The sequence below is a fragment of the Kutzneria sp. NPDC051319 genome (assembly GCF_040682195.1).
GTDB lineage: Bacteria > Actinomycetota > Actinomycetes > Mycobacteriales > Pseudonocardiaceae > Kutzneria.
Window position 1 is genome coordinate 1 of sequence record NZ_JBFBAM010000081.1, and the last position, 41,071, is coordinate 41,071.

The following is a 41,071-nucleotide window of genomic DNA, read 5'->3' on the forward strand; positions in this document are numbered from 1 at the left end:
CAGACAGCCCCCCCGCAAACAACAAAAAAACATTTTCGACCTCCCCAAACCCCACACCTCGGTGTGGAGGAATGGTCCCTTCCGAACTTCAAAACGGGGGGTCTGCCAATCTGGGGCGTGTGATGCGTCGGTGGCTGCCCGTGGTGTTGGCGATCCTGGTGGTGGTCGTGACGGCCGGGGTCCGCCCCGCCGGCAACGCGCGGGAGGTCGGCGGCTCCAACTACGACTTCTACGGCCTGAGCGGCGGTTGCAGTCGCGAGCAGTACGGGACCGTCGACAGCTTTGACCGCGGCCGGGACGTCATCGAGAAGCAGCTGAGCCAGATGTACGATGCCGGCCAGCGGCGGCTGCGCATCGGCATCTTCCACCAGCACGGGCGGGACACCGGCACGGTGATGGACTCCAGCACCGGCGACCTCTCCCCCGCCGACCGCCGGCAGTTGACCGAGCTGCTGGCGGCCGTCAAGAAGGCGGGCTTCCACGAGATCGAGGTGGCCTTCCACCCGCAGGGCGACGACTCCCCGCAGGACTGGGACGCCATGGACGAGCAGGCGTACCGGGAGAACTGGAGCCTGATCGCCAACCTGCACCCGCTGATCGCCGCCGCCGGCCTCCCGTACAAGATCGATCTGCTCAACGAGGGCATGCCGATGTCGACCGAGCCGGTGCTGCGCCAGTACGCGAAGCGGCTGTGGGCCGACTACACGGCGAAGTTCGGCAAGGCCGACACGGTCGGGTTCTCCATGACGGTGTGGATCGCCGACCGCGCCACCCAGCTGCCCGCCGTCTACGGCTCGAATCCGCCCGACCTGTTCGACGTGCACCTCTACGGCGACAGCTGGAACGGTGACGAGTACTCCCAGTTCGTACAGGCCGACAAGAAGATGACCGCGCTGGGCTACCGCCAGCCGTGGATCATCGGCGAGACCTACTTCGACGACGTCCTGGCCGCGCAGGGCATCCGACAGGCCATCGGCGCCACCGGCCGCCAGGTTCGCTACATCACCCAGTGGCCGCTCAGCCGCGACCGGCGGTGCGCCGATGTCGACGTCGCCCCGCCGACCCGCTTCCTGACCGGCATCTAGGGCACCAGCGGCCGCACCTGCTCGACCACGAAGCGCACGAAGCCGACCGGATCGGGCTCGTCGCCGGTGGGCTGCAGGATGACCGTGTCGGCCCCGGCGTCGGCCAGCTCACGGACGGCGGCCGCGACCGTCTCGGCGTCGCCGGCCACGCCGTGCTGGGGGTCGTTGCGGCGCAGGCGCTCCAGGGCGCCGGGGCCGGTGGCCACGTGCAGGGCTGCGATGATCTCGTGGTCGATGAACTCCCGCAGCCGGCGCACACCCTCGACGGTCTCGTCGGCCACGAGCAGCGTGCCGTCGGCGGATTCGGCGGTCAGCCGCAGGGTCTTGGGCCCCTGGCCGCCGGCGAACACCTTCACCGGGCTCGACGGCGGCCAGTCGAGGCGGACCCGGTCCAGCTTCACGTACCGGCCGCCGACCGTGACCTCCTCGCCCCGCAGCAACGCCCGCAGCGCGTCGAGGTACTCCCGCAGCAGCGTCATCGGCGAGGCCACGCGGGCCCCGGTCTGCCCCATCCAGCTCTGCACGCCGTGACCGACGCCGACGATCACCCGATCGGGGAACAGCCGGTGCAGGGTGGCCACCTCCATGCCGGCCAGCGCGACGTTGCGCAGCGGCACCGGCAGCAGGCCGATGCCGACGCGGACCCGCTCCGTCCAGGCAAGTGCGGCGGCCGCGGCGGCGATGCCGCTCTCCGAGAAGCAGTCCTCCCACACCCACAGCTGCTCCAGGCCCAGCGCCTCGGCCGTCTCGGCCATGGGGCGCAGGGTCTCGGGCGGGAACTGGGGGCGGAACACGGTGCCGAGGGCAGTCATGCCGCCCTTCCTACCAGCCGCCGGTCCGGTTGATCACGTCCAGCAGCGTGCCCGGCTCCTCGACGTGCAGGTTGTGCCCGAGGCCGGGCAGCACCTCCACGTTCTCGGCCAGCGCGCGGACCTGCTCGGGGGAGCTCATCGGGTCGTTCTCGCCGGTCACCATCAGCACCGGGCACTTCGCGGCGGCCAGCAGCCCACGCATGTCCGGCCGGCCCACGGCGAAGGTCGACGGGTCCAGGGCCAGCCGCCAGCCGTCGCCGGTCGCGGCCAGGCCGTCGGGATCGGCCGGCATCAGACCGCCGAGACCGGACACCTTGAGGTAGCGCTGAGCAGCCTCTTCCTTGCTGCCGAACGTCTTCACCGGCCGCTGGGCCATCGCGGCGGCCCCGGCCAGCTCGTCGTCGGTCCACTCCACCTTCACGCCGACGGCCACCGCGCGCCGCACCTCCACGCCGTACCAGCCGCTGGCCAGCGCGACCGCCAGCACGCCGCCCAGGGAGTGCCCGATCACGGTGACCGGCTCGCCGGCCGGCAGGTGCTCGGCCACCGCGCCGGCCATGGCGCCGAAGGAGTACCGCTTCAGCCGGCCGGATCTGCCGTGCCCGGGCAGGTCGGGGGCGATCCAGCGGCGGTCGAGCCGCTCGACGAGGCCGTCCCACACCGCGCCGGTCGCGCCCAACCCGTGCAGCAGCAGCACGGTCGGTCCGCCGGCTCCGCCTGTTCGCACCCTCAACGTGTCCACCGTCCGGATCTTTCCCCACCACGGCCCCGGCGGGCTAGCGTCGTGGCCGTGGACGCCAGCGTGATCAACGATCCGGAGACCTATGTGCGCGGTGTGCCGCACGAGGTTCTCTCCTCGCTGCGGGCGGAATCCGCCGTGGTGCGGGTGGACGACTTCTGGGCGGTGCTGCGGCATGCCGAGGCGCGGCAGGTGCTTCGCAACCCACAACTGTTTTCGTCGACGCTGGGCGGCACCCAGATCCGCGATCCGCTGACGGCCGAGGATCTCCGGTACGTGCGGCGAATGATGCTCAACATGGATCCGCCGGACCATCCCCGGCTGCGCGGCCTGCTGGCCCGGGCGTTCACGCCGCGGGCGGTGGCACGGCTGACCGATCGGATCACCGTATGGGCGGACGACCTCGTGGCCGCGGTGCAGGGCGACGGCGGCGGCGATCTGGCCAAGCAACTGGCCGATCTGCCGCTGCTGGTGCTGGCCGAGGTGTTCGGCGTGCCGGAGCAGGATCGGAGGCTGATGTTCGACTGGAGCAGCCGCGCCATCGGCTTCCAGGACGCCGAGTACGCCGCGATCGACACCGTCGACGCCTCGGGCGTGACCGACATGGCCCGTGCCGCGCTGGCCATGCGCCCCAAGCCCGGGCCCGACGGCCTGATGCCCGATCCCCGCAGCCGCAACGGCATGCCCGACCTGTACGCCTACGCGACCGCCCTGGGCGAGCACAAACGTTCGCAGCCGGGCGACGACGTCATGAGCAACCTCATGCGGCACGTCGACGACGACGGCGGGCGGGTGTCGATCGAAGAGTTCGAGACCCTGTTCTGGTTGTTCTCCGTGGCCGGCAACGAAACCCTGCGCAACGGCATCCCCGGCGGCCTGATCGCCCTGATGGCCCATCCCGTCGAGTACCGGCGGCTGCTGGCCGACCGGTCGCTGCTGCCGACCGCCATCGACGAGATGCTGCGCTGGTGGACACCGGTGATGCACTTCCGCCGCACCGCCACCGCCGACACCACACTGTCCGGAGTGGACATTCGCGCCGGGGACAAGGTGGTGGTGTGGTTCTCCTCGGCCAACCGGGACGAACGGGTGTTCCCCGACCCGCACCGCTTCGACGTCGGCCGCACCCCCAACGACCACCTGACCTTCGGCCACGGCCCGCACTTCTGCCTCGGCGCCCAGCTGGCCCGGGCCCAGATGACCGCCGTGTTCACGGCCGTGTTGGACCGTTTGGGGGAGGTTCGCCCGGCCGGCGAGCCGATCCGGCTACGGTCCAGTTTCCAGAACGGAGTCAAGAGCCTGCCGGTCACGTGGTGACCACGCCTGGGGAGGTTTGTGCCTTGCTCAAGTTCGTCGTCGGTGTCGCGCTGGCCGCCGTGGCCACCAGCTGCGGCCCCAATCAGATCGGGACCACGCCGGGCGCGCCGCCGGCCACGTCCACCTCGCCGCTCATCCAGCACTGGGCCATGCCGAACCTGGTCGGCTCGGGCCTCCAGGACGCCCAGGACGCCATCCAGAAGCTCACCGGCAACGAGATCTTCTTCAGCGCCTCGCACGACGTCAGCGGCAAGGGCCGGCACCAGGTCCTGGACCGGGACTGGAAGGTGTGCAACCAGAACATCGCCGCCGGCACCCGGATCCAGGCCGGGGTGAAGATCGACTTCGGGGTGGTCAAGCTGGCGGAGGCGTGTCCCTGAGGTCGAAGGGATCGGTCTGCCGCAGCACCCTTCGCGCCGTGACCTGGTTGCCCCACATCAGGACGGCCATCAGGGCGCACACGACCGTCAGCGTCACGAAGGTCCAGTACGAGAACGCGGTGGACGCACCGGCGTCCAGGGTGGTTTCCGCCAGCAGCACGCCGCACGCCAGCGTGAGCCAGACGAAGGACCAGGACATGCCCCGGCGGAGCACCTCCTCGCCGGCCCAGCGGCGGGCCACGTCCCGGTGCTCCGGGGCCGGGACCTGGCGGCGCCGAAGAGCATGCATCAGCCTGCGCCGCTCCGGCTTCGGCAGTTCGCGCATCGGCGTCCGCAGGTTCAGGTACCGAATGCCGGCCCGGCGGAGCGCGGCATGCGACACCCAGAGGTGCACCAGCGCCATCAGGAGGAGCCACACCCCCGTCAGAATCAGAACAATCGCCCACATGGGACGCATCCTACGGCGCGGGACTCCGAGGTCGGAGCGGTTTTCCACGCAATGTCGAGCCCCCGGCCGCACCTTGTCCTTCCGCGGCACCGACACCGAGGCCGCCTGGCACATCGACCTCACCGGCGACGCCGACCTGCTGGCCGTCTGGTCCAAGCACGTCGCCTTCGATCAGGGCGCGACGGCCACCCACAGCGGCAGTGGGTGGCCGCTCTCCTTGGGCGTGAGCCGCTGCACGGCGGCGAAACCGGCGGCGGTGAGCCCGGCCGTGACCTGCGCGCCGGTGATCACCTGATGGCGGGTGGAGACCGCGCGGATCAACTCCCACTGGCTGCCGGAGCGGGCCAGTTGGAGCACTTCCAGGCCGTAGGACTGCCCGTCCTCGGCCCAGTCCCACAGCTGCACGGTGACCTGGCGCTGCTCGCCGCGGCCGGACACGCGCGGCGGCGGGGCGGTGGGGCGCAGGCGGCGGAGCTTGTCGAGCTCGGGGACGGCGGCGATGAACAGGCCGCCGGGACGCAGCGCCAGCCGGGCGGCCGAGAGGGCGGCGTCGAGGCCGTTCTCATGGGCCAGACGGGGCAGCAGGTCGTCGTTGGCATGCACCACATCGACGGGATTTGCCGGCATCTGGGCCAACACGTCGAGCAGATCGGCGAACCGGTGGTCGCCCGGACCCAGCACCGCGGTGGCCACGTCGGCGAACACGCGGTCGCCCGCGGGTCTCGGTGTGGTCACGCCGGCCAGACTACGGGTCCGCCACCCGGCGGCTTGCCCCCGGCCCGACACTAAGGTGAACCAACCCGTACGCGGGACCGTCGAACCGGTTACACCTGGACACCTGGCGACTCCACGTAATACTTTACGCCATCAGGAGTACACACAGCCTCCGTTCAGAGGTGCCACGGTCACGTGCTCACCCAGTAGTGTCACTGCTGCGTGACAAGTTGACAGCGAGGAGTCACTATGACGATCGCTGCTGGTCATCCGGATCTGTCGTTCGTCGACACGGTGCCAGCCGACCGGGACGAACTGGTCGGCCTGCTGGCCACCGGTCCGTTTCCCGACGCCTTGCGCGCCGCGATCAAGACCAGCCGGTTGAGCCTGGACCGCATCCAGCACCGGCTGGGGTTGCGCGGCATCACGATCAGCGTCGCCACGCTCAGTTACTGGCAGTCCGGCCGGAGACGGCCGGAGCGGCCGGAGTCCCTGGAAGCACTGCGTCACCTGGAAGCCGTGCTCGGCGTGCCGCCGAGCTCGCTGACGGCGCTGCTGGGCCCGCCTCGTCCGCGGGGCCGCCGCAGCCGTCCGACCCGGGTGCTGCCGATCGACGCGCTGTGGTCGCGCCGGGAACGGCTGGCCGCGCTGCTGGCCCGGGTCGACACCACCTCCGACTGCCGGCTCGGCCGGCTCAGCCAGCACGACCGCATCGAGGTCGCCCCCGACGGCGGCCAGCGCTCGCTGTGGGTGCGCCAGGTGCTGCGGGCCGAGCAGGACGGCGCCGACCGCTGGGTTCTGGTGTACGACGCCGAATCCGGGCCCGGCATGATCCCCGAGCTGACCAACCTGAGCAACTGTCGGGTCGGCCGGACCGCGGTGGACGAGGAGTCCAGCATCATGGTCGCCGAGCTGGTCTTCGACCGCACGCTCGCGCGCGGCGACACCGTGATCATGGAGTACCAGCTGAACAACCCCGGCCCGCAGTACCCGGCCAGCGGCAACGCCTACTGCCGCAAGTTCCGGCTGCCGGTCCGGGAGTACGTCATCGAGGTGCGCTTCGACCAGTCGCGGCTGCCGGCCCGCTGCCAGCAGTACGCGGTGCCGGCCGGCGAGGAGGGCCCGTCCCGCCGCCGCAACCTCACGCTCGACCCGTCCGGCGGTGTGCACTCCGTCGCCCTGGGCTTCGGCCCCGGCGTCTTCGGCATCCGCTGGGACTGGCCCAGCCGCTAGCAGCTCTCCCCGAGAAGCCCGTCGCCATGCCCCGGCGACGGGTTTTTTCGTGCTCAGGGCCAGAGCAGCGCTCGGCGTGTTGGCCGGCCACGGTCTATCCACCGACTCGTTGTACTAAATTAGGAATAATTATTGACAGCCCGGGTACCTCGCCGGTTACCTTCCTCCCGGCAGCAGCGCAGCCGCCAGGAACGAGGTAACCATCGATGTCCCGCTTGTTACGCAGACTCACGCTTGCCTGCGCGATCGCGCTCGGCGTCGGCTCGGTGGCGGTGCCCGCTGCGACCGCCCAGACCGACAGCCACGGCGCCGGCCAGCATGACTCGAGCGTCGTCTCCCCCACCCCGTACATGGGCTGGAACACCTACTTCGGTGTGGGCCGCCCGACCGAGGACAACGTCCACAGCGTCGCCAACTTCCTGAAGTCGAGCGGCCTCGCCAAGGCCGGCTACGACATCGTGTGGCTGGACGGCGGCTGGCAGGCCGACACCACGCCCCGCGACAGCAAGGGCAACCTCGTCGTCGACCCGGCGCGCTGGCCGCACGGCCTGGACAACCTGGTCAAGTTCATCCACGGACTGGGCCTGAAGGCCGGCATCTACACCGACGCGGGCGCCTACGACGGCAAGAACTGCGGCCTGGGCAGCGGCGGCGGCTACTACCAGCGCGACGCCGACCAGTTCGCCACGTGGGGCTTCGACGCGGTCAAGATCGACTTCCTCTGCGGCCTGGCCCAGAAGCTCGACCCGGCCGTGGTGTTCCAGCAGTTCTCCCAGGCCGTGGCCCAGTCCGGCCGCAAGATGATCCTCAACCTGTGCGACCCGGTCACCGGCGAGTGGGGCGTGCCGGACTGGCCGTCCACCCGTCAGGCCGGCTACGCCTACACGTGGGGCCCGGGCAACGCGACCTCCTGGCGCACCGACACCGACGTCGCCTTCGGCAACGCGACCGCGGGTGAGTGGCCGGCGGTGCTGCGCAACATGGACGACAACGCGGCGCACCCCGAGGCGCAGAGCCCCGGTCACTACAACGACCCGGACTACCTGATCCCGATGCGTCCCTTCCCCACCGGCGGCACCGAGCTGACCGAGGAGGAGTCGACCACGCAGTTCGTGATGTGGGCCGAGATGTCGTCGCCGCTGATCATCGGCTCCGACCCGCGCACGCTGCCCCAGTCGATGCTGGACACGTTGAAGAACCCGGAGATCCTCGCCGTGGACCAGGACCCGCTGGCCATCCAGGGCGTCCGGATCGGCGACTCGGGCTCGGGCAACGTCTACAGCAAGGTGTTGTCGGGCAAGGGAAACCGGGCCGTCGTGCTGCTCAACCGCGGCACCGCGCCGTCCGACATGACCGTGGACCTCGCCAAGGCCGGCCTCAGTGGCACGGTGAAGGTGCGCGACCTGCGGGCCCGCGCCGACAAGGGCAGCGCCACCGGCTCGTACACCACGACCGTGCCGGCGCACGGCACCGTGATGCTGAAGCTGTCCGGCACGGACCTGGCCCCCGGCGCCGACCTCGGCGGCAACGCCAGCGACAGCCCGGCCCTGGCCCGGTTCGACGACACGCACGCGTACACCTTCGTCCGAGACGCGTCCGGCCAGCTCGCGGAGAGCACGGTCGGCAGCGGCAAGTGGGCCATGCTCGGCGGCCCCACCCAGAACCAGATCGTCGGCCAGCCCGCGGTCTACGCCTCGGGCGCCGACCGGGTGGACGTCTTCGTGCGCGGCACGGACAACGCCGTGTACCAGCGGACCTTCGAGCACGGCTGCTGGGGTCGCTGGATCAAGCTCGGCGGCACCGTGACCGACTCCCCCACCGTCGCCTTCACGTCGCCGACGCAGTGGACCCTGGTGGCCCGCGGCGCCGACGGCAAGGTGTGGCAGCGCGGCACGACCGGCAGCTGGACGTCGCTGGGCTCGCCCAGCGACAAGCCGATCTACGGCCGCCCCAGCGCCGTCGCGGACGCAGGAGGAACGCACATCGTCGTGCGAGCGTTCGACGACAGCGCCTGGCTGTGGGAGCAGGGCACCGGCTGGACCGGTCTCGGCGGCGTGATCAGCACCGCCCCCACGCTGCTCGCGACCTCCGGCCGGCTGTACATGTTCGCCCGAGCCAGTGACTACACGCTGTGGCAGCGCAACTTCGCCGACGGTCAGTGGGGAGGATGGTTCCCCCGCGGCGAGTACGCCAGCAACGCCATCGTCGGCACCCTCGGTGTCGCCGCCGGCGCAGGAGGCTCGGCGTGGGTGGCCGTCCGCGGTGTGGACGACCATGTGCACCAGACCGTGCTGTGACTAGGAGTTTCCTTGTCTGAAAGAGTTGCAGTCGTGACGGGGGCCGCGTCCGGTATCGGCGCGGCCACCGCCCGGCGGCTCACCGCGGACGGCTACCGGGTGATCGGCGTCGACATCGCCGAGGGTCCCGAGGTGGCCGTCCGCGGCGACGTGAGCGCGCAGGCCACCTGGGACGAGGTGTCCGAGCTGGTCGGCGGGTCGGTGGACGCGTTGGTGAGCAACGCCTTCACCGTCGTCGTGAAGCCGCTGCACGAGCAGACGCCGGCCGAGTGGTCCCGCCAGATCGAGGTCAACCTCACCGCCGCCTTCCTCGGTGCGCGCCAGTTCCTGCCGTCGCTGCGGGAGCGGCACGGCGCGATCGTGCTGGTGTCGTCGGTGCATGCGCTGGCCGGCCTGCCGGGGCATCCCGCGTACGCCGCGAGCAAGGGCGCACTGGTGTCGCTCGGGCGGCAGCTGGCGGTGGAGTACGCGCCGGAGGTGCGGGTCAACGCCGTGCTGCCGGGGCCGGTGCTCACCGGCGCGTGGGATCGGGTGTCCGAAGAGGACCGCTTGCGCAGTCAGGATTCCACGCCCATGCGGCGGCTCGGCGATCCGGCCGAGGTGGCGTCGGTGATCGCGTTCCTGCTGTCCTCGGAGGCGTCCTTCGTGACCGGCGCCGACCTCGTGGTCGACGGCGGCTGGACCGTGCACAAGGACTCGGCGTGACCAGCTCATGCAGGGAAGGACGCCTTACCCTCGTTGAACGCGGGTAAGGCGTCCTTCCCTGCATCAGGGTCAGGCGTTGGTCAGCGGCGCAGGATCACCCGGGCCGGGCCGGGCCGGGGCGGCCTCGGCGGCGGTGAGGCGGATGGGCAGGCAGGTCAGCTCGTAGGGGCCGGGTTCGGCGGCGGCGAGGTCGAGGCCCTCGATGATCGGCACGCCCGCCCCGAGCAGGGCGTGGTGGGCCGGGAAGTCGTTGGCGCCGAAGCTAGCCGGTCAGATCGCGAACCGGACCCCGGTGAGGCGTTCGCTTTCCTGCCACAGCCGCAATCCTTCCGCCGGATCGTCCGCGCCACGGGGCAACTTCGCCGGGATCGGCGCGCCGGCGGTCTGGTCGCGCCCGGCCGGCCCGTAGAAGCCGCCGCTGACGATGTCGGCGCAGGTCGACGCCCACAGCGACGGCCAGGCCGCGCCCTCCGGCGAGCCCATCAGCAGGACGCGAGCCAGCGCGACCGCCGCCCGGTCGAGCACGCCCTGGCGCTGCCGCTGGAGGTTGGTCACCGCCGACCCGGGATGCACCACCACCGCGTCGATGTTCGTGCCGGACAGACGCCGGGCCAGCTCCGTGGTGAAGACCACGTTGGCGCGCTTCGACTTCGCGTAGGCCCGCATGCCGCCGTAGCGCTGTTCGCTCATGAGGTCGTCGAGCCGGCCCACGCTCCAGCGTGCGGCCATCGCGCTCACCGTCACCACCCGCGCGGCCTCCGCGCGCCGCAGCGCCGGCAACAGGCCCGCGGTCAGCGCGAAGTGTCCGAGGTGGTTCGTGCCGAACGTGAGCTCGAAGCCGTCGGCTGTGGTGCGGCGCTCCGGCACGTTCATCACGCCGGCGTTGTTGATCAGCACGTCGAGGGTCTCGGTGGCCGCCAGGCGGTCCGTCGCCGCGGCGATGGAGGCCAGCGAGCCGAGATCGACCGCCAGCGTGTCCACGCGGTCCCCGGACAGCGTGCCCGCCGCACGGTCCAGCTTGGCCTGGTCGCGGCCGGCGAGGATGACGCGGGCGCCATGGTCGGCGAGAACCCGGGCCGTCTCCAGCCCGATGCCACTGTTCCCGCCGGTGATCAGCGCCGTGCGGCCGGTCAGGTCGCCGATGTCGGTCGGGCTCCAGCGCGCGGTCGGCCGGGTCGCCGGCATGGCCACCACCTCCTTATTGAACGTCCATTCATTACCGGTTCCGAGCGTGACACGGCGGCGTGAGACTGTCAAATGAACGTTCATTCGATACGACGGTCACCTGGTCCAGCCAGGCGCGAAAACCGATTCGCAGAAGTATCCATAATTAATGAGTTGATGTACCCTGAGCGACGTCCGGCGACCATCCGTGAGGCGGGGACCCTGTGAAGATCACTGACATCGAGACGTTCCTCGTGCCCCCGCGCTGGCTGTTCCTGAAGGTCAGCACGGACGAGGGCGTCGTCGGCTGGGGTGAGCCCGTGGTCGAGGGCCGGGCGGAGACCGTGCAGGCCGCAGTGCACGAGCTGACCGACCTGGTGCGCGGGCAGGACCCGCTGCGTATCGAGGAGCACTGGCAGGTGTTGCGGCGCAGCGGTTTCTACCGCGGCGGGCCCGTGCTGTCCAGCGCGCTCGCCGGCTACGACCAGGCCCTGTGGGACATCGCCGGCAAGGTCCGCGGCGTCCCCGTGCACGAGTTGCTCGGCGGCCCCGTCCGTGATCGCATCCGGGTCTACTCCTGGGTCGGCGGCGACCGTCCACAGGGGATTCGCGAGGCCGTTCAGGGTCAGGTCGACCGCGGCTTCACCGCCGTGAAGATGAACGCCTGCGGGCCCATCGACGCCATCGCCACCCCGGCCGACGTGGACGGAGTCCTTGCCCGGGCCCATGAAGCCCGTGAGGTGCTCGGCCCCGACCGCGGCCTGGCCATCGACTTCCACGGCCGCGTCTCCCCCGCCATGGCCCGTCGCCTGCTGCCGCTGCTGGAGGAGGTGCGGCCGCTGTTCGTCGAGGAGCCGATCCTGCCCGAGTTACCGGCTTCCGTCCTCCAGTCCGTTGTGGACAGTTCCCCGGTGCCCATCGCCACCGGGGAACGGCTCTACTCCCGCTGGGAGTTCAAGCCCGTGCTCGACGCCGGCATCGCCGTCGCGCAGCCCGACCCCTCGCACGCCGGCGGCATCTCCGAGTTGCGCCGGATCGCCTCGCTGGCCGAGATCTACGGCGCCAGCATCGCCCCGCACTGCCCGCTCGGCCCCATCTCGCTGGCGGCCAGCGTGCAGGTGGCGTTCGCCACGCCCAACTTCCTTATCCAGGAACAGAGTCTGAACCTGCACTACAACGCCGGCAGCGAGCTGACCAGCTATCTTGTGGACACCAGCCCGTTCGCGTTCGTGGACGGGCAGATGGCCCGGCCGACCGGGGTCGGGCTGGGCATCGAGATCGACGAGGACGCCGTGCGCCGGGCCGCCGAGATCGGCCACGCATGGCGATCGCCGGTGTGGCGGCACGAGGACGGGAGTCTCGCGGAGTGGTGACCTTCGGCAGTGTTCTTCGTTCCACCCGGCTGGTGGGCATCGTCCGGGGCGACGGCGTGGGCAACACCCGCGAAGCCGTGCGGGTGCTGTTCGAGTCCGGCGTGCGTCTGGTCGAGGTCTCCCTGACCGGACCCGGCGCCCTGGAAGCCATTTCCTCCATCCAGGCGCCCGAGGGCTGCTGGCTCGGAGCCGGCACGGTCCGAACCGCCGCCGACGCCTCGGCCGCCATCGCCGCCGGAGCCACCTTCGCCGTCAGCCCCGCGCTGACCGCCTCCGTCGCCGCCTGCGTCGGCGCCGGCCTCCCCATCCTGGCCGGCGCGCTCACCCCCACCGAGGTGGAGTCCGCCGTCGCCGCCGGGGCCGAGGCCGTCAAGCTCTTCCCCGCCTCCTTCGGCGGCCCCGGCTACCTTTCCGCGCTGCGCCAACCCTTCCCGACCGTTCCCTTCGTTCCAGTCGGCGGCGTCGGCGTCGCCGAGGCCGAGGCCTACCTCGCCGCCGGGGCCATCGCCGTGGGCGTCGGCTCCCCGCTGGTCGGCGACGCCGCCACCGGTGGCGACCTGTCCGCCCTGGCCGAGCGAGCGGCCCGGTTCGTCAAGCTGGCGTCGTAGCGTCCATCTGCCCGGCGCAGGTCGGTCCGCACGTGCTCGACGCGCCACCGGCCTCGGCGTCGACGGCTTCGTCACGAGGGTGGCCAATGGCGGCCCGGCCGTCCCGCGCGATCACTGCCCGGAGATCCGCCTGAAGTCCTCGCTGGCCTTGTCGACCAGGGCCCGCATGGCCTGCTCGGCGGCCTCCGCGTCGCGTTCGCGGATGGCGTCGAGCACCTTGCGGTGGCTGGGCACCGGGTCGTCGGCGGGATCGGCGTTGTGCACGACCTGGTCGCGCATGGCCAGGCCGCTGGCGATCACCCGTTCCATCTGGACGACCAGCTGGTTGTGGGTGGCGCCGAGCAGGGCCCGGTGGAAGTCGAGGTCGGCCTCGACGAGCTTGCCGGGGTTGCCGGCGGCCTCGCCCATGCGGGCCAGCGCATCGTCCAGGTCGATGAGGTCCTGGTCGGTGGCGCGCTGGGCGGCCAGCTTGGCGGCGGCGGGCTCCACGATGGACCGAACCTCGGCCAGGTGCTCCAGCAGGTCGGGGTCGGGCGGCCCGGCCGAGCGCCAGCGCAGCACGTCGCCGTCGAGCATGTTCCAGTCGGTGCGGGGCCGCACGAAGGTGCCGCGCTTCTGCCGCGCGTCGATGATGCCCTTGGCGGACAGCACCTTCAGCGCCTCGCGCAGCGCGGTGAGGCTGACGTCCAGCTCCTCGCGCAGCGCGAGCAGATCCAGCGTCGCCCCCTCGGGGATCTCCCCGGACAGCACTCGCCGCGCGAGCGCCTCGACGGTCTGCCCGTGCACTCCCCTGAGCTGGTACCCGGCCAACACCCCTCCACCCGTGATGCGTGAGGGCATACAGTATCGCTCCGCCACCGCAGATACTAATTTAGTAATATATCTTGACACCGTGGCCTCGCGGTTGCAACCTCACTGTCACCTCCCAACCCACGTGAACGACAGGGGTCGCTGATGACCACCACGGGCTTCTCCCGGCGCAACTTCCTGGCCGGACTCGGCGCCGTAGGCGCGGCCACCGCCCTGGGCGGCTGCGTGACCTCGACCGGCAGCTCGGTGTCCAGCGGCTCCGCCACCGGCCCGGTGACCGTGCAGTCCAACCTCTCCGCGCCGTCCGCGAAGGCCGCCATGCAGGCGCTGATCGACGGCTTCAACAAGAAGGGCGCTTCGCAGTCGACGCTCAACACCGTCGCCTCGGAGACCTTCCGCACCCAGCTGCCCACGTACCTGACCTCGTCCAACCCGCCGGACGTGATGACCTGGTACGCCGGCTCGGTGGCCCGCTCCTACGCCGACAAGGGCCTGCTGCTCGACGTCAGCGACGCCTGGAACGGCGTCTCGGGCTACAGCGACGCCCTCAAGCAGCTCAGCACCGACAACGGCAAGCAGATCTTCATCCCCACCAGCTACTACTTCTGGGGCCTGTTCTACCGGAAGTCCAACTTCGCCAAGTGGGGCGTGCAGGCGCCGACCACCTGGGCCGAGTTCCTCCAGGTGTGCGAGACGATCAAGTCCAAGGGCGTGACCCCGATCGGCCTCGGCGCGGACAACTCCACGCCGTGGGTGGCCTCGGGCTGGTTCGACTACCTCAACATCCGCGTCAACGGCGCGAACTACCACCGTGAGCTGCTGGCCGGCAAGCACAGCTTCGCCGACCCGCAGGTGCATAAGGTGTTCGACCAGTGGAAGACGGCGCTGCCGCACTTCGATCCCAAGGGCACCGCGCTGTCCTTCCAGGACGCCACCACCAACCTGCTGCAGGGCCGCACCGGCATGATGCTGATCGGCACCTTCCTGCTCGACACCACGCCCAAGGAGGACGTCGACGACATCGACTTCTTCCGCTTCCCGGTGATCGACCCGGCGGTGCCGCTGGCCGAGGAGGGCCCGACCGACGGCTTCTTCGCCAGCGCCCACACCGCGCGCAAGCCGCAGACCCTCGAGTTCCTCAAGTACCTGACCACGGTCGAGGCGCAGGAGGCGTACCTCAAGTCGTCCTCGGGCAGCTCGCTGCCGGCCAACTCGGCCGCCAAGGACGCGGGCACGGCGCTGATCACCAAGGGCAAGCAGATGCTGCAGAAGGCGCCCGACCTGACCCAGTTCTTCAACCGGGACTCCAGCGACGCGCTCCAGCCGACCGCGGACAACGCGCTGATCAAGTTCATCCAGCACCCGGAGCAGATCGACTCCATCCTCACCGACTGGCAGACCGCCGCGAAGAAGATCTGGACCTCCTGACCATGACCGCAACCCTGACGGCGCCGGCCGTGGCCCCGCCGTCCTCGGCGCGATCACGCCGCAGGCGCCGCACGCTGTCGCCGATCCTGTTGGCCTTCGTGCTGGTGCCGCTGCTCGTGGAGTCGTTCTGGGTGTTCTGGCCCGCGCTCCAGGGCATCTACCTGTCGTTCACCAGCTGGGACGGGGTCTCGCCGGCGGCGCTGGTCGGCCTCGGCAACTACGCCGAGCTGTTCAGCGATCCCACCTTCGGCAGGGCGTTCCTGGACACGGTGCTGTGGCTGGTGCTGTTCGGGGGGTTCTCCGCGCTCGGCGGCCTCGCCATGGCGATGCTGTTGCTCAAGGAGCGGCGCGGTGTCGGCTTCTACCGCGCCGCGCTGTTCACGCCGGTGGTGTTCTCGCTCGTCGCCACGGCGCTGATCTGGCAGGCGATCTACCAGCCGGACGGTCTGGTCAACACCGTGCTCGGGGCGCTCGGACTGGACAGCTGGCAGCACTCCTGGCTGGCCGACGCCAACACCGCGCTGTACGCCGTGATCGTGCCGGCGCTGTGGCGGCAGATCGGCTACATCATGGTGCTGTATCTGGCCGGGCTCAAGGGCATCGACCCGACCCTGTACGAAGCGGCCACTGTGGACGGAGCTTCCAAGTGGCAGCAGTTCACCAAGATCACCCTGCCCCAGCTGAGCAGCGTCAACTCGGTGGTGCTGTCCGTGATCATCATCGACTCGCTGCGCTCGTTCGACGTCGTGTGGGCGCTGACCCGCGGCGGCCCCTACCACTCGTCGGAACTGCTGAGCACCTACATGTACTCCACCGCATTCCAGTCGCTGCGCCTCGGCTACGCCTCCGCGCTCGCCGTGGTGATCTTCGTGCTGGCCTTCGGGGTCATCCTCACGTACCTGGTGCGTGCCTTCCGGGACGCCGACGCATGAGCCGGCGCCCCCTCCGCACCGGCGGCTACCACCTCGTCGCCGGCGGCATCTCCGTACTGTGGCTGCTGCCCATCGCGCTGGTGCTGGTCACCAGCGTGCGCAGCTTCGACGACGTGGCCGCGAACGGCGTCGGCAGCCTGCCGCACTCCTTCACGCTGGGCAACTTCGGCCAGGCGTGGGTGGACGGCGGCGAGTTCCAGGCGATGGTCAACAGCCTCATCGTGACCATCCCGGCCGTTATCATCACGTTGGCTCTGGGCGCGATCTCAGCCTTCGCCCTGAGCCGCTACGACCTGCCTTTCCGGCGGACCGTGCTGCTGGTGATGCTGGCGGGCAACCTGTTGCCGCCGCAGATCCTGCTCGTGCCCGTGTCGAAGATGGCCGAGATGCTCGGCATCTACGACTCCCTGACGGCGCTGATCGGCGTGCAGATCGGCTTCGGGCTGGGCTTCTACACCTTCGTGCTGTACGGCTTCATGCGGGCCATCCCCAACGAGATCCAGCAGGCCGCGGTGATCGACGGCGCGTCGCCGATGCAGATCTTCTGGCGGATCATCCTGCCGCTGACCCGGCCGGCGCTGGCGTCGCTGTCCGCGCTGGCGTTCACCTGGGTGTTCAACGACCTGCTGTGGTCGATCACGGTGATCCGCAGCGACACCAAGATGCCCATCACCTCGGCCCTGCTCGGCCTGCAAGGACAGTACGTGTCGCAGTGGAACGTCATCGCCGCCGGCTCGGTCATCGCCGCCATCCCGACCGTCGCCGTGTTCCTGCGGTTCCAGCGGCACTTCGTGGCCGGACTTGCCCTGGGGGCGGTGAAGTGACCCAGCAGTGGACGCTGCGGCTGGCGACCACCTCGTACACCGTCGGGCTGCCGGAGCACCGGCGCTGGGCCGAGCTGCGGGCCTGGGGCCCGCACGGCGTCGAGGACGGCCCGTCGCCGCTGGCCAACGTCGGCCGCACGCCCTATCTGACCGAGGCCGACGGGGCGCCCGTGGAGTACGCCCCGTTCGGCCTGCGGCCGTTCGCCGGGGCCGACCTGGTGGCCGGGCCCGTCGACGCGGCCCGCGAGTCATGGTGGACGTTCGATTCCGCTTCCTACAAGGAAACCTCCCTTCGCCTGACCTTCGCCGACCAGCTGACCGGCCTGCGCACCGACCTGTACTACGAGGTCGTTCCCGGCACCGACGTGCTGCTGCGGTGGGCGGAGCTGACCAACACCGGTTCCGTGCCGATCCGCCTGGAACGCTTCGACTCCGCCGGTTTCTGCCTGCCCGTGGACACCGCTCGCGTGTCGTTCCTCATCGGCCGGTGGAGCCAGGAGTTCCAGCTGCGCCAGGTGGTGCTGCCGGCCGGCCGGTTCGAGATCAACAGCCGTCAGGGCGTCGCCGGGCATGGCTACTCCCCCTGGCTGGCCGTGCAGGACGACTCCTCCCCGGACGGGCCGACGTGGGGTTTTCAGTTGGTGTGGCCGGGATCCTGGCGGATCGACGCCGACATCGAGCTGAGCGGCTCCTGCCGGGTGCGCGTCGGCCGTCAGCCCCACGAGTCGGCCGTGCTGCTGGAACCCGGCGCCACGTTGGAGACGCCCCAGGTCGCCGCCGCCTACAGCGCCGACGGCCTCGGCGGCCTGGCCCAGGTGTGGCATTCGTACGAGCGCCGGCTGTCCCCCGGCGGCCGCCAGGTGCTGTACAACTCCTGGGAGGCCACGGAGTTCGCCGTCGACGCCGCCGGCCAGCTGGAGCTGGCCAAGGTGGCGGCCGAGCTCGGCGCCGAGCTCTTCGTGGTCGACGACGGCTGGTTCGTCGGGCGTGACGACGACACCGGCGGCCTCGGCGACTGGACGCCCGACCCGGCCAAGTTCCCCGACGGCTTCGGGGCCTTCGTCGAGGACGTGCGGGCCCAGGGCCTGGAGTTCGGGCTGTGGGTGGAGCCCGAGGCCATCAGCCCCAAGTCCCGGCTCTACGCCGAGCATCCCGACTGGGTGTACCACCTCGACGGCCGCGAGCCCACCCTGATTCGCAACCAGCTGCTGCTGGATCTGGGCCGCGAGGACGTGTTCTCCTTCGTGCTGTCCACCCTGGACGGTTTGCTGTCCTCCTATCCGATCCGGTACCTCAAGTGGGACATGAACCGGCCGCCGACCGAGCGAGGCCGCCCCGGCCTGGGCGATCCCGAGTCGCTTGACCTCGACGGCGCCCATGCCCGGAACTACCTGCGGGTGCTCGACCACCTGCGGGCCGCCCACCCCGACGTCGCCATCGAGGGCTGCGCCGGCGGCGGCGGCCGGGTCGAGCTGGCCACCATCGCCCGCACCGATGTGGTGTGGCCCAGCGACAACACCGGACCGCTGGACCGTCTGTCCATTCAGTACGGCTTCCTACACGCCCACGCCCCACACGTGATGAGCTCGTGGGTCACCGACGCCGTCGGCCTGTTCGATCGCCGGCCCCGTTCACTGCGGTTCCGCTTCGTGCTGGCCATGGCCGGCGCCCTGGGCATCGGCGCCGACATCCGGTCGTGGACGCCGTCACAGCGCTCGGAGGCCGCCGGGTATGTGGCGCAGTACAAGGAGCTTCGGGAGTTCCTGCACTCCGGCACCGTGACGATGATCGGCACTCCCGCCGATCCCGCGTTCGCCCTCCAGTACGCCGGGCCCGATCGGGTTGTCGTGCTGGCCTGGAACACCGGGCCCCTCGACGGCACCCCGGCGCTGTCCGGCCGGCAGTCCCGGCTCCGTCTGTCCGGTTTGGACGCCTCGGCCCGGTACGGCTCGTACAGCGGCGCTCATCTCATGTCCGCCGGGCTGCCGGTCAGCTGGGAGTCCGTGGACGCCGACGTGATCGTGCTGGACCGCTCGTGACCATCACGTTCGCCCCCGCTTCCGGCCGGATCCTGCAGGCCTCGGTGCGCGGCCGCGACGCCTTCTGGGTCGCGGCCCCGGATCCGTCCGGCTGGAACCTTGGCGGCGACCGCCTCTGGCTCGGCCCGGAACGGGACTGGTTCTGGGCCGGCGAGGCCCGGGACGACCTGTCCCAGCACGTCGTGCCGCCCGAGATCGACCCCGGCCCCTGGGACGTCGTGCACGAGCGCCCCGACGGCGTCGACCTGGTGCTCGGCACCACCCTCGTCAACCGCGACACCGGCTCCCCCACCAGCGTCCTTGTCGAGCGGCACATCACCGTGCTGGCCGACACCCGCTACGTCGCCGAGTACGAGACCGAGACCGTGCTCCAAGTCCAGAGTGGACACCCTGTAGATCTGTGGAGCATCGTCCAGGTCCCGCTCGGCGGCCGCCTGGAGATCGGCGTCACCGGCCAGTTCTCCTTCCGTGACCACCTCCCCTCTCCCGTTGACCCCGCCCGTTTCACCGTGCTGGACGGCCTGGCTGCCATCGACCTCGCCGGCCAGCACATGTCCAAGTTCGGCCTCACCTCGTCCGTCGCCACCGGCCTGCTCCGGTACACGCTCCCGGGTCTCGTCATCGAGCGGCACATCGACGTCCGCCCCGGCGGCGACTACCGGGACGGCCCGTATCAGCTGACCGGTGACGTCATTCAGGTCTTCGAGGACGACGGCCATTACGGCGGCTATGCCGAACTGGAGCACCACAGCGTCGCCTGCCAGCCCGGCCAGGCCGTCATCGACCGCTGCCGCACCGTCATTCGTGCGACGTGAGGAAGGCCAGGATCCGGTCGTTGACCGTGCCCGCGTGGGTCTCCGCCAGCGGATGTAGTGCGCCGTCGATGATGTCGGCCTCCACGTCCGGCATCAGGCTCCGCACCCGGTCCAGCACCTGCCGTGGGTCGTGCACGATGCTGTTCTCCCCCAACAGCACCAGCGTCGGCATGTGCAGCCGGCGCACCTGCGCGTCCTTGGCGTAACGGATCATCGGCACGCTCGGGCGGTAGTGGGCCATGCCGAAGTTCACCACCCGCTGCCGGTCCGGATCGTTCGGCCATCCTCCTTCCACGAACCGGCCGAACCGCTCGAACTCCGCTTCGGTTCGTACGGCCAACAAGCGCAGGAACCGGGGCAGGCTGGGTAATGGCGGCCGTCCGAGCGAGTTGCCTCCCGGTTCCAGCAACAGCAGGGACTCGACTCGTCTGGGCTCATGCCAGGCCAATTGCATCGACACCCATGCCCCGTACGACAGTCCCCCGACGTGGGCGGTGTCGATGTCGAAGTGGTCGAGCACATCCTCCAGCCACAGCGCCAGATCGACCGGTCTTCGGATCGGCGCCGTCTGCGCCCCCAGCCCCGGCAATCCCAGCGTGTCCACCGCGATCACCGTATGCCTCGCGCCCAGCGCTTCCGCGTTCGGCGACCAGTTCGCCGCCGTCGCCCCCGTTCCCGGCACCAGGAGGATCGGCGGCCCTTGGCCGTACCGGATCACGTGCGTGCGGCCGAAGCGGGTCTGCACGTCGTGGTCCTCCGCGCCGGCCGGCCACTGCGCCCGCACCCGGGCGTAGATCTGTCGGTACTGCTTCGCTGACCTGCTGTCCGTGAATCCCCCGATTTTCCCCATGTGCCCGTTCTACTCCCATGGGGGTCGGGGGTGATGGTCCTGAGGTCAGGTCTGTGGCGGGACCTTGGTCCTGGGTTGGCCGGGACCCTTCACTCCAGGTACTCCGTGATCCACTCCCCCAGCAGGTCCACAGTGGACTTGCGTACTCTCTCCCTGAACTCGTCCACCGCCGCGTCCATTTCGTGCGTGGCCAGCACGCCGCCCCGGATGACCCGCTGCGGGTCCTCGTCGTTCACCACTCGCCAGCCGCCTTCGGCCGGCACGAACCGCACCGCCCACCGCTCTGCCAGCGACATCGACTCATACTCGAACGTTCCTCGGTTATGCTGCCAGGCCTTGAGAGCGGCGCTGAGCTCCACTACCGGGAACAGGATTTCCGCGTACAGCTCCCGGCCGTCCTGCACGATCGCCAGATCCGCTTCGACGTGGACGTTCACCTCCGCCCTCGACCGCGACCGCCCGTCCGCGTCCAGGCTGAGGTCGTCAGCGATGATGTCGCCGCAGTGGATCTCGAGCACCGTGTTCCCCCTGTGGTTCGCGCTGTCCGGGCCAACCTACCTCTGGGGTCGGTGCGAGGATGCCAACCATGGTGTTTCGGTCGATCATCCTGTTCGTGTTGGCGGCCTTGGCCGAGATCGGGGGCTGCTGGCTGGTGTGGCAGGGCATCCGTGAGCAGCGGGGCTGGCTGCTCGTCGGCGCCGGGGTCATCGCGCTGGGCCTGTACGGCTTCGTGGCCACGTTGCAGCCCGACGCCGCCTTCGGACGCATCCTGGCCGCGTACGGCGGCGTGTTCGTGGCCGGGTCGCTGGCGTGGGCGATGGTCGCCGACGGCTACCGCCCGGACCGCTTCGACGTACTCGGTGCGCTGGTGTGCCTGGTGGGAGTAGGAGTGATCATGTACGCGCCACGGGGATGAGCGTCGGGGGTCGTGCCGTGTTGTCGGGTGTTGATCGGGCTTGGAACAGCATGATCGACTCGAATCACTAACGGTAAAAAGCGTTGGTGCACAAAAAGACTCACGGGAGTCCACAAAGGACTCCCGTGAGCCACGAAGAAAGGGTCAGGCTACGAAACCGTTGATATGCAAGGAAACGGCACGGATGCTGCCGGTGTCGACGGCGCCGCCGTCGACGACCTTGAAGGTCCAGGTGCCGTCGACCGGGTCGGCCAGCAGGGAGCCGAGGGTGGACTGAGGACGCCAGGAGCCGGTGAAGGGGGCGTTGGCGGAGCTGACGGTGGAGAAGGCGGTGGAGGCGGAGTCGTCGAAGACGACCTGGCAGAAGTTGTGCCCGGCCCCGCCACGACGCTGGAAGAGCACGGCGGTGGCACCGGACGGGGAGGTGAGGGTGCCGGTGAGGTCGCCGGCGTAGGTGTGGTCGAGACCGACGGTGGTGGAGCCGGCGGTGGTGCTGCAAGCGCTGCCGTCGATGGAGAAGGTGAGCTTGGAGGCCCTCCCGACACCGGTGACGGGGATGGAGACGCTGGCGCCGACGGTGCTGTTGTCGGGGATGGCGGCGGCGTCGCCGGCGAAGGCGAAGTTCTGCACGACCGAGGACGGCTGGCCGATGGGGATCTGGAAGGTCTGCGTCGTGGGCGAATGGGCCCCGGCGAAGGTGACCTTGGCGTTCAACACGACGGGCACGCCGAGCTGCTGGGTGGCGGGCACGGTCAGCGTGAACGAGTTGATGACGGTCTGCCCGGCCTCGATGGTGCCGTATCGCTTGGAGCGAGGCGCGATGGTGACGCCCGGGGTGGGCGAGTCGACGACAACGCTGGTGGAGGCGGCAGTGCCGTCACCGCCGTTGTAGACGGGCAGCGTGACGGTGGCGGTGTCGCCGGGCTTCACGAACGGGGAACCGTTGGGGCCCCGGACGGTGGGAGCCTGAGCGGTGGCCAAGGGCTGCGGGCTGGCGCCGGTGTAGGCAAGGACCTTGTCGGCCAGGATGACGCCGACGCCGGTGCGGTTGTCGACGCCGGGGGCGCCGATGTCGACGGCGGTGGCGGTGAGGGCCTGACGGACGTCGGCGGGCGACATGCCGGGGTTGCCGGACAGGACGAGACCGGCGATGGCGGCGGCGTGCGGCGCGGCGGCGGAGGTGCCGAAGAACGGGGAGAAGCCGGGCGCCGAGGTGGAAACGCCGTCGGCGGCGGTGATGTCGGGCTTCTGCCGGACCTCGGCCCCGGGGGTGCCGTCGGCCTTGAAGAAGATCTTGCGCGGGCCGTCGGAGCTGAACCGCTCGATCTGCGAGCTGGAGCTGAACGTGCCGGGGTACGGACCGGCGGGGTTGGCGGGGTCGCCGGGCTCCAGCGGTCGTCCGAAGGCGGCAGCGGCCGGGGCGGCGGCGACGCTGTAGGCGTCCTTGGCGGCGGAGTGCCCGCTGGTCTGCCCGGGCGTCACGAACGCCTGGAGGCCACCGTCGGCGACGAACCGCCCGCGAAGGGCGGACAGGGACAGGTACTTGTTGTCCCCCTTGAACTTCACGATGGCCAGGCGCTGACCGCCGGCGGTGGTGTTGACCCGCTCGTACGGGTCCTGGGTGCCGGTCTGCAGGTTCTGGCTGAACGACACGACGTTGCCGGCCGCGTCGAGCAGGTACAGGTCGTAGTCGTCGCCGGCGTGGCCGAGCGGGTCGTTCCACCACAACGTGACGGGAACGCCCGCGGAGGACGCGGACAGCGGCTCCAGAACCTGGGTGCCGCCGGCGGAGGCGGCGAAGTTGTGGGCGCCGCCGGCGAACTTGCCGATCACCTGGCCGGAGTCCACGTAGTCGCCCTCCCAGTGGCCCGAGGTGCCGTCGCCGACGTTGCCCTCGTTGCCGGCGGAGGAGAAGTACAGCGCGCCGTCCGCCGTGACGGCGTTGACGGCCTGCGCGATGGGGCCGTCCTGGAAGGTGGCCTCGTTGAAGTAGAAGACATCGTCGACGATGACGTCGCAGTGCGCCTGGCTGCGCAGCGCGCGGATGTTGTCGGCGAAGCTGCTGTCGCTGATGAACGCGGTCGCGAAGCCCAGCGCGGCCCCGGGCGCGAGGTCGTGCATGATCTCCAGCATCGCGGTGCCCTCGTCACCGCTGCCTTCCTGGCCGGGCAGCACGTCGACCGGCGGCAGCTCGCCGGAGGCCACGGAAGCGGCCAGCGACGACACACCGTCCGACAGCGCACACAGCTTGGTGCCGACGCCGGTGATCCCGTTCTGCTGCCGGGCGGTGTCGGCGGCGTGCGCCCGGTCGCCCTGGCTGGTGATGGCGGCGGCGATGTTGGCCCGCAGCCCCGGCTTGGTCGCCGCCTCGACCCGCGCGTCACGGGTCTGCTTCGACACGGGGTCGGGCTGGCTGGAGATGCGGCCTGGAGCCTCGGACGACGTCATGGCGTCGGCGGCGGCGTCGATCTGCTTGATGTCGCCGCGGGCGGCCAGCTTGTCCAGAGCGGACAGCGGCACGTCGGCGCGGATGCTGGCCTCGCGCTGCGAGACGTTGCGGATCTGACCGCCGGCCTTGCGCACGGCGTCGATCAGCGCGTCGGACGTCTTGGTGGCGCGGATGTCGACCGCGACGGTGTCGCCGCTGACCTTCAGGCCGGACTGCACCTGCGGCAGCACGGAGCGCGTCGAGCGGTCGGAGCGCAGCTTGTTCTCGACGAGCAGGCGGCTGTCGACCTTGCGGTCGGTCGCCGACTCGGACTTCTTGAGCTGTTGCAGCGTGGCGATCTGCGCCGCGGTGTTCGCGGACATCATGCCGGGGTTGGGATGCGGCGCGGCGACGGCCGGCGAGGTGAGGCCGAGCACCGCGGTGAGGCAGGCTGCCCCGGCTGCTAACAGGGTGGTGCTGGGTCGAACGGATCTGCGCAACTGGCCCTCCGAGGGGTGCGGCGTGGGCAACACGGCCGGTGATCACCAGCCGTGAGCCCAACGTAAAGTTTCCGCACGATCACCCACAGCAGCCTTGCGGGTGTCGCCCAAGTGGGCCAATCGTCACGTTTTGTCGATAACTACAGCACAAAGGCATCTGTCCACAGCTGTCCGGTTCGCCCGGACAGCGCATCGAGCATGGAGGCGGCCTGACCGTCCGTCAGCGACGCCACGAAGTCCACCACGGCCCGCCCTCGGGCCAAGGCGCGCACGGCATCCGGCCCAGTCCGAACGTCGCCCGCCGGTCCGGCTAGCAAGTCGGGGGCCGTCCGGGCGAGTGACCGGTACTCGGTGTCCGCCAGCTCGACAAGATCGTGCAGCCGCCGGGGAAGCCGGTCGGATTCGTGTCGATCGGACAGCCACTGATCCAGCGCCTCCACCAGGTTCGTCAGCAGTCGGGCCTGGCCGCGCTGGTGCAGCGCGAGGTCCGGGCGCAGCAGCACGAACCGCCGGTGCACGAACTTCAGCACAGCCACCTCGTGCCATTGCGCGGGCGCGAGCAGAACGTGACCGGACCTCGGTGTCGGGTCCAGCAGCACGTCGACGCCGTCGACCAGCCGGGTCGTCCACCGCCCGGAGAAGGCGGCGACCCGCTGCTCGGCCTCGGCGGAGCCGTCGAACGGCACCGCGAGCAGCCCGTCCACCAGTTCCGTCCGCACGCGACGGACGGCCGCCGCGAAGGCGTCGTCATCGACGGCCCAGGAGTCCTTCTCGTGCAGACGCCGCCGCATCGCCTCCAGCGACCGTCCGGGCAGCCGCGACTGCGCGGCAAGCTCCGATGTGGACAGTGCCGCCAGCTCCAGCGCGTCGGTGAGCCACGTCGTCAACTCGGCGGCCACGGTCGCGTGCTGCAACACCCCGACCCGGTGGAAGTCCTCGATGTCGTGGATGGCGTAGGCGACGTCGTCGGCAGTGTCCATAACGGACGCTTCCACGGTCTGCTGCCAGTCCTCGATGCGCCCGTGGAACGGGGCCCGCGACTGCTCGAAGTCGTCGAGTTCCGTGACGTACGCGGAGAACTTGGCCGAACCGCTGCCCTCGGCCTCCGGCGGCTCCGACGCCCCGCGGGGCGGGATGCGCAGCGTGCGGGGATGCGGCGCGGGGTGGGAAAGCCTGGTCCACGGGTACTTCAGCAACGCGGCCCGCACCGCGACCGTCAGGTCGAGGCCGACGGCGGCCGGGCCGCGCACGTCGGTCGTGGTCACGATGCGAAACGACTGGGCGTTGCCCTCGAAGCCGTCGGCCAGCCCGAAACGGTGGCGCGCGATGCGGTCCAGCACCTGCTCGCCGAGGTGTCCGAACGGCGGGTGCCCGAGGTCGTGGGCGAGGCTGGCCGCCTCCACCACGTCCGGGTCGCAGCCGCCGAGCTTGTCCAGCACGCCGGCGGTGTCGCCGCGGGCGGTCAGCCGCTCGGCGATGGCCCGGGCGACCTGGGCCACCTTGAGGCTGTGCGTGAGCCGGTTGTGCAGCAGCAGACCGGACCCGGTCGGGCTGACCACCTGGGTCACGCCGCCGAGCCGGGCGAAGAACGGCGAGCTGGCGACCCGGTCCCGGTCGGCCCGGAACGGGCTGGCGGCGAGGTCTGACGAGGGGTCCGAGGATCGGCGATGCGCCCGCAGGTCGTGCATGCCAGTGACGTTAGCCTGAACGCGTGCTGGACGTGCTGGTGGTCGGGGCCGGGCCGGCCGGGTCCGCCCTGGCGGCCGCCTGCGCGGACCTCGGCCTCAGCACGGCGCTGGTGGATCGGGCGCCGACCCGGCCGTGGCGGCACACCTACGGGGCCTGGGCGCATGAACTGCCGTCGCTGCCGGCGGACGCGATCGCCGCACGAGCGACCACGGTCAAGGCCTTCGCGCTCACCGAGCACCGGCTCGACGGTGAATACGTCGTGCTGCACAACGAGAATCTGCGGCGGCATCTGTCCCGTCCGGACATCGAGGTGATCACCGGCCGCGCCGAGTCGATCACGCCGACCCACGTCGTGCTCGCCGACGGCCGCACGATCGAGGCGAAGCTCATGGTGGACGCCTCCGGCCCGCCGCGCGGGCGGCACGTCGAGCAGACCGCCGTCGGTGTGACGCTGCCGGCCGACGTGCTCGCCCCCGGCGAGGCGATCTTCATGGACTGGCGGCAGGCCGGCGACCCGCCCACCTTCTGCTACGCGCTGCCGCTCGACGACGAGCGGGTGCTGGTCGAGGAGACGTCGCTCGCGCATCTGCCCGGGCTTCCGTTCGCGCTGCTGCGCGAGCGCCTGCATCGGCGGCTGGCCGTGCACGGCTGGCCCTTGGACCGTCCGGAGCACGAACGGGTGCGCTTCCCGTTGAACCCGCCGCTGCCGAAAGGCCGGCTCGCCGCATTCGGTGCGCGCGCCGGCCTGGTGCACCCGGCGACCGGCTACAGCGTGGCCACCGCGTTGACCCTGGCGCCGAAAGTGGCCCGTGCGATCGCGGAGACACCGGGCCGAGTTCGTGGCACGATCTGGTCTCCGGCGGCCAGAATGACGCACGGATTGCGGCGTAGGGGCCTGTCCGCATTGCTCCACCTGCCACCGGCCGACGTTCCCGCGTTTTTTGAGCTGTTTTTCCGGTTGCCCGCGGAAAATCAACGGATTTACCTCACAGAACGTGAGAACTTCACCGGTACGGCGGCTGCGATGCTGGCCTTGTTCCGGTCCGCGCCACCCCGGTTACGCAGCGCGATTGCATTCGCCGCAACAACTCGATGAACACATAGTGAAGCCACTCGGCAATGTCACACCGGGCACGCCAGTATCGGACCGTGACCGGGTTGCTGGAGGATGTGCGCTTCGCGTTCCAGCCGTTGTTCAACCTGCACACCGGCGGCGTCATCGCGATCGAAGCGCTAGCGAGACCCGCCTCTCGTTCCGTCTACGAGCTGCTCCGCGACGCCGCGCGCGCCGGTGAGCTGCTGGAGACCGACGTGGCGCTGGCCGCGGCCGCGGTGCGGGCCGCGGCCGAGCACAACAACGTCGTGCCGCTGCACGTCAACGTGCTGGCCGCGACCGTGTCCAAGGCCGCCGAGTCGATCGGGCCGCTGCTCGACGCGATGCGGGAGACCGGGCGAGCGCCGGACACGCTGTGGCTGGAGATCGGCACCCCCTTCTCACGGCTGCGCCGCGAGAACCTGCGCAACGGCCTCGACCTGCTCCGCAGCAGCGGCTTCCACATCGCGCTGGACGGCGTCGGCGACGGCGACGTGCCGCTGTCCCTGTACACCGAGCTCGCCCCCGAGATGATCAAGCTGGACCGGCGGATCGTCGCCGGGCTGCCGACCGACGCCGGCAAGGCCGCGCTGGTCAACGCCCTGGCCGTGCTGGCCGAGCACAACAAGGCCCAACTGGTGGCCGAGGGCGTGGAGAACGAGCTCCAGCTGGCCGCGGTGCGCCGCCTGGGCTTCGGCGTGGCCCAGGGCAACCTGCTGGCCATGGCCAGCCGCCGGCCCAACGTGGAGATCACCATCGCGGCGGCGCTGACCAAACTGCCCGAGGCCGAGCTCACCGGCCCCGTCCGGCGGGCGAGCGGCCCTCGGGTGACGGACTTCCTGCACCCCGCGACCATGCTGCCGGTGTCGGTGACAGCCGAGGAGGTGCGGTCCATCCTGGCCAACCAGGGCACGGTGGGCGGCATCGTGCTGGTCGACGAGAACAACCGGCCGCACTTCACGGTGGACCGCAACCGCTTCCTGCTGGCCGTCACCGGCCCGTACGGGCACGCGCTGCACGCCAAGCGCGACGCCGCCCGGCTGGCCGACCGGCCGTACCTGCTGCCCAGCGACGCCACCGCGCTGGACCTGCTGGATCTGCTGGCCAAGGCCGACCGGCAGCGGATGAGCGACGAGGTGGTCATCGTCGACGCGCACGACCGCTGCCTCGGCGTCGTGCACAGCGCAGACGTCGTGCGGGGCATCGCCGAGATGAAGGTGGAGCAGGCCGCCTCGCTCAACCCGTTGACCCGGCTGCCCGGCAGCGACGCGCTGGCCCGCGAGGTGGACCGGCGCATCGCCGCCCGGGAGATCTTCGCCGTCGGCTGGCTGGACGTGGACGGCTTCAAGCAGGTCAACGACTCCGCCGGGTTCGCGGCCGGCGACGACCTGATCCGCGAGATCGGTCGGGCCCTGGCCGACGCGGCCGCGGTGCTGCCGACCGTGCAGGTCGGGCACGTCGGCGGCGACGACTTCGTGTTCGTCGCGGGCCTGGACGACCTGGTGCCGCTGTCCTCGGGGCAGCTGGACACCGCGCACACGGCCGGCGGCCTGGCCATCTCGATGTCGCTGGCCACGCTGGTCTGCTCGGCCGGCGCCGTCGCCGACTACCGCGAGGTGTCACGGCTGCTCGCACCGTTGAAGAAGCACGCGAAGGCCCTACGCGGGGACAGCTGGGTGCTCGGCCGTCCGGGTTCCGACCGGATGGACGTGCTGCGCGGCGGCAACGCCGCGCCCGTGGTGCCGCCGGCCCGGCGTGGGGCCGTCAGCGCCTGAAAGCGTGCATGCGTCAGGCCGCCGCCAAGCGGGTTAGCACCGCCCACAGCCCATCGAAGTGCTGCCACCATCGTGGGCCTGGGGACCACACCAACGCCGGACGCGCGGTGCGGTGGTCACTCCTAGCATTGCTTCGGTGACGGAACGCGACTATGCCCAGTCGGCGGCGGGAGCTTCGGTGCACACCATTGACGGAATCGAGCGGCAGCACCAGGACAAAGCGGGCCGGTTGGCCGTGCCCACACCCAGATCGGCAGCAAGCAGAGCGGCGCTCACGGTCGGCGTCGAGGAAGAGTTCCTGCTGGTCGACTACCGCACCCGGCGGGTGTCGCCGCGAGCACCCCTCGTGCTCGCCGCCCTGGCCGGGCAGATACCGGGGCTGCAGCCGGAGATCACTCAGTTTCAGGTCGAGACGGCCACGCCGATCTGCCACACCATGGCCGAGGTGCGGGAGAATCTCCTGGACAGCCGGGAAAAGCTGGCCGTCGCCGCGCGGCTGCTCGGGCTGCGCCTGGCCGCGACCGGAACCCCGGTGCTGGGCCGCGCCGCCCCGCCGCCGCTGACCGACAGCCCCCGCTACCAGCAGATGGCCAGCGAGTTCGGCGCCGTCACCGACGGGCTGTCGATCTGCGGATGTCACGTGCACGTCGGCATTCCCGGGCCGGAGGAAGGCATCCGGGCCAGCAACTACCTGCGGCCGTGGCTGCCGGTGCTGCTCGCGCTCAGCGCCAACTCCCCGTTCTGGGAGGGACGCGACACCGGATACGCCAGCTGGCGCTACCTGGTGTGGGCGCGCTGGCCCACGGCCGGGCCGCCGCCGGTGTTCGAGTCGGCCGACCAGTACGAGCACGCCGTGCGGTCGCTGATGCAGGTGGGCGCGGCGATGGACCGGAACATGGCGTACTGGGATGTCCGCCTGTCGCAACGGCATCCGACCATCGAGATGCGGGTGTGCGACGTGGCCGCGACCGCCGACGAGGCCGTGCTGATCGCCGCGCTGACCCGAGCGATGGTCATGACCGCGCTCGACGACACCCGGCCGCCGCTGGCCATGCCGCAGCACCTGCTGCGAGCGGCCGGGTGGCGAGCCGCCCGCGACGGGCTCAGCGGCAGCTGCGTCAACCCCGTCACCGGGCACACCCTGCCCACACCCGTGCTGGTCCGCCAGCTCGTCGGCCGGGTGCGGCCGGCGCTGGAGGAGGCCGGCGACCTCAACCTCGTGCTGGACCTGCTGGAGTCGTTGGTGGCCAAGGGATGCGGGGCGACACGGCAGCGCAGGGCGTTCGCGCGCAACGGCAAGCTCACCGACGTGGTGGACCTGCTGACCGCGCAGACGGCCGGGGCCGACGACCTGGTGTGAGCCCTACTCGCCGGTCGTGCCGTCGGCGAATTCCCTCAGCACGTCGAGGTGTCCGACGTGGCGCGCGGTCTCCTGCACGACGTGCGTCAGCAGCCAGCGCACCGTCTTGTCGACGTCCGTCGTGGAATGGTCGCCGGCGGCCTTGCCGGCCAACGCCTGCCGGGAGAGCTCCCACTGGTGCCGGTACTCGGCGACAACGGACTCCGGAGTGTCCTGTTCGGACAGCCGGAAGTCGATGTCGGCGTCGGGGCTCTCCCAGCGGTTGGGCAGGTCGAGGCCGCCGCCGACGATGGCCAGCCAGTAGCGCTCGACCGAGGTGAGGTGGCGGATCAGGCCGAGCATGCTGAACACCGGCGAGGCCGGGAAGGGTGTGGCCGCCGCGGCCTCCCGGTCCAGCCCGGCCAGCTTGTTCACGGCTGTGACCCGCAGGAACGTCAGGAACTCGGTCAGCAGCGTCAGCTCGTCGGCGGCGTCCGTCTCCGGCCAGCGGCGCGGCAGTTCGCTCGAACTCATGTTCGATAAGGTATCATTCGGGGAGGTCGTGACTGGCGAGGGTGGGCTACCACCGGGGAGCGACCGGCACGTGATGCGAGCGTCGACCGCCTGGGCGCCTCCGTCAGCAGAGAAGCTGAGGAGGCAGCGATGGAGCTCCGCTACGGCATCAACCCGCAGCAGGCGGCCGAGGTCGAGGGATCGGCGGTCCGCGTGCTGAACGGGCAGCCCTCGTACGTGAACATGTTGGACGCCCTCAACGCGTGGCAGCTGGTGCGGGAGGCGTCCCGGGCGCTGGGCCGCACCGTGGCCGCCTCGTTCAAGCACGTCTCCCCCGCCGGCGCCGCGCTGTCCGGGCCGATCGACGAGGTGACGGCCGCGCTGTACGGCATGGACGACGTCGGCCCGGTGGCCAGCGCCTACCTGCGGGCCCGCGACGCCGACCCCAAGTCCTCCTACGGCGACTTCGCCGCCGTGTCCGCGCCCGTCGACGCCGAGCTGGCCGCGCTGCTCAGCGTCGTGGTGTGCGACGGCATCATCGCCCCCGGCTTCGATCCCGGCACCGTGGCGACGTTGAGCGCCAAGAAGGGCGGCCGCTTCCTGGTCATCGAGGCTGACCCGGATTTCGTTCCGCCGCAACGGGAAACCCGCGAGGTGTTCGGCATGCGGCTGGCGCAGGACCGGGATCCCGTGCCGCTGACGCGTTCCCTGCTCGGCGAGGGGCTCCCGTCCACCGCCGTCGATGATCTGCTGCTGGGCATGGCCGTGCTGCGCCACACCCAGTCCAACTCCGTCTGTTACGTCAAAGACGGTGTGACACTGGGCATCGGCGCCGGCCAACAGTCCCGTGTGGACTGCACCCGGCTGGCCGGCAGCAAGGTCGACATCTGGTGGCTGCGCCGACACCCGGCCGTCCGGGTGCTGCTCGACGTCGCCCCCGGCACCCGCCGGCAGGACCTCGTCAACGAGCAGATTCGCTACATCGAGGAGGACCTCACCGCCGTCGAGCGGGCCGAATGGATGGAGCGACTGTCCGGGGTCGCCTTCGCCTCCGACGGCTATCTCCCGTTCCGCGACAACGTCGACCACGCCGCCCGGCACGGTGTGCGGTACATCGCCGAGCCCGGCGGGTCGATCCGCTCCGACGACGTCGCCGAGGCCTGCCGCAAGCACGGGATCACCCTGGTGCACACCGGTTTGCGGCTGTTCCACCACTGACCCGATCTCGTCGCGAACGGCCCTCGCCTCCCGGTGGGGGCCGTTTTCGTTACGTGGTAGGACTTTCCTGCCCGATGAGGCAGCCGACCGCGCCGTCCGGCGATCACGTTTGCCTGATCAACTGTCAATGAGGCGATCCTGAACGAAAACTGATGCCGGCCGGCCAGTGTGGGGAGGTCACCACCGACTGGAGGAAACCCATGAAGTTCCAGCTCGTCGCCGCGGCCGCCCTGGCGCTGGCCGCCGCCGTCGTCCCGGCCGTCGCTTCGGCCCAGGGCGCGCCGGCCCCGAAAGCACCCTCCCAGGCAGCGCCCGCCGCGGCGCCGAAGTCGGCGCAGGCCGGCATCAGCATCACGTCGCCAGCCGGCGGCCTGTGCCTGACCGTCGCCGAGGCCAACAACGTCCACGGCGCCGAGGTCGACATGGAGACCTGCACCGGCAGCCCGGCCCAGCGCTGGAGCCACCAGCCGAACGGCCTCATCGTCAGCGACCTGGCGCCCGCCGCCGGCCAGCCCCAGCTCTGCCTGGACGACCGCTGGAACAACCCGCGCTACGGGGCGGCCATCGACGTCTACGACTGCCACGCGGACTGGCCGGCCGAGCAGTGGCGGTTCGACGGCAGCCACCAGCACAACGCCAACGGCCTGTGCCTGGACATCACCGACGCGAACCCGCTGCCGGGTGCGGGCGTCAAGCTGTTCGGTTGCACCAACACCAACAACCAGAACTGGCACGAGGGCTGACAACTCGGTCGACACCCCCATGGCCGCGGCCCTAGGGTAACGATCATGGGGGACTACGACTCACTGGTGGCCGCGGCGGTGGCCGTTCCGTTGCAAGGTTGGGACTTCGGCTGGTTGGACGGGCGGGCCGTCACCGCCGAGCCGTCCTGGCGCTACCCGGAGCTGGCCACCGAGCTGCTCCGGGATGCGGACTCCGTGCTGGACATCGACACCGGCGGCGGCGAGCTGCTGGCCGAGCTCGCCCCGCCGGCCGGCCGGACCTGGGCGGCGGAGAGCTGGCCGCCGAACGTTCCCGTGGCCACGGAACGGCTCAAGCCGCTCGGGGTCGAGGTCGTGGGCACCGAGGGACTTCCCTTTGCCGACGGGAAGTTCACCCTGATCATCAACCGCCACGGCCGCTTCGACGCCGCCGGCATCGCCCGGGTGCTGGCGCCCGGCGGCACGGTGTTGACGCAGCAGGTCGGCGGCGACGACTGCGTGGACCTGAACCGCGCCCTCGGCGCACCCATCACCGACAAGCGCTGGAACCTCGGCGTGGCAACGGAAGCGCTGACCGCCGCCGGGCTCCGCGTGATCGACACCGCCGAGGAGTGGCCGCTGCTGCGGTTCCACGACATCGGGGCGGTGGTGTACCAGCTGCGCATGGTGCCGTGGCAGGTGCCGGACTTCACCGTCGAGCGCTACGACTCGGCGCTGCGCCGGCTGCACGGGCGGATCGAAGCCGAAGGCCCGCTGGCCGTTCGGACGCACCGGTTCCTGCTCACGGCGAAGGCCCCTCACCAGGGGTGAGAGGCCTTCGCCGGCATCAGGTTCTCAGACCGTGAAGCCGAGGGCGCGCAGCTGGTCGCGACCGTCGTCGGTGATCTTCTCGGGACCCCACGGCGGCATCCACACCCAGTTGATGCGGAAGTCGCTGACCACGCCGCCGCCGGGGCCGCCGGTCAGCGCGGCCCGGGTCTGGTCCTCGATGACGTCGGTCAGCGGGCAGGCCGCCGAGGTGAGCGTCATGTCGAGGGTGGCGACGTTCTCGTCGTCCAGATGGATGTCGTAGACCAGGCCGAGGTCCACGACGTTGATGCCGAGCTCGGGGTCGACCACGTCGCGCATGGCCTCCTCGATGTCCTCCAGCGACGGCACTTCGGCCTTCGGGGGCACCTCGGGCAGCGCCTCAGCGGTCCTGGTCACGTCCTCGGTCACTGTTCCACGGTCCTCTCAATGCGACCGCGCCGGGTGAGCAACGCGGGTAGGTCGATCGTCAGCGGGAAGGGCTCCGATGTGGCGAACGTCCCGGTCACCGCAGGTGCCTCCTGATAACCGAACTCCCCGGCCAGGTGGTAGGCGGTCAGCGAAATCGGCGGTTCGAGATCAATCACCCAGTAGTGCTGGATACCGACGTTCGCATACTCATGGGGTTTGGTCACGGTGTCGGTGAGATGGGAACCAGGAGAGATGATCTCCACCGCGAGCAGCACATCGGCACCTTCGACGCGAGGCACGCCGTCTTCCACCGCTTCGGTCGGAACAACAACAACATCCGGCACTCGGACACTGTTGGGCAACCGGTGCCCAGTGATCACCTCGAACTCCCCCAGGGGTTCCCACTCCTCCGGCAGCTGGACTTCGAGCTCGACGAGGAGCCGGCGCATGACACGCTGGTGCGGTGAGACCGGGCGGGGGGTCACGATGAGAATGCCCTCTTGGAGCTCGTAGCGGTGGGTGTTGTCCTCGGGAAGAGCGGCAAACTCCTCCAGGGTCAACAGGTGATCGGGCCACGAGGGCAGCGCCGTCATGCTCCGTCTCCGTCCACCACGCGGGCCACCGCGTCCTTGAACGCCATCCACCCGAGCAAAGCACACTTCACGCGTGCCGGATATTTTGCCACGCCGGCAAACGCGACGGCGTCCTCCAGGACGTCCTCGTCGGGCTCGATCCTGCCACGGCCCTGCATGAGCTCCACGAAGGAGTCCATGGTGCCGAAGGCGTCGCCGACGGTGCGGCCGATCACCAGGTCGGTGAGGACCGACGTGGAGGCCTGGCTGATGGAACAGCCCTGCCCGTCGTAGGAGACGTCGACGACCTTGGCGTCGGGGCCTTCGCCCTCGAGGTGCACCCGCACGGTGACCTCGTCCCCACAGGTGGGGTTGACGTGGTGCACCTCGGCCTCGAACGGATCGCGCAGGCCACGGTGGTGCGGATTCTTGTAGTGGTCCAGGATGATCTCCTGGTACATCTGCTGCAGCTGCATCAGGCTCCCACCCCGAAGAACTTCTGCGTCTCCCGCACGCCGTCGAGCAGCGCCTGCACGTCGGCGAGGTCGTTGTAGACGTAGAAGGTGGCCCGCACGGTCGCCGCGGCGTCGAGCTTGCGGTGCAGCGGCCACGCGCAGTGGTGCCCGACCCGGACCTCGATGCCGAGGCTGTCGAGGACCTGACCGGCGTCGTGGGCGTGCACGCTGTCGACGACGAACGACACGGCCGAGCCGCGGTCCACGTTGTCGGCGGGGCCGACGATGCGGACACCGGGGATCTCTTGGAGCCCCGAGAGCGCTGCGCCGGTGAGCTCGTGCTCGTGGGCGGCGATCCGGTCCATGCCCAGCGCGGACAGGTAGTCCACGGCCGCGCCGAGGCCGATGGCCTGCGACGTGTTGGGCACGCCGGCCTCGAACCGCTGCGGCGGCGGCGCGAAGGTCGAGTGGTCCATGAACACCTGCTCGATCATGGAGCCGCCGGTGATGAACGGCGGCATGGCCTGGAGCAGCTCGCTGCGCCCGTACAGCACGCCGATGCCCGACGGCCCGAGCATCTTGTGCCCGGAGAAGGCCGCGAAGTCCACGCCCAGCGCCTTGAAGTCCACAGTGGAGTGCGGCACGGACTGGCAGGCGTCCAGCACGGTCAGGGCCCCGACCGACTGGGCCTTGGCCACGAGCACCGACACCGGGTTGATGGTGCCGAGCACGTTGGACTGGTGGGTGAAGGCGACGACCTTGGTGCGCGGCGTGATCAGTTCGTCCATGTCGGACAGATCGAGCCGGCCCTCGGCCGTCACCGAGAACCACTTCAGGGTGGCGCCGGTGCGCTGCGCCAGCTGCTGCCAGGGCAGCAGGTTGGCGTGGTGCTCCATCTCCGTGACGACGATCTCGTCGCCCGGGCCCAGCGCGAACCGCTTGGCCGCCGGGTCGTCGGAGAAGGTGGCGTTGCCGAAGGCGTAGGCCACCAGGTTGATGGACTCGGTGGCGTTCTTGGTGAACACCACCTCGTCGAACCCGACGCCGACGAAGTCGGCGATCTTCTCCCGGGCGCCCTCGTAGAGGTCGGTGGCCTCCTCGGCCAGCTGGTGCGCGCCCCGGTGCACGGCCGCGTTGGACGTCTCGATGTACGCCCGCTCGAAGTCGAGCACCTGCTGGGGCCGCTGCGACGTGGCGCCGGAGTCCAGGTAGACCAGCCGTTTGCCCTCGCGCACCGTGCGGCCCAGGATCGGGAAGTCGGCCTTCAGTGCGGCGACGTCCAAAGGTGCAGCGGTGGTGGTCACTGCCGGCGCCTCCTCGCTATCAGCGGATACAGGTCTACAGGTGCAACGTCAGCCGACCTGCGTGGCTTCCTGCTTGCCGGTGTACTTCACGTAACCCTCGTCCTCCAGGCGCGCGGCCAGCTCGGCGCCGCCGGACTCGACGATGCGGCCGCCGGCGAACACGTGCACGAAGTCGGGGGTGATGTGCTTGAGGATCCGCGTGTAGTGCGTGATCAGCATGACGCCGGACTCGCCGTTGGCGCGGAACCGGTTCACGCCCTCGGAGACGACCCGCAGCGCGTCCACGTCCAGGCCGGAGTCGGTCTCGTCGAGGATGGCGATCTTCGGGTTGAGCAGCGCCAGCTGGAGGATCTCGTGCCGCTTCTTCTCACCGCCGGAGAAGCCCTCGTTCACGCTGCGCTCGGCGAACGACGGGTCGATCTCCAGGTCGCCCATGGCCGACTTGACTTCCTTGACCCAGTGCCGGACCTGCGGCGCCTCGCCGCGCACGGCGGTGGCGGCGGTGCGCAGGAAGTTCGACATGGACACGCCGGGCACCTCGACCGGGTACTGCATGGCCAGGAAGATGCCGGCGCGGGCGCGCTCGTCGACGGCCATGCCCAGCACGTCCTCACCGTCGAGCAGGATCTCGCCCGAGGTGACCGTGTACTTAGGGTGGCCCGCGATCGCGTAGGACAGCGTCGACTTGCCGGAGCCGTTGGGGCCCATGATGGCGTGCGTCTCGCCGGCCTTGATCGTCAGGTCGACCCCCTTGAGGATCTCCTTGGGGCCGTCGTCGGTGACGACCGAGACGTGCAGGTCCTTGATCTCCAGGGTGGCCATCGGCTCTTCGTTCTCCTGTGTGGCGGTTGCTAGCAAAGCAAGTCAGTTGGTGCGGTGGTCCGGGTCGACCAGAACGTCATCGCCGGACACGGTCACCGCGTACACGGCCACCGGCTCGGTGGCGGGCGGCGAGGACGGGGCGCCGGTGCGCAGGTCGAAGCACGACCCGTGCAGCCAGCACTCCAGGCCCTTGCGGGTCAGCTCGCCCTCGGCCAGGGCGATCTCGGCGTGCGTGCACTCGTCGCGCAGCGCGTGCACCTCGTCGCCGCTGCGCACGAGCACGATGGGCGTGTCCGCCAGCTCGACCGGGAACGGCTTGCCGTCCTCCAGGTCGGCCAGCGAACACGCGCGAAGCATCGTCACGCCCCCACGGCCTGGAGCTCGGCCTCGATCGCGGCCTCCAGCCGGTCGCGCACCTCGGGCACGTCGATCTTCTGCAGCACCTCGTGGAAGAAGCCGCGCACCACGAGCCGCCGGGCCTGGTCGACCGGGATGCCCCGGGCCTGCAGGTAGAACAGCTGCTCGTCGTCGAACCGGCCGGTGGCGCTGGCGTGGCCGGCGCCCTCGATCTCGCCGGTCTCGATCTCCAGGTTGGGCACCGAGTCGGCGCGGGCGCCGTCGGTGAGCACCAGGTTCCGGTTGAGCTCGTAGGTGTTCGTGGCCTCGGCCGCGGCCCGGATCAGCACGTCGCCGATCCACACCGTGTGCGCGCCGTCGCCCTGCAGCGCGCCCTTGTAGACCACGTTGCTGCGGCAGTTGGGCACCGCGTGGTCGACGAAGGTGCGGTGCTCCAGATGCTGGTCGGCGTCGGCGAAGTACAGGCCGGCCAGGTCGGCGTCGCCGCCCTTGTCGGCGTAGGTCACGGTCGGGCTGACCCGGACCACGCTGCCGCCGATGGTGACGACCGTGTGCTTGAGCACCGAGTCCCGGCCCAGCTTCACCAGGTGCGCGCCCACGTGCACGGCGTCGTCGCTCCAGTCGTGCACGACGACGACCGTGAGCTTCGCGCCGTCGAGGGTGACGATCTCCAGGTTGTCGGCGTACGTGCCGGAGCCGCGGTAGTCGACGACCACCACGGCCTCGGCGAACGCCTCCGCGCGCAGCTGCACGTGCCCGAAGGCCACGCCGCCCTCGCCCGGACCCGTCACGTTGACGACGGTCGCGCGGGACGTCTTCGTCTCCTTGGGGAAGGTGACGACGGTGGCCTGGGTGAAGGCCGACCACGCCTGCGCGGACACGCGATCCGCCGGCACGCCGCCCTCGCCGATGCGCTTGTCGTCGCGGGCGACGCGCTCGACACGCACCTCCGGCGACTCGTTCACCTCGACCGTGGCCGAACCGCTGGCCACCGCCGTGCCGTTGTGCAGGCCGTTGAGCCGCTTGAGCGGCGTGAACCGCCAGTCCTCCTCGCGCCCGCCCGGAACCTCGAAGGCGTCCACGTCGTAGGAGGTGAACCGGTCGCCGCGCGAGCTCTGGGGGACAACGGCCCCGCCGTGCGAGTGCTCGGTCAACCCGTGTTGCGTAGTTGGGGTGGCCATGTCAGCCGACGGCCCCTTCCATCTGGAGTTCGATCAGGCGGTTCAGTTCCAGCGCGTACTCCATGGGCAGCTCGCGCGCGATCGGCTCGACGAAGCCGCGCACCACCATGGCCATCGCCTCGTCCTCGGTCAGGCCGCGGGACATCAGGTAGAACAGCTGGTCCGCGCTGACCTTGGAGACGGTCGCCTCGTGGCCCATGGACACGTCGTCCTCGCGGACGTCCACGTACGGGTAGGTGTCCGACCGGCTGATCTGGTCGACCAGCAGCGCGTCGCACTTCACCGTGGAGGCGGAGTGGTGCGCGCCCTTGTTGACCCGGACCAGGCCGCGGTAGGAGGTGCGGCCGCCGCCACGGGCCACCGACTTCGACACGATGGTCGAGGAGGTGTGCGGCGCCAGGTGCACCATCTTCGCGCCGGCGTCCTGGTGCTGGCCCTCGCCCGCGAACGCGATGGAGAGCACCTCGCCCTTGGCGTGCTCGCCCATCAGGAACACCGACGGGTACTTCATGGTGACCTTGGAGCCGATGTTGCCGTCGATCCACTCCATGGTCGCGCCCTCTTCGGCCTTGGCGCGCTTGGTGACCAGGTTGTAGACGTTGTTCGACCAGTTCTGGATGGTCGTGTAGCGGCAGCGGCCGCCCTTCTTGACGATGATCTCCACGACCGCGGAGTGCAGCGAGTCCGAGGAGTAGATCGGCGCGGTGCAGCCCTCGACGTAGTGCACGTAGGCGCCCTCGTCGACGATGATCAGCGTGCGCTCGAACTGGCCCATGTTCTCGGTGTTGATCCGGAAGTAGGCCTGCAGCGGGATCTCGACGTGCACGCCCTTGGGGACGTAGATGAACGAGCCGCCGGACCACACCGCGGAGTTCAGCGCGGAGAACTTGTTGTCCCCGGACGGGATCACCGAGCCGAAGTACTCCTGGAAGAGCTCCGGGTGCTCCTTGAGGCCGGTGTCGGTGTCCAGGAAGATGACGCCCTGGGCGGCCAGCTCCTCGTTGATCTGGTGGTAGACCACCTCGGACTCGTACTGGGCGGCCACACCGGCGACCAGCCGCTGCTTCTCGGCCTCCGGGATGCCCAGCTTGTCGTAGGTGTTCTTGATGTCCTCGGGCAGGTCCTCCCAGGAGGCGGCCTGCTTCTCCGTGGACCGCACGAAGTACTTGATGTTCTCGAAGTCGATGCCCGAGAGGTCGGAGCCCCAGTTCGGCATCGGCTTGCGCTCGAACAGCTTCAGGCCCTTGAGGCGGTGCTCGAGCATCCACTCGGGCTCGCTCTTCTTGGCCGAGATGTCCCGGACGACGTCCTCGTTGAGACCTCGGCGAGCGCTCGCGCCCGCAGCGTCGGAGTCGGCCCAGCCGTACTCGTAGGTACCGATCGTCGCCAGGGTCTCTTCCTGGGTCAACGGCTCGGCCTGCGGCGTGGTGGGCGTGCGCTGCTCGGCAGCGGCAGTCATGCGAGTTCCCCTCCGTCCGGGGTGGGTGGTGTCTGGTTCGGGGTCTTGCCCTGGTCCTGGGTCGGGAGCAGGGGCACGTTGGTCGTGCACGCTGCGTCACCGCGGGCGATGGTCGCCAGCCGCTGCACGTGTACCCCGAGCATCTCGGCGAACGCCGTCGTCTCGGCCTCGCACAGCTGCGGGAACTCCGCCGCGACGTGCGCCACCGGGCAGTGGTGCTGGCACAGCTGCTCCCCGGCGCCGACGTGCCGTGACGACGAAGCGTAGCCCTCGCGGGTCAGCGCGGCGGCGAGGGCCTTGGCCCGCTCCGCCGGCTGCTCGGGCTCCGTCACGGTGTCCCGGTGCCGTTCGATCATGGCTTCGACCCTGCGCTCGGCGAACGCCCGCACGGCCTGCTCCCCGCCGCTCTCGGCCAGGAAGCGCAGCGCGGCGACCGCCAGGTCGTCGTAGGCGTGTCCGAAGCGGGACCGGCCCGTCTCGGTGAGCAGGAAGAGCTTGGCCGGTCGGCCGCGCCCCCTGCGCCCATGCGGCGGAGCGTCCCTCGTGGTTGCCTCGCCGTCGGCGAGCAGGGCGTCCAGGTGCCTGCGCACGGCGACGTGGCTCAGCCCCAGCTCGTCGGCGACGTCGGCCGTGGTGACCGGTCCCCGTTCGAGCAGCAGCCTCGCCACCGCCTGCCGGGTGCGGCCGTCGGCCGGCTGCGGCGACGCCACACCCAGCTCCTGACCGCTCCCGACGTTTTTCACAACACAAGTGTTGCCTATTTCGATCGGCACGGCAAAGTGGCGCCCCGCTCGACATCGCTGTAAGTGACCCGCTTCACACCCATCCGAGTGATTTGGGCTACGTGAGTGGCTCATTTTCGCCCAGGACCCACCTGAGCCACTCACGTGCGTCCGGGGACGCACGTGAGTGGCTCAGGTGGGGGTGGAAGGAAAAT

General features: G+C 70.4%; 41 protein-coding genes and 1 riboswitch. Of the genes, 20 read left to right on the forward strand and 21 right to left on the reverse strand.

Features of this window, described 5'->3' with window-relative positions; all coding sequences use genetic code 11:
- Positions 1 to 119: 119 nt before the first annotated feature.
- Positions 120 to 1,085, forward strand: coding sequence for a hypothetical protein (locus tag AB0M73_RS42590; protein WP_363904246.1), 966 nt, complete (start codon positions 120 to 122; stop codon positions 1,083 to 1,085).
- Here AB0M73_RS42590 and AB0M73_RS42595 read toward each other — a convergent pair.
- Together AB0M73_RS42595 and AB0M73_RS42600 are read right to left on the reverse strand one after the other, a co-directional pair.
- The gene (locus tag AB0M73_RS42595) at positions 1,082 to 1,897 is read right to left on the reverse strand and encodes an LLM class flavin-dependent oxidoreductase (RefSeq protein WP_363904249.1); all 816 of its coding nucleotides are present in this window, start codon (positions 1,895 to 1,897) and stop codon (positions 1,082 to 1,084) included. The genes AB0M73_RS42590 and AB0M73_RS42595 overlap by 4 nt on opposite strands.
- Positions 1,898 to 1,907: 10 nt before the next feature.
- Positions 1,908 to 2,639 (reverse strand): alpha/beta hydrolase, encoded by a 732-nt coding sequence (locus tag AB0M73_RS42600; RefSeq protein WP_043715622.1) that lies wholly within the window; start codon positions 2,637 to 2,639, stop codon positions 1,908 to 1,910.
- A 48-nt stretch (positions 2,640 to 2,687) separates the two neighbouring features.
- On the opposite strand from AB0M73_RS42600, the gene AB0M73_RS42605 reads away from it, so the two are divergent.
- The gene (locus AB0M73_RS42605; protein ID WP_363904252.1) at positions 2,688 to 3,953 is read left to right on the forward strand and encodes a cytochrome P450; all 1,266 of its coding nucleotides are present in this window, start codon (positions 2,688 to 2,690) and stop codon (positions 3,951 to 3,953) included.
- 23 nt (positions 3,954 to 3,976) lie between these two features.
- Positions 3,977 to 4,333, forward strand: coding sequence for a PASTA domain-containing protein (locus tag AB0M73_RS42610; RefSeq protein ID WP_363904255.1), 357 nt, complete (start codon positions 3,977 to 3,979; stop codon positions 4,331 to 4,333).
- Here AB0M73_RS42610 and AB0M73_RS42615 read toward each other — a convergent pair.
- Both AB0M73_RS42615 and AB0M73_RS42620 read right to left on the reverse strand, forming a co-directional pair.
- Entirely contained in the window at positions 4,308 to 4,781 is a 474-nt protein-coding gene (locus tag AB0M73_RS42615) for a hypothetical protein (RefSeq protein WP_363904257.1), read from the reverse strand. The genes AB0M73_RS42610 and AB0M73_RS42615 overlap by 26 nt on opposite strands.
- A 171-nt stretch (positions 4,782 to 4,952) precedes the next feature.
- Entirely contained in the window at positions 4,953 to 5,516 is a 564-nt protein-coding gene (locus tag AB0M73_RS42620) for a hypothetical protein (protein WP_363904260.1), read from the reverse strand.
- Between the two features lie 228 nt (positions 5,517 to 5,744).
- Here AB0M73_RS42620 and AB0M73_RS42625 point away from each other — a divergent pair, with 228 nt between their 5' ends.
- The 3 genes from AB0M73_RS42625 (at position 5,745) to AB0M73_RS42635 (ending at position 9,730) form a co-directional block, all read left to right on the forward strand.
- On the forward strand, positions 5,745 to 6,728 hold the full coding sequence (locus tag AB0M73_RS42625; RefSeq protein ID WP_043715629.1) for a helix-turn-helix transcriptional regulator: 984 nt from the start codon (positions 5,745 to 5,747) through the stop codon (positions 6,726 to 6,728).
- A gap of 206 nt (positions 6,729 to 6,934) precedes the next feature.
- Positions 6,935 to 9,025, forward strand: a complete 2,091-nt coding sequence (locus AB0M73_RS42630; protein WP_363904264.1) for a hypothetical protein — start codon at positions 6,935 to 6,937, stop codon at positions 9,023 to 9,025.
- Positions 9,026 to 9,058: 33 nt separating this feature from the next.
- Positions 9,059 to 9,730 carry an SDR family oxidoreductase gene (locus tag AB0M73_RS42635; RefSeq protein ID WP_363904267.1) on the forward strand — a complete coding sequence of 224 codons (672 nt, stop codon included), beginning with the start codon at positions 9,059 to 9,061 and terminating at the stop codon, positions 9,728 to 9,730.
- Positions 9,731 to 9,799: 69 nt separating this feature from the next.
- Here the strand turns inward: AB0M73_RS42635 and AB0M73_RS42640 are convergent, their stop codons facing one another.
- On the reverse strand, positions 9,800 to 9,943 hold the full coding sequence (locus AB0M73_RS42640) for a hypothetical protein (protein WP_363904270.1): 144 nt from the start codon (positions 9,941 to 9,943) through the stop codon (positions 9,800 to 9,802).
- Between the two features lie 57 nt (positions 9,944 to 10,000).
- A complete protein-coding gene (locus tag AB0M73_RS42645; RefSeq protein WP_363904273.1) occupies positions 10,001 to 10,915 on the reverse strand; it encodes an SDR family oxidoreductase in 915 nt (304 codons plus the stop codon).
- Between the two features lie 203 nt (positions 10,916 to 11,118).
- Between AB0M73_RS42645 and dgoD the strand changes: the two genes are divergently transcribed.
- Both dgoD and AB0M73_RS42655 read left to right on the forward strand, forming a co-directional pair.
- Entirely contained in the window at positions 11,119 to 12,267 is a 1,149-nt protein-coding gene (gene dgoD, locus AB0M73_RS42650; RefSeq protein ID WP_363904276.1) for a galactonate dehydratase, read from the forward strand.
- Positions 12,264 to 12,875 carry a bifunctional 4-hydroxy-2-oxoglutarate aldolase/2-dehydro-3-deoxy-phosphogluconate aldolase gene (locus AB0M73_RS42655; RefSeq protein WP_363904279.1) on the forward strand — a complete coding sequence of 204 codons (612 nt, stop codon included), beginning with the start codon at positions 12,264 to 12,266 and terminating at the stop codon, positions 12,873 to 12,875. The genes dgoD and AB0M73_RS42655 overlap by 4 nt, the downstream gene beginning before the upstream one ends.
- Positions 12,876 to 12,986: 111 nt before the next feature.
- Here the strand turns inward: AB0M73_RS42655 and AB0M73_RS42660 are convergent, their stop codons facing one another.
- Positions 12,987 to 13,715: a FadR/GntR family transcriptional regulator gene (locus tag AB0M73_RS42660; RefSeq protein WP_363904282.1), complete on the reverse strand. Its 729-nt coding sequence runs from the start codon at positions 13,713 to 13,715 to the stop codon at positions 12,987 to 12,989.
- A gap of 114 nt (positions 13,716 to 13,829) precedes the next feature.
- Between AB0M73_RS42660 and AB0M73_RS42665 the strand changes: the two genes are divergently transcribed.
- Genes AB0M73_RS42665 through AB0M73_RS42685 form a run of 5 tightly spaced genes read left to right on the forward strand, consistent with a single transcriptional unit; the run spans position 13,830 to position 19,723 of the window.
- Positions 13,830 to 15,113: a substrate-binding domain-containing protein gene (locus tag AB0M73_RS42665; RefSeq protein WP_363904285.1), complete on the forward strand. Its 1,284-nt coding sequence runs from the start codon at positions 13,830 to 13,832 to the stop codon at positions 15,111 to 15,113.
- Positions 15,114 to 15,115: 2 nt separating this feature from the next.
- The gene (locus AB0M73_RS42670) at positions 15,116 to 16,045 is read left to right on the forward strand and encodes a sugar ABC transporter permease (protein WP_363904288.1); all 930 of its coding nucleotides are present in this window, start codon (positions 15,116 to 15,118) and stop codon (positions 16,043 to 16,045) included.
- A complete protein-coding gene (locus tag AB0M73_RS42675) occupies positions 16,042 to 16,869 on the forward strand; it encodes a carbohydrate ABC transporter permease (protein ID WP_363904291.1) in 828 nt (275 codons plus the stop codon). Before AB0M73_RS42670 ends, AB0M73_RS42675 begins: the two co-directional genes overlap by 4 nt.
- Positions 16,866 to 18,908, forward strand: coding sequence for an alpha-galactosidase (locus AB0M73_RS42680; RefSeq protein ID WP_363904294.1), 2,043 nt, complete (start codon positions 16,866 to 16,868; stop codon positions 18,906 to 18,908). The genes AB0M73_RS42675 and AB0M73_RS42680 overlap by 4 nt, the downstream gene beginning before the upstream one ends.
- Entirely contained in the window at positions 18,905 to 19,723 is an 819-nt protein-coding gene (locus AB0M73_RS42685; RefSeq protein WP_363904297.1) for a DUF6786 family protein, read from the forward strand. Before AB0M73_RS42680 ends, AB0M73_RS42685 begins: the two co-directional genes overlap by 4 nt.
- Here AB0M73_RS42685 and AB0M73_RS42690 read toward each other — a convergent pair.
- Positions 19,707 to 20,573 (reverse strand): alpha/beta fold hydrolase, encoded by an 867-nt coding sequence (locus AB0M73_RS42690; RefSeq protein WP_363904300.1) that lies wholly within the window; start codon positions 20,571 to 20,573, stop codon positions 19,707 to 19,709. The two genes, AB0M73_RS42685 and AB0M73_RS42690, sit on opposite strands and share 17 nt — an antisense overlap.
- A gap of 89 nt (positions 20,574 to 20,662) precedes the next feature.
- Positions 20,663 to 21,091: a hypothetical protein gene (locus AB0M73_RS42695; protein ID WP_363904303.1), complete on the reverse strand. Its 429-nt coding sequence runs from the start codon at positions 21,089 to 21,091 to the stop codon at positions 20,663 to 20,665.
- 68 nt (positions 21,092 to 21,159) lie between these two features.
- Here AB0M73_RS42695 and AB0M73_RS42700 point away from each other — a divergent pair, with 68 nt between their 5' ends.
- Positions 21,160 to 21,489, forward strand: coding sequence for a YnfA family protein (locus AB0M73_RS42700; protein WP_363904306.1), 330 nt, complete (start codon positions 21,160 to 21,162; stop codon positions 21,487 to 21,489).
- A 144-nt stretch (positions 21,490 to 21,633) separates the two neighbouring features.
- Here the strand turns inward: AB0M73_RS42700 and AB0M73_RS42705 are convergent, their stop codons facing one another.
- Positions 21,634 to 24,387: a S8 family serine peptidase gene (locus AB0M73_RS42705; RefSeq protein WP_363904353.1), complete on the reverse strand. Its 2,754-nt coding sequence runs from the start codon at positions 24,385 to 24,387 to the stop codon at positions 21,634 to 21,636.
- 170 nt (positions 24,388 to 24,557) lie between these two features.
- On the reverse strand, positions 24,558 to 26,105 hold the full coding sequence (dgt, locus tag AB0M73_RS42710; protein ID WP_363904309.1) for a dGTP triphosphohydrolase: 1,548 nt from the start codon (positions 26,103 to 26,105) through the stop codon (positions 24,558 to 24,560).
- A gap of 23 nt (positions 26,106 to 26,128) precedes the next feature.
- Between dgt and AB0M73_RS42715 the strand changes: the two genes are divergently transcribed.
- The 3 genes from AB0M73_RS42715 to AB0M73_RS42725 all read left to right on the forward strand — a co-directional run bounded on the left by AB0M73_RS42715 (position 26,129) and on the right by AB0M73_RS42725 (position 30,334).
- Positions 26,129 to 27,202, forward strand: coding sequence for a lycopene cyclase family protein (locus tag AB0M73_RS42715; RefSeq protein WP_363904312.1), 1,074 nt, complete (start codon positions 26,129 to 26,131; stop codon positions 27,200 to 27,202).
- Between the two features lie 53 nt (positions 27,203 to 27,255).
- Positions 27,256 to 28,974: a GGDEF domain-containing protein gene (locus AB0M73_RS42720; protein ID WP_363904315.1), complete on the forward strand. Its 1,719-nt coding sequence runs from the start codon at positions 27,256 to 27,258 to the stop codon at positions 28,972 to 28,974.
- A gap of 136 nt (positions 28,975 to 29,110) precedes the next feature.
- A complete protein-coding gene (locus AB0M73_RS42725) occupies positions 29,111 to 30,334 on the forward strand; it encodes a glutamate--cysteine ligase (RefSeq protein WP_363904318.1) in 1,224 nt (407 codons plus the stop codon).
- A 3-nt stretch (positions 30,335 to 30,337) separates the two neighbouring features.
- Here AB0M73_RS42725 and AB0M73_RS42730 read toward each other — a convergent pair whose 3' ends face one another.
- On the reverse strand, positions 30,338 to 30,847 hold the full coding sequence (locus AB0M73_RS42730; RefSeq protein WP_363904321.1) for a DinB family protein: 510 nt from the start codon (positions 30,845 to 30,847) through the stop codon (positions 30,338 to 30,340).
- Positions 30,848 to 30,865: 18 nt separating this feature from the next.
- Positions 30,866 to 30,950: riboswitch (ZMP/ZTP riboswitch) on the forward strand.
- A gap of 26 nt (positions 30,951 to 30,976) precedes the next feature.
- Between AB0M73_RS42730 and AB0M73_RS42735 the strand changes: the two genes are divergently transcribed.
- The 3 genes from AB0M73_RS42735 (at position 30,977) to AB0M73_RS42745 (ending at position 33,576) form a co-directional block, all read left to right on the forward strand.
- Positions 30,977 to 32,044, forward strand: a complete 1,068-nt coding sequence (locus AB0M73_RS42735; RefSeq protein ID WP_363904323.1) for a 5-aminoimidazole-4-carboxamide ribonucleotide transformylase — start codon at positions 30,977 to 30,979, stop codon at positions 32,042 to 32,044.
- A 200-nt stretch (positions 32,045 to 32,244) separates the two neighbouring features.
- Positions 32,245 to 32,787, forward strand: coding sequence for an RICIN domain-containing protein (locus AB0M73_RS42740; RefSeq protein WP_363904326.1), 543 nt, complete (start codon positions 32,245 to 32,247; stop codon positions 32,785 to 32,787).
- Between the two features lie 45 nt (positions 32,788 to 32,832).
- Positions 32,833 to 33,576, forward strand: coding sequence for an SAM-dependent methyltransferase (locus tag AB0M73_RS42745; RefSeq protein ID WP_363904329.1), 744 nt, complete (start codon positions 32,833 to 32,835; stop codon positions 33,574 to 33,576).
- A gap of 24 nt (positions 33,577 to 33,600) precedes the next feature.
- Here the strand turns inward: AB0M73_RS42745 and AB0M73_RS42750 are convergent, their stop codons facing one another.
- From AB0M73_RS42750 to AB0M73_RS42790, 9 genes are read right to left on the reverse strand one after another with little or no spacing between them, the layout of a single operon-like run.
- Entirely contained in the window at positions 33,601 to 33,984 is a 384-nt protein-coding gene (locus AB0M73_RS42750) for a metal-sulfur cluster assembly factor (protein WP_363904332.1), read from the reverse strand.
- The gene (locus AB0M73_RS42755) at positions 33,981 to 34,577 is read right to left on the reverse strand and encodes a Uma2 family endonuclease (protein ID WP_363904335.1); all 597 of its coding nucleotides are present in this window, start codon (positions 34,575 to 34,577) and stop codon (positions 33,981 to 33,983) included. The genes AB0M73_RS42750 and AB0M73_RS42755 overlap by 4 nt, the downstream gene beginning before the upstream one ends.
- Positions 34,574 to 35,032, reverse strand: a complete 459-nt coding sequence (sufU, locus tag AB0M73_RS42760) for a Fe-S cluster assembly sulfur transfer protein SufU (protein WP_363904338.1) — start codon at positions 35,030 to 35,032, stop codon at positions 34,574 to 34,576. Before sufU ends, AB0M73_RS42755 begins: the two co-directional genes overlap by 4 nt.
- A complete protein-coding gene (locus tag AB0M73_RS42765; protein WP_363904341.1) occupies positions 35,032 to 36,315 on the reverse strand; it encodes a cysteine desulfurase in 1,284 nt (427 codons plus the stop codon). The genes sufU and AB0M73_RS42765 overlap by 1 nt, the downstream gene beginning before the upstream one ends.
- A 48-nt stretch (positions 36,316 to 36,363) precedes the next feature.
- Positions 36,364 to 37,137 carry a Fe-S cluster assembly ATPase SufC gene (gene sufC / locus AB0M73_RS42770; protein WP_363904344.1) on the reverse strand — a complete coding sequence of 258 codons (774 nt, stop codon included), beginning with the start codon at positions 37,135 to 37,137 and terminating at the stop codon, positions 36,364 to 36,366.
- 42 nt (positions 37,138 to 37,179) lie between these two features.
- Positions 37,180 to 37,494, reverse strand: a complete 315-nt coding sequence (locus tag AB0M73_RS42775) for a non-heme iron oxygenase ferredoxin subunit (protein ID WP_363904356.1) — start codon at positions 37,492 to 37,494, stop codon at positions 37,180 to 37,182.
- Between the two features lie 2 nt (positions 37,495 to 37,496).
- Positions 37,497 to 38,675, reverse strand: a complete 1,179-nt coding sequence (gene sufD / locus AB0M73_RS42780) for a Fe-S cluster assembly protein SufD (RefSeq protein WP_363904347.1) — start codon at positions 38,673 to 38,675, stop codon at positions 37,497 to 37,499.
- A gap of 1 nt (position 38,676) precedes the next feature.
- Positions 38,677 to 40,134, reverse strand: a complete 1,458-nt coding sequence (gene sufB / locus AB0M73_RS42785; protein WP_043715671.1) for a Fe-S cluster assembly protein SufB — start codon at positions 40,132 to 40,134, stop codon at positions 38,677 to 38,679.
- Complete coding sequence (locus AB0M73_RS42790) at positions 40,131 to 40,877, reverse strand: metalloregulator ArsR/SmtB family transcription factor (RefSeq protein ID WP_363904350.1); 747 nt, start codon at positions 40,875 to 40,877, stop codon at positions 40,131 to 40,133. Before AB0M73_RS42790 ends, sufB begins: the two co-directional genes overlap by 4 nt.
- Positions 40,878 to 41,071: the final 194 nt, after the last annotated feature.

Coding starts and splice junctions, on each gene's coding strand:
- AB0M73_RS42595 (WP_363904249.1), bottom strand. CDS start 1,897: ATGACTGCCCTCGGCACCGTGTTCCGCCCCCAGTTCCCGCCCGAGACC.
- AB0M73_RS42615 (WP_363904257.1), bottom strand. CDS start 4,781: ATGTGGGCGATTGTTCTGATTCTGACGGGGGTGTGGCTCCTCCTGATG.
- AB0M73_RS42625 (WP_043715629.1), top strand. CDS start 5,745: ATGACGATCGCTGCTGGTCATCCGGATCTGTCGTTCGTCGACACGGTG.
- AB0M73_RS42630 (WP_363904264.1), top strand. CDS start 6,935: ATGTCCCGCTTGTTACGCAGACTCACGCTTGCCTGCGCGATCGCGCTC.
- AB0M73_RS42645 (WP_363904273.1), bottom strand. CDS start 10,915: ATGCCGGCGACCCGGCCGACCGCGCGCTGGAGCCCGACCGACATCGGC.
- AB0M73_RS42660 (WP_363904282.1), bottom strand. CDS start 13,715: ATGCCCTCACGCATCACGGGTGGAGGGGTGTTGGCCGGGTACCAGCTC.
- AB0M73_RS42665 (WP_363904285.1), top strand. CDS start 13,830: ATGACCACCACGGGCTTCTCCCGGCGCAACTTCCTGGCCGGACTCGGC.
- AB0M73_RS42670 (WP_363904288.1), top strand. CDS start 15,116: ATGACCGCAACCCTGACGGCGCCGGCCGTGGCCCCGCCGTCCTCGGCG.
- AB0M73_RS42675 (WP_363904291.1), top strand. CDS start 16,042: ATGAGCCGGCGCCCCCTCCGCACCGGCGGCTACCACCTCGTCGCCGGC.
- AB0M73_RS42690 (WP_363904300.1), bottom strand. CDS start 20,573: ATGGGGAAAATCGGGGGATTCACGGACAGCAGGTCAGCGAAGCAGTAC.
- AB0M73_RS42700 (WP_363904306.1), top strand. CDS start 21,160: ATGGTGTTTCGGTCGATCATCCTGTTCGTGTTGGCGGCCTTGGCCGAG.
- dgt (WP_363904309.1), bottom strand. CDS start 26,105: ATGCACGACCTGCGGGCGCATCGCCGATCCTCGGACCCCTCGTCAGAC.
- AB0M73_RS42730 (WP_363904321.1), bottom strand. CDS start 30,847: ATGAGTTCGAGCGAACTGCCGCGCCGCTGGCCGGAGACGGACGCCGCC.
- AB0M73_RS42735 (WP_363904323.1), top strand. CDS start 30,977: ATGGAGCTCCGCTACGGCATCAACCCGCAGCAGGCGGCCGAGGTCGAG.
- AB0M73_RS42740 (WP_363904326.1), top strand. CDS start 32,245: ATGAAGTTCCAGCTCGTCGCCGCGGCCGCCCTGGCGCTGGCCGCCGCC.
- AB0M73_RS42745 (WP_363904329.1), top strand. CDS start 32,833: ATGGGGGACTACGACTCACTGGTGGCCGCGGCGGTGGCCGTTCCGTTG.
- AB0M73_RS42755 (WP_363904335.1), bottom strand. CDS start 34,577: ATGACGGCGCTGCCCTCGTGGCCCGATCACCTGTTGACCCTGGAGGAG.
- sufU (WP_363904338.1), bottom strand. CDS start 35,032: ATGCAGCTGCAGCAGATGTACCAGGAGATCATCCTGGACCACTACAAG.
- sufC (WP_363904344.1), bottom strand. CDS start 37,137: ATGGCCACCCTGGAGATCAAGGACCTGCACGTCTCGGTCGTCACCGAC.
- AB0M73_RS42775 (WP_363904356.1), bottom strand. CDS start 37,494: ATGCTTCGCGCGTGTTCGCTGGCCGACCTGGAGGACGGCAAGCCGTTC.
- sufD (WP_363904347.1), bottom strand. CDS start 38,675: ATGGCCACCCCAACTACGCAACACGGGTTGACCGAGCACTCGCACGGC.
- sufB (WP_043715671.1), bottom strand. CDS start 40,134: ATGACTGCCGCTGCCGAGCAGCGCACGCCCACCACGCCGCAGGCCGAG.